This window comes from Streptomyces aureoversilis (assembly GCF_042657885.1).
Lineage (GTDB): Bacteria > Actinomycetota > Actinomycetes > Streptomycetales > Streptomycetaceae > Streptomyces > Streptomyces aureoversilis.
Genome location: NZ_JBHSKJ010000021.1, coordinates 1 through 55,169, shown reverse-complemented (window position 1 = coordinate 55,169; position 55,169 = coordinate 1). Strand labels below are relative to the sequence as shown.

The window sequence follows — 55,169 nt, the reverse complement described above, 5'->3', positions numbered from 1 at the left end:
CGGGTGCGGGCCCGGAGGCGAGGAAATCGGTGAGACGGTCATCAGGGTGCCAGTCCGGCGGCTGGGCGGGCCGCCAGACGCCGACGGTCTTGTGCGCCGCGGGCAGGGGCATGCGGTCGGGCAGCAGAGCGCTGCCGAATCCGTAGTAGACGGTGTGGCGACGGGCGGAAGAGATCAGGGCGTCGCCGGTGAAGCCGCGACGCAGGCCGAGTTCGCGCCGCAGGGCGCTGGTCACCGGTGCGTACAGCGGGCTGAGGATGCGTTTGACCAGCACATCGGCGGCTGTGTAGCGCAGGCGCGGGGTCCCGGCGATGAGCCGGGGGAGCATCATGGCGTGCGAGACGGTGTAGACGCCGTGGCACGGCAGGCCGAGCCCTTGGCCGATGACGGCAGCCTGCGGGTGCATCAGTGGATGTGTGAGGAGGACGTCGGTGCCTTCGCCCGCTGCATCCAGCAGCACCTTGCCTGCGGTGAGCGCCATGTCCCGGCCGTTTTCGATACGTGCGCGGCGCGGTTTGTGCGCACCGACCGCAGCTTCCTGTTCGTCCAGGGGCATGGCCCGCACCCGGAGCCCGTGTTCGCGGAAGAGGGCCGCGTACCGCCGTGAGGTCACCACGGTCACCTGGTGGCCGGCCTGGCTCAGGCCGGTGGCGAGGCCGGTGTAGGGGGCGATGTCGCCGGTGGTCCCCCAGGTGGCCAGGAGGATGCGCTGCGGCGTGGCTGGTCGAGGCTTGAGAGGGGATCGCATGGCTGCAGGACTCCCGGAGCTCAGGGCATCTTCTCGATGGAGCAGTGCTGCAGGGTGCCGAGTGGCCCGCCGTCCAGGAAGAGGGCGACGAGCGTGGCGAAGTCGGCGTCGCGCTCCATGTGCAGCAGGTGGTCGGCGTTCTTCATGACGATGAAGGTCGCGCGGCTGATGGTGGCTGCGACGGCCCGGTTGTCGGCGACGGTGGTGGCGGTGTCGAACTCCCCCACTCCGACGAGCGAGGGAACGCCGCGGACGCCGCCCGGAGGCAGCGGATCGTGCAGCAGAAGGAACCCGCGGTCGTGGACGTAGCGGATGAGGGGGTCGTCGGAGGATGCGGCGAGCTGGTCGAGCACGACGCGCCCTGCGGCTCTGATCAGCAAGTGCCGTTCCGCCGCCTCCGTGTTGGTCAGGACGCCGACCAGTTCGCGGGCGGATCGCAGCCGGTCGGCCGGGCTTTCGGCGGAGCGCGGGCTCCGGGTGCCGGCCTCCCGGCGCAGCCCTTTGCCGATCAGCTCCGCCAGGCGAGGGGCGGGCCGGGGCGAAGCGCCGAAGAGCATCAACCGCGTGACGCGATCGGGATGGCGCTGGGCCAGTCGGTAGCCGATGGGGTAGCCGGAGGAGACGCCGAGCACCGCGAAGCGGTGGATGCGGAGCCGGTCCAGGGCGTGCAGGGCGGCGTCGGTGAGATCGTCCCAATTCAGGCTCTGCGCTGTCCGTCCCGGAGTGCGGGCGGGTGGCAGGTCGGGGATGACGAGGGGGAGCCGGGAGGCCACGTGGCGCTCGAATCGTGCCCAAGAGTGCCTGGTCTGCAGGCCGCCGCCGAGGACGAGGAGCGGTTCGGCGCTCGCCGGGCCGTGCGGGACGACGGTCCTGCACGGGTAGTGTCCGGCCCTCCAGGGGATGCGGTGGTCGCACGCGCCGGCACGGGCGGCCAGGAGCGGGGAGCCTTGCCGGGTCACGCCTTCGCCGCCAGGTGCCTTCCGATGAGTGCCGCGAGGTCGGCGACGGTGGAGTTCGCCGACAGGTCGGCCTCGGTGATCACCAGGCCGTACTCGTCCTCGATGACCATGGCGAGTACGGCGACGGCCATGGAGTCCACGCCGGCCTCCGCCAATGAGGCCTCCGGGGTGACCGGTCCGGGAGGCAGTCCGGCCTTCCCGGTCAGAATGCCGATGACCGTCTTCTGCATGTCGTCCATGCGCCTGGCCTTCCGGAAGTGACGGGTGGGGTGGCAGACCGTGAGTGACGGCCGGGGGAGGGGACGAGGCCGTGCGTCACAGGTGGGGAGTGAGAGCGTGCGGCCACGTGGCGGTGGTGGCGGCCCATGACAGGCCGCTGCCGAAGGCCACCATCAGCACCCGCCGGCCGGGTTTGACCGCCCCGTCGGAGGCGGCGTGTGCGAGCAGGATCGGAACGGACGCCGCGGCGGTGTTGCCGACGTGCTCGATGTTGGTCGGCATGCGGGCGGCCGGGAAGGACAGGGTGGCGGCCACGGCTTTCGCGATCGCCGCGTTCGCCTGGTGCGCGACGAGCACGTCGACGTCCTCCAGACTCCAGCGCGCGGCCTCGGCGGCGGCGATCGCGGCGGCGCTCATGCGTTTGACGGCGTTGCGCACGACTTCGGCGCCGCGCAGGTGCAGGTACGCATCGGCGCCGCCCAGGCCCGGTGCGGGCGCGCGCCGCCGGGAGCCGCCGGCCGGGATGGCGATGGCGTCGGCGAGGGTGCCGTCACTGCCCCACACCGACGGTCCGAAGGTGGGGGGCTCACCCGGTTCGGCCCGCCGCAGCACGGCTGCGCCGGCGCCGTCGCCGAAGATCGGGGCGGTGCCGGGGTCCCGGGGATCGACCATGGTGGAGGAGCTTTCGGCGCCGATCACCAGCACTGTTCCCGCGGTGGCGGCGGCGATCAGCCCGCGGGCGACTTCGCATCCGTAGAGGAACCCCGAGCAGCCGGCGTTCAGGTCGAAGGCGGGAACCCCGGTCATGCCCAGGCGGCTCGCGACTTCGGGAGCCCCGGCGGGGCAGAGCCGGTCCGGGGTCGTGGTGGCCAGGACGAGCGCGTCGACGCGCGACGCACCGGCCGAGGCCAGCGCACGGGCGCCCGCCTCCGTGGCCAGGTGAACGGTGGCCTCGCCGTCGCTGACGCGGTGCCGGCGGGCGATGCCGATCCGCCGCCGTACGAAGTCGTCCATCACGGGGCTCATGAGATCCGCATTGGTCACCACGGTCGGCGGCAGCCAGCACCCCAGCCCCGCCAGCACGGTGTTCGTCTTCTGCTCTTCTGCCACGGTTCTTTCCGTTGGGGCGGGGTGGCGGGTGGTCGTCACCCGACAGCCATGGCCGGTTCGATCAGGTAGTCGAGATCGGTGAGCGGCCGGCCGGTGAAGAACCGCATCACCAGGTCGCTCGCCTCGTAGCGGCGCTGCAGGAACACCCAGTGGTCGGCTTCACCGATCGCCGCGAACGTGCAGTCCCCGATCGTGGCCGCGAAATCCTTCTGCTCCTGCAGGGAGCTGATGGTGTCGTGCTCGCCGCAGAACACCAGCGTGGGAACACCGTTCAGACCGCCCTGGGGGTCCAGGTTCTCCAGGACCGAACGCTCCATCGTCCGGAACCCGTGGGCGCTGCTGGTGACGGCCCGCAGCGTCATCCGCTTGACCAGCTGACGCACCACATCCCGGTTCCTGACGGTCGCCTCGGCGTCTGAGCACAGGAACATCTCCGCCAGGACGTCGACGAACCCGTTCGCATCCCCGGACAGCATCCGCCGGGCGCCGCGCATCCACAGGTCGATGAGCTTGTCGCTGATGCGGACGGGCACGCCGCCCAAGGCCAGCTTGGCGTACCGCTCCGGGCGCCGTTGCGCGCAGCGGAAGGCGACCGCCGATCCGAAGGAATAGCCGAGGAAGTTGACGCGCTCCAGACCGAGGTCGTCGATGATGATCTCGATGGCCCGGCACATGGTCTCCATGTCCTGCTCGGGCCGCAGCGGCGTGGATTCGCCGGCACCGGGGAGGTCCACCGAGATCAGACCGGCATGGGGCAGGACGTGACGCTCCATGATGGACCAGCCGTGCATGCCCTGCAGAACGCCTCCGAGGACGAGCACGGGGTCGATGACGGGGGCGTCACTGTTCACCACCTGGTAGGAAAACGACAGCCCGTCCAATTGCAGGGCGTGGGTGATCGCCTTGGTCACAGCTCTCCGTCGCAGGTCGGGTCGGTTCGTTCGGAGTCAGCCGAGCGCAGACGCGTCCTGCTGCCGGTCGCCCGTCGCGTCCAGGGCCTGCTGTACGAGATCGGCCGTCTCCTGGAGGGTGGTGTTCCCGGAGGCCAGCGAGTCGTCCAGCTGGATCCTGTAGTGGTCGGAAATGGTCACGAACATTTCCACCTGCGCGATGGAGTCCAGCTCGAGGCTGTCGAACGAACGGCCACCGGTCAGTTCCCCGGGATTCAGGTCGTAGGTGGTGGCCAGGTAGTCGCGAATGAAGTCGAACGGCCGCTGAACGGGCTCCCCCATGAAGAACTCCCTACCGTCGTGCGGGTTTGAGATCGGGCCAGGACAACGCGACCGACCCCCACACGGCGCCGCCTCCGAACGCGGTCAGCAGCGTCCGCGTACCGGGGGCGACGGCCCGGGATTCGACCAGATCGTCCATGACCAGAGGAATCGATGCCGAAGAGGTGTTGCCGACTCTGTGCAGGTTCCCGAAGCGGCTGGCACCGGGCACGCCCACCAAGTCCGCCACCTTGTCCAGGATCCGCTGGTTGGCCTGGTGGCCGATGAATGCGCCGACGGAATCCACCGGCCATCCCGCTCGCTCCAGCAATTCCCGGGACACCTCGGTCATCCGGCGCACCGCGTGGGCGAACATCTGCGGCCCCTGCATCCGCAGGCAGCGGTCCGCCACCGGCGCGGCACCGCCGGGGTCGGGCCGGCGGGAGCCGCCGGCTTCGACCACGGCCAGGTCCTTCTGCGTGCCGTCGCTGCCCAGGCAGGTCGCCCGAACGGCGCCGGGCTCGTCGCGCTCGCCGCCGCGCAGCACCACGGCCCCGGCCCCGTCGGCGAAGACCACGGCGGTGCCGCGGTCCGTGGGGTCGGTGATCGTCGACAGGGTCTCCGCGGCCAGGACCAGCACACACTCCGCCATTCCCGACCGGATCCACGCGTCGCCCACGGCCAGCCCGTGGACGAACCCCGAACAGGCGGCCGCGACGTCGAACGCCGGCAAGGTGCCCAGCCCCAGCCGGGCGGCAACCCACGGAGCCGTGGCCGGTGAATGGTGGTCAGGCGTCGTGGTCGTCAGCACGACGAGGTCCACGACCGGATCGCCGGCGCTCCGCAGGGCCGCACGGCCCGCTTCGACCGCGAGGTCCCCGGTGCTGGTTCCGGGCTCCACCCACCGTCTGCACTCGATTCCCGTCCTGCTGCGAATCCACTCGTCGCTCGAACCGAGGTTCGCAAGCGGCGGGTCGTCGTTACGGATCACGCGCGGAGGGAGGTGAGAACCGACGCCGGCCACTACGGAAGCGGAACTGGCCATGTAAATCCCCCGGATCGACAGCAAGCCTGGGATCGTGCGTCAATCGTGCGCCACTGTATTTCACGCATTAAGCGCCCGTCAAAGGAGTCGGGGATTCCTTCGGACGATCGTGTTTACCGTGCAACGATAGTGCGATCATCGAACGGGCGGGCATTGGAATTCTTGTTCTGGCGCTGAGTGTGTGCGGCCGTCAGCTGTTTGATTTCCACTCCGAGAACTGCAAGTGCCCCCGGGCGGTCCCCGCCGCTCTGACCGGAATGCCGGTCACGGCTCACGGGAGTGTGAAGTGCGGGGCACCTGATCGTGTCCGATCGTGCCGCCCGCGGTGACGCAGGAATGGACGCACTCCCCGCCACTCTTAACGTATAGCGCACAGGGGGCCTTGCGGCAAGGCCCCGGTCGTGGCGCAGAATCACCGGCCGAAGGCGGAAACGAGGGGGGAGAATTCGTGATCGACGTGATCGTGGTCGGCGGCGGGCCGACCGGCTTGATGCTGGCCGGCGAGTTGCGGCTGCACGGCGTGCACGTGCTCGTGCTGGAGAAGGAGGCCGAGCCGACCGGGTTCGTCCGCGCGCTCGGCCTGCACGTGCGCAGCATCGAGGTGATGGACCAGCGCGGCCTGCTGGAGCGTTTCCTCGCGCACGGCCGGCAGCACGCGGTCGGTGGTTTCTTCGCCGGCATCGACAAGCCGTGGCCCGACCGGCTGGACACCGCGCATCCCTATGTCCTCGGTATCCCGCAGACCGTCACCGATCGTCTGCTGGCCGAGCACGCCGCCGGGCTCGGGGCCAAGATCCGGCGCGGCTGCGAGGTTGCCGGGCTGAGCCAGGACGAGGACGGGGTGACCGTAGTGCTGGCGGACGGTGCGCGGCTGCGCTCGCGCTACGTCGTCGGGTGCGACGGCGGCCGCAGCGCGGTGCGCAAGCTGCTCGGCGTCGGCTTCCCCGGTGAGCCCACCAGGGTCGAGACGCTGCTGGGCGAGATGGAGGTGGCCGAGGATCCGGCGACGGTGGCCGCCGTCGTCGCGGAAATCCGCAAGACCCAGCTGCGGTTCGGTGCCGGGCCCTTCGGGGGCGGGGTGTACCGCGTCGTCGTGCCCGCCGAGGGGGTGGCCGAGGACCGCACGGTCCCGCCGACGCTCGAGGAGTTCAAGCAGCGGCTGCGGGAGGTCGCGGGCACCGACTTCGGCGTGCACTCGCCGCGCTGGCTCTCCCGGTTCGGCGACGCCACCCGCCAGGCCGAGCGCTACCGGGTGGGCCGGGTGCTGCTGGCCGGCGACGCGGCGCACATCCACCCACCCGTCGGCGGGCAGGGGCTCAACCTCGGCATCCAGGACGCGTTCAACCTCGGCTGGAAACTGGCCGCCGAGGTGGACGGCTGGGCCCCGGAGGGGCTGCTGGACACCTACCACGCCGAGCGGCACCCGGTGGCCGCCGACGTCCTGGACAACACCCGCGCGCAGATGGAGCTGATATCCCTCGAGCCGGGCGCCCGGGCCGTGCGCCGGCTGGTGTCGGAACTGATGGAGTTCGAGGACGTGAACCGGTACCTGATCGAGAAGATCATTGCGATCGGGGTCCGCTACGACTTCGGCGAAGGGCATGAACTGCTCGGCCGGCGCATGCGGGACGTCGGGCTGAAGCGGGGCCGCCTCTACGGGCTGATGCGCGGCGGACGCGGTCTGCTGCTCGACCGGACCGGCCGGCTCTCGGTGGAGGGCTGGGCCGACCGGGTCGACCACGTCGTCGACGTCAGCGAGGAACTGGACGTGCCCGCAGTACTGCTGCGTCCGGACGGTCACGTGGCGTGGGCCGGCGAAGACCAGGAAGGTCTGCTCGGCCAGATGCCGAGGTGGTTCGGCGCCGCCGCGAGCTGAGCACGCAGTCGTGGCACCGCGCCCTCCCGGCTGCCGTCAAGCGCTTCGGGGCGCGGCGCCGGTGACCCGCGCGGCGTCACGCGGTCTCAGCCGTGCCCGCCGTGCCCGCTGCGCCGATCAGCTCCCGCAGTGCTTCCGGGCGGGGTGCGACGACTTCGGCGAGCCGGGTGCCGCTGCGGAACGCCATGACGACGGGGACCGGGCCCACGCCCGCCTTCTGGGCGACCTCGTACGCCTCGTCCAGGTCCACCGAACGGAATTCGATGCCGGCGAATTCGGGAAGTTCCGAGAAGCGCTCGAGGGCGGGGCCGGTCACGCGGCAGAGGGACGCCCATGTCGCGCAGAAGAACACCACCACCGGCTTGTCCTGGCTGATCGTCTCCTCGAACTCGGCCAAGCTCGTCAGCGGTGTGATGGCCATGTCGTTCGTCCCTTCGTGACTCTTCCGGCGTGCAGGGAGGGGGACAGCCCGTGTGCATCACCGTTCCACGGGTCCGGCGATCGCGCATACCGGCAGTCGCGCTCGGCGGTCAGGAGCCGGGAACGAAAGCGGGCCGGGCAACGAAAAGTGAGCCCCGGGCGCATGGCGCCCGGGGCTCACCGGTCCTTCTTTGCTGATGCCTTCTAGACCGCGGCAGGTGCCGCCGCGGTGTCGGCGGACTCGCCCGGGCGGGGGATGCGGTGCAGGCCCTTGCGGTCGTAGAGGCGGGTGACGCCGAAGCCGAAGAGCACCGAGGCGACCAGGGCGATGCCCATGGAGATCCACGCGCGGGTGAGGCCGGCGTCGGCCTGGGCGTCGTAGTAGAGGATGGAGCGCATGCCCCCGGTGATCTGCCGGAGCGGCTCGAACTCGGAGAGCGTGCGGAAGAAGCCGGGCAGCGCCTCCAGCGGCACGGTCGCTCCGGAGGACGGGACGGCCATGGCGATGAAGATGATGGTGGAGACCAGCATGCCCGGCGTGCCGAAGACGGCGAGCAGGGTCAGGGCGCTGACGCCGACGGCCGCGATCGTGCCCACGGAGTAGAGCCACAGCAGGCCGAGGTGGGAGGCGTCCATGTCGAGGATGCCGACCGTGGCGAGTTCGACGAGGGAGCCCATGACCACGGAGAGGCCGAGCATGAGGACCGTGCCGACGGCCAGCGTGCGGACGCGGCTCGTGTGCCGGACGGGCATCCGCTGGCGGAAGGGGCCGAAGTCGGTGTGCATGTAGCCGAGCGCGGTGTCGACCTGGGAGCTGATGGCGTTGGCGCCGAGCACGCCGCAGACGACGAGGACCAGGGCGTAGTAGAAGGCGCTCAGACCCATGGCGCTGTGCGTGCCGAGCGGGTGGCCGTCCGCCACCTCGACGTTCACGGGGTCGGCGAGCATCAGCTTGGCGGCCGGGGCGAGCTGGGCCTTCTGGGCGGCGGCCCGGTCGAGGAGGTCCTTGCCGAGCTGGGCGGAGGCGGCGTGGGCCGCCTTCTGGTTCGCCTGGCTGGCCATGGAGGAGCCGATGCTGCCGGCGGACTGGTTGGTCAGCACCGTCAGGGCCGGGCGCTTGGCCTCCGTCGCCTTCGGGCTGGTCAGCCCCGCCACCGTGGCGGTGAAGTTCTCCGGGACGACGAGTGCGCCGTAGACCTTGCCCTGGCCGAGCCGCTTGTCGGCCTCCTCCCGGCTGACGACCTGCCAGGCGAAGCTGTCGTTGTTCGCGGCGGACTTCTCGATCCCGGAGACGACCTGGTCGCCGAGGTTGAGGTGCTTGCCGTTGGTGTCGGCGCCGCGGTCGCTGTTGACCAGTGCGATGGGCAGGTCGCGCAGGTTGCCCTTGGGGTTCACGTTGCCGCCGACGTAGAGCAGGGCGAACAGGATGGAAACCACCGCGACGATGAGGCCTGAACCGATCCACAGCTTCGGGCTGCGGAGTACGGAAGAGGGCTCGGGGGAAGGCATATTCGCTCCGAGTTCTTACCTAGAGAAACTAGATACTGAAGGTATCCAGTAACTAGATAGTGGCAGTATCTTCCAGGAGTGTCCAGTCGTCGCAGTAGGACGCCCGGCCGGCGCACCACCACCGAGGAAGCCGCATGAAGATCTCCGAGCTCAGCCGCACGACCGGCGTGCCGGTCGCCAGCATCAAGTACTTCCGGCGGCAGGGCCTGCTGCCCGCCGGCAAGGCGACGGCCGCGACGCTGGCCGAGTACGGGCAGGAGCACGTCCAGCGCCTGCGGCTGATCAAGGCCCTGACCACCCTGGGCGGGCTCTCCATCGCCGCCACCCGCGACGTCCTCACCGCCGTCGACCAGGCACACAGCACCGACAGCGCCCTCGGGGCGGTGAGCTACGCCCTGCCGGTGCCCGTCGCGGAGTCCCCGGTCGGTGACGCCGACCGGGAGGCGGAGATCGGGTCGGCCGCGGAGGCGGAGGTGGCAGACCTGATCGCGGCCATGGACTGGCAGACGCCCGGCACGTCCCCCCACGTGGCGGGGCTCACGGCTGCGGTGCGGGAGCTCAGACGCCTCGACGCGGACTACCGGCCCGGCGAGCTCGTCGCCTACGCGGAGCTGGCCCGTTCCATCGCCCGTTTGGACCTCGACCGTGCGGCCGCCTTCGACGCCCCGGAGGCACTGGCCGAGCAGGCGGTCATCGTCTTCGCCCTCTCCGCTCCCGTGCTCGAACTGCTCCGGCGGCTGGCCCAGGAGGACCAGGTCCGCCGCCGCATCACGAGCCTCCCGAGCGACGGACCCCGCACCGGGTGACACCTCCGCGCTCCGTTGCCGGGCGGGCCGGCTCTCGTTGCTCAAGGGGACGATGCCGGCCGGCCATGGAGAACGGGGAGTGCAGGATGGGACGAGGCGACGGAGGAGCCGAGCTCTTCGAGAAGATGGCTCGTGACTGGTGGGCCGAGGATTCCCCGGCCGCGCCCTTGCGCGCCCTCAACCAACCGCGGTTCGCCTTCTTCGACCGGTACGTCGACGGCGGCTGGACCGGCCAGAGGGTACTGGACGTGGGCTGCGGCGGGGGCTTCACCACCGAGTACCTCGCCTCGCGCGGCGCGGTCGCCTCGGGAGTCGACGTCTCCCCGGCCCTGGTGCGCGCCGCCCGGCAGCACGCCGCGGAGTCCGGTCTGGGCATCCGCTACGCCGTGGGAGCGGGGGAGCGCCTGCCGTTCGCCGACGGGTCCTTCTCGGTGGTCACCTGCCTGGACGTGCTCGAGCACGTGCCCAGCCCCGGCGAAGTGGTGCGCGAGATCCGTCGCGTACTGGCCCCGGGCGGAGTGTTCCTGTTCGACACGATCAACCGGACCTGGCGCTCCCGCATGATCATGATCTGGGGTCTGGAGCACGTGCTCCGGGTGATCCCGCGCGGGACGCACGACTGGAACGACTTCATCACCCCGGCCGAGACGACCGGTTACCTCGGCGCTGCCGGGCTCACACCCCTGGGCCGGATGGCCGGACTGTTCGTGGTCGGCCGCCGTCCCGACGGCACCTTCCGGACCCGCCTGACCCGGAACCTCTCCTGCACCTATCTGGGCGCCGCCCGCCGCTGACCGCAGCGGCTCACCCGGCCTCATCCGGCTCCCCCGGACGTGAACGCCGAAACATCGCCTTCATGTTCGAGGAGGCGGCAGGAAATACGCCCTGTCTAGCGTTCCCCGTGGCCGGCTGCCAGCCGTTGCAGCCACTGCACGCCCAGGAGACCGCATGAGCAGTACCGAGCGACGATTGAAGGAACCCGCCGGCCGCGAAGGGTCTCGGCAGGCCCGGGCCGAGCCCGGGCCCGCGGCCCGGGAGACCCTGGAGGACTACACCCTCCGGTTCGCCCCGCGCAGTTACCGCCGCTGGACGCCGATGGTCGTGGCGACCACGGCGATGGGCGGGATCGCGTACCTGGCCGACTTCTCGATCGGCGCCGGCATCGGCCTCACCCACGGCACCGGGAACGCCCTGGCCGCGATCCTCGTCGCCGCCGTGGTCATCTTCGTCACGGGCTTTCCGCTCGCCTACTACGGGGCGCGCTACAACATCGACCTGGACCTCATCACCCGCGGCTCCGGCTTCGGCTACTACGGTTCGGTCCTGACCAGCGTCATCTTCGCCAGCTTCACCTTCATCTTCTTCGCCCTCGAAGGGTCGATCATGGCGCAAGGGCTGAAGCTGGGCCTGGGGCTGCCGCTGTGGCTCGGCTACCTGGTCTCGACGTTCATGGTGATCCCCCTGGTCGTCCACGGGATGAAGGCGCTCAGCAAGCTGCAGGTGTGGACGACGCCCGTCTGGTTGCTGCTGATGGTGGGACCGCTGGTCTACTTGGTGGCCACCGACCCGGGCACGGTCGACCGCTGGCTGTCCTACGCGGGCACCGACGGCCAGGGAGGAGTGAACACCGCCTCGGTGCTGCTGGGCTCCGGCGTCTGCCTGTCACTGATCGCGCAGATCGGCGAACAGATCGACTACCTGCGCTTCATGCCTCCCCGTACGGACGCGAACCGCCGCGCCTGGTGGACGGCGGTCGTGGTGGCCGGTCCCGGCTGGGTCGTGCTCGGTGCGCTCAAACAGGCGATAGGGGTCTTCCTCGCCGTATACGTCATCGCCTCCGTGGGGCCGGCGGCCGCGACCGAGCCCATTCAGCAGTTCAAGGCCGCCTTCGACGCGATGATGCCCTCGTGGCTGGTCGTTCCGCTGGCCGTGGTCCTGGTCGTGATCAGCCAGATCAAGATCAACGTGACGAACGCCTACTCCGGCTCACTGGCGTGGACCAACTCCTTCACCCGCCTGACCGGGCGCTACCCGGGTCGCATGGTGTTCGTCCTGCTCAACCTGGCCTTCGCGCTGGCGCTGATGGAGGCCGACATGTTCAGCTTCCTCAACCGCGTCCTCGGCTTCTACTCCAACTGCGCCATCGCCTGGGTCGTCACCGTGGCCACGGACATCATCGTGAACAAGTACCTGCTGAAACTCTCCCCGCACGCACCCGAGTTCCGGCGCGGCATGCTCTACGCCGTCAACCCCGTGGGCACGGTCGCCTTCGTCGCCGCCTCGGGCCTGTCGATCGCCATGTACTTCCACGCCCTGGGCGACACGCTCCAGCCCTACTCCCCGGTCGCGGCGGCACTGATCGCCTTCGTCCTCACCCCGCTGATGGCCGTACTGACCAAGGGGCGCTACTACCTGCGCCGCGCCACGGACGGGATCGCCGAACCCCTGCTCGACGCGGACGGCAACCCGAGCGCCACGCTCTACGAGTGCCACGTGTGCCGGCAGGAGTTCGAGCGCCCGGACGTGGCCGCCTGCCGCACCCACGACGCCGTGGTGTGCTCCCTGTGCCTGAGCACCGACAGGATCGGCGACCACGTGCTCCCCGCGAGCGGCGGCGCCGCGTAACCGCCGGAGGCTCAGACCGCGGCGGCCTCCACGATCGAGGCGAAGCCCGGCGTGGGCAGGGTGCGCACGTGGCGCAGGCCGGCCTCGGCGAAGAGGGCGTCGAGCTCGGCGGGGGTGCGGGTGCTGCCGCCGAGGGCGGTCATCATCAGCATGTCGAGGTCCTTGCCCGGGTGCGGGTCGTTGCCCGGCGGCGGGACGGCGTCCACGACCAGGACCCGGCCGCCCGGGGCGAGGGCCTTGCGGCAGGAGCGCAGGATGCGGACGCAGTCCTCGTCGCTCCAGTCGGGCAGGACGTGCTTGAGGAGGTGGATGTCGCCCTCCGGGGCGCCGGCGAAGAAGTCCCCGGGCTCGGCCCGCCAGCGTCCCTCCAGCTCCGCTTCGGCGAGCAGGGGTTCCCGCACCGCCGCCGCCTGGTCGAAGAGGACGCCCGACAGGCCGGGGTGGCGCTGCAGGACGGCCCGGAGCAGTCCGCCCCGTCCGCCGCCGACGTCCACGACCGTGCCCCGGCCCGGGAACGGGTACGCGGCGGCGACCACGTCGTCGAGCGGACCGGAGAAGGCCGCCATCCCGGCGTCGAAGACCTCCCGGGCCGCGCCGTCGGCGGCGAGGTGCTGGAAGAAGGGGGTGCCGAAGACCCTGGGGAAGGCGGATTCCCCGGTGCGTACGGTCTCGGCGAGGTCGGCCGAGGGACGCAGGAACATGTCGTCGGTGAGCAGGAGCACCGTGGCGTGCAGCGAGCCGGGAACGTCGGTGCGCAGGGCGTACGCGGCGGGCGTCAGCCCGAACCTGCCCGTCCCGTCCTCCTGGAAGACGCCGCGTGACGCCAGGTGCCGCAGCAGCCGGCGCAGCGTCGGGCCGTCGGTTCCGGTGTCCGCGGCGAGCTCGGCGGCGGTGCGCGGTCCGTCGGCGAGCCGGTCGGCGATCCGCAGCGACGCGGCGGTCCGCAGCGCGGCCGAGCGGAAGAAACCGAAGGTCTCCTCCATCAGCCGCATGGCGCCCGACGCGTCGGGGGCGGAGGAGTGGGGGCTGGACGAAGGCTCCAAGGTGATCTCCCGGGGGGTGGCTCCGGCGGGTCCGGAGGATCACCACCCTTCCAGCCGCCGCCCGGGCCCCGGCACCGCCGCTGTACGGATCTTCGGCTAGGACTTCCGGCCTAAGGCGCCTCCGGGTCGACCGAGTCGCGCATCACCGGGATGTCCACCAGGCTGGACACCGGAACCGGAACCGGATCCCGGTCCGGACCACCGGAAGGACGCCAGAGTCCAGGCTCGACGGAAGGGGCCGGCATGCCCGTCGATCTCGGCAAGCCGTTGTCGTGGAAGAACGCGACCGGTGATGCCGACACCATGCTGCAGAACTTGCAGGCGAACATCCTGAAGGGCCACGTCCGCGAGCACCTGCACATCCTGCTGGTGCAGTTCGGCAAGGGCCCGGCGGGCGCTGCGGAGGCCCGGACGTTCCTGGCCGGGCTGGTGCCGCTGATGAAGTCGGCCAAGGAGCACCTCCAGGAAGTGGAGGGCTTCAAGCGCAACGGGTCGAGCGGCGTCCCGGACACCCCCTACGTCGGTGTGGGACTGACGAAGGCCGGCTACGACCGGCTGGGCCTGTCGGACCGGGCCCCCTCCGACGAGGCCTTCGAGCGGGGCATGCGGGACGACGGGACCCGCAGCATGCTGAAGGACCCGGACATCGCGCAGTGGGAGGCCGGCTACCGGGAGGAGATCCACGCCGTCGTCCTGGTCGGCGACGCCGAACCCCGCCCGGCGGGCGCCGGGCTCAAGAAGGTCGAGGAGCTGCTGACCGGTTCGCTCCGCGTGCTCGGCAAGGAAGTGGGCCGTGGCATGCGCAACGCGAACGGTGACGGGATCGAGCACTTCGGATACGTCGACGGCCGCAGCCAGCCGCTGTTCCTCACCGAGGACGTGGAGGACGAGCGCCGCGGGACCGACGGGGTCTCGGTGTGGGATCCCGCCGAGGCCCTGGCGCGCATCCTGGTCGCGGACCCGGCCGCACCCGACCCCGCGACGGACTTCGGCAGCTACTTCGTGCTGCGCAAGCTGGAGCAGAACGTCCGGGCCTTCAGGAAGGCGGAGGAAGAGCTCGCCGATGCGTTGAAGCTCGACAACGACGACCGCGAACGGGCCGGCGCGATGCTCGTCGGACGCTTCAAGGACGGCACGCCGCTCACCCTGCAGGCCACGCCCGGAGCGCACAGCCCGGTGATGAACGACTTCACCTACGCCAGCGACGGCGCCGCCGACAAGTGCCCCTTCCAGGCCCACATCCGCAAGACCAACCCGCGCGGGTCCGGCGGCTTCGAGTCGCCGGAGGAGGAGCGCCGCCACCTGATGGCGCGGCGCGGGCAGACCTACGGGGAGCGCGCCGACGGCCCCGGCGGCGATCTGCCCGAGGGCGGCGTCGGCCTGTTGTTCATGGCGTTCAACTCCGACCTGGTCGACCAGTTCGAGTTCACGCAGCGCAACTGGGCCAACAGCACCGGCTTCCCGGATTCCGGCAGTGAGCCGGCGCCCGGCCTCGATCCGGTCATCGGGCAGGGCAGCCGGCCCCCGGCGACCTGGCCGCGGGTCTGGGGGCAGGAGGAGGGCCAGGAGGTCACTTCCCCCGCGCAGACCGTGACCATGAAGGGCGGCGAGTACTTCTTCATGCCCTCGCTCGCCTTCCTGCGCAGCCTGTGACCCCGTACGGGCCTTCGGTCGAGGGCCTTCGGCCGAGCGGTCGAGGGCCTTCAGCGTGCGAGTTCCTCGAGGATGAGGGGGTAGGTCTCGGTCGCCGCGCGGCGACCGAGGAAGACGTCGAGGTGGCCGTAGCCGGGCAGGACGTGCAGGCTGTCGCGGCCGGGGCGGTGGCGCTGCAGGAATTCGAAGGTGCGCCGCTGGCTGTCGGCCAGGAAGCACCGGTTGTCCCGCCCGGCGACGAGGACGAAGCGCGCGTCCGTGCGCGGCGCCCGGGCGACGAACGACGCCGGCAGGGCCTCGACGGCACCGGTCGGCACGAGGTGGCCGGCCTGGATGCAGCGGTTCATCTGGGCGAAGAACGTCATCGGGACCTCGGCGAACTCGCCGCGGATCCACTCGTGCGTCGCCTCGTCGAGGTTGGCGTGGGACCACAGGGCGGGCCGCCCGCTGCCGTAGGTGAAGCTGACCATGCGGCACACCGGGTTGCGGCACTCCGGGTGGGTGGCGCGCACGCCCCAGACCATCAGCCGGGAGACGACGCCCTCGGGGCGGTCGCCCCAGGCGGGGGAGAGGTAGGGGGTCACGCGGCTGATCAGCGGCGCCAGGGTGCCGATCTTGAAGGTCGACAGGCGCGGGACGACGGGGTGCAGCGAGACCGCGTTGCTGACCACGGTGTCCACTTCGGGGAGCAGGCCGGCGGCCATGGCCATGGTGAACGACGTCGAGCCCTGGCAGTGCACGACGGCCTTGAGCCGGTCCGCGCCCGTGGCGTCGAGCACATGGGCGACAGCGGCGGGGTGGTCGTAGGCGGCGGCCTGGTCGAGGGTCCAGGGCACCGGGTCGAGATCGATCGACGCGCGCCAGTTGAGCAGCCACACGTCCCAGCCGTCGTCGAGCAGGGCGTCGACGAAGGTGCGCGGCAGCGGCGGGCGGAAGAGTTCGGCGCGTACGCCCGCGCCGTGGACGACGATGACGGGTCCGCGGGTGGGCGGGTGGCGGCCCTGGACGTGGACGAGCGTGAGCGGCCGGCCGTCCAGGGCCTTCAGCGGCTGCACCTCGGTGACGTGGTCCCGGCGCGTGGTGGGCCGGGTACGCCGGGCATGCCGGTTCGGTCGCGGTGCGTCGGCCGGTGCGCCGGCCGGTGTGCCGGTCATGGTGGCTTCGCCTCCCGGGCGATCACGACGGGGTCCTCGATGGGCCGTACGGGCGGCAGACGGTCGGGCACCGGGCGCTTGCCGCCGGCCGGGTCGTCCTCCAGGTGCCAGTCGCGGCAGACGCCGTCGAGCATCAGCGCGTGGAGGGTGAGGTCGCCGTCCGGCGCGATGTGCAGGCGCAGGAATCCCTTGTGGTCCTCGATGGACTGGCCCGACATCTGCCAGTCGGCCACCGTGCCGTGGCGCGCCCAGAGCACCCACAGGGCGAAGGCCTCGGACCCCGCGGTCGCCCCGGCGGCCCCGGCGAGCAGGAGGCACAGCAGCAGGACGGTCCACCCGGGCCAGGAGGACGGGAACGGCAGGGCGACGGCGGCGACCAGGACCCCTAGTGCGACCACGCCCTGCAGCAGGGCGGCGACCGCAGGCACGGGGGGAGCCGCGGAGCGGGCGAGGGAGGTGCTCTCGTGTCTGCGCTTGCGGACCAGCCGGGCGAGCCAGGGCAGTACGGTCAGCGCCGCCACGACGGCCACGAGCATCGCGGCGAAGCGGAGGGCGTCCTCCCAGCCGGCGGCGCGCACGGCTTCGTCGGGCCGGATCGTGCCGCGGGCGAGCGCGAACACGAAGCTGACGATCAGGAAGAGGACGGCGTGCACGCCCGCGGCCAGTGCGCCGAAGCCCGGGTTGCGCCGGGGCGGCCAGCCGCGCGACCACGGGAAGGCGATGCGGCGGGCGATGCGGCGGGACTCGTCGGGCGCGGGGCAGGTGTGCTGTGCGAGGGCGAAGTCGACCGGTGGACTGTCCTTCTCCCGCAGGTGGGACTCGCGGGGCGGCAGCGGCAGGTCGGCGGGCAGCCCGTGCGTGGAGGTCAGGTAGGCGCCGCCCAGTCCGCACGTGACGAGCTGGCGTCTGCGCGGGTCGGGAGGCAGCGCGGCGGGACCGGGCGGGTCGGTGGGCAGGCGTTCGGCGTAACGCGCGTAGTGGTGCTTGTCGCCGGTCAGCCACAGCCGGACGGAGGCGCCCGTCGGCTCCCGCGCCCCCGTCTCCCGGTCGGTGACCCGGGTCCGGACGATGTTGCGGTCGAACCAGTGCAGGGAGTTGAAGGCGTCGGCGTCCTCCTGGGCGCTCTCGACCCAGGCGGGGGTGGCGGAGCACACGATCACTCCGTCGCCCGGCCGGAGGAGGGCGGACAGGTGGGTCTCGAAGTAGCGCAGCTGGGGGTCGTCGACGTAGGCGCCGAGCTGGCTGTCGAGGCCGACGAGCCACCAGCGCCGGGGGAGCCGGACGACGAAGTAGCTGCGGGTCTGGCGGGTGCGCCAGCCGCCGATGTCGCGCCGCTGGGCGAAGATGCGCAGGAAGGCGGTGAGGCCGTCGTACCAGTCGTGGTTGCCGGGGAGGGCGACCATGAGGGGGCGGTCCTCCGCCGTCGGCAGGGCGGCGCGGTAGGGGCCCTTCATCCGGTTCTCGTAGGCGGTGGCCGACGCCACGGGGTAGACCTCGTCGCCGCCGAGGACGAGCAGGGAGCCGCGCGGCAGCCGGGCCGGTGCGCCGCCGGGACGTTCGACGGCGGCCTCCTGGGCCGCCAGGGTCCAGGCGACGGTGCCGGTCGCGTCGAAGCCGTCGCCGAGGTCGGCGGCGTAGTCGATCCAGACCTCCTGGGCGCCGGGGTCGTCGAGCGGTGCGTGCAGGGGCCCGGCGTCGAGGGCTCCTTGGATCTCCCGCTTGTCCAGGTAGCCGGCGAGGGTGAGGGCCAGGACGACCTTGCCGGCGGTGCGGGCCAGCTCGTGGGGTGCCAGCCAGCGCACCTGCTCCTGCGGGACGAAGGGCAGCTGGAGCTCCTCGGCGTGCTTGCGCAGCTCACGGGCCTTCATGCCGGCTCCCCGGGTGGCGGCCGCAGGCGGGAACCGTAGACGTCCCACAACTCGCCAAGGAACAGCCGGCCGAAGCGTTCCAGGGCGCGTGCGGGGTGCGGGCCGGTGGCGCGGAACGTCGTCAGCTGCTGGACGAAGTCCGCGGGACGGATGGTGAGGACGCCCGCGCCGAGCACCGCGGCGCCGGCGTCGCCGTCCGGCTGTACGTGCCCGGCGAGCAGGCGGACGTAGAGGGTGGTGGTGTCGGGCCAGAGGTCGGTGCCGGGGTCGTCGTGGATGTCCTTGCGGCCGACGAGCGTGAGCGGGCTGCCGCCGGGGGCGCGAAGGTGCAGGCGGTAGAGCATGCGGCGCCGGGCGGGGTCGTCGTCGCGGGTGAAGAGGTTGAACCAGCCGTGTTCCACCGGCAGGCGCCCGCCGAGGGCGTCGCAGTCCGCGTGGCCCGCGAGGGTGGCCGGGTGGGCCGGGTCGTCGACGAAGCGGTCGACGTCGTGGGCGGTGACGGTGAGCCGGAACGCCAGCCGCTGCTTGCGCTGCCGGCCCAGGTCCCGCCCCTGTTCGGGGTCGTCGACGTCGAGTGCCGCGTGGCCCTCCATCTCCTCTGTGAAGGAGAGGCCGGTCGGCCGCTCGCCGCCGGCGGGCGCGGGCTGGGGGACCTCTTCGACGGTCATGCCGGGCGGTACGAGCGCCTCGGCGGGCAGGTCGGCGGGAGCCTCGGACGGCACGTCGGCAGCCACCTCGGCGGCCGAGTGCGGGCCGGGGCCCTGCTCGAGGATGTGGTCGCAGGCGCGGTCGGCGAACGCCGCGATCGTCAGGGACGGGTTGGCGCCCACCGGCCCGGGCAGCGCGGCGCCGTCGAGGACGTACAGGCCCGGGAAGCCGAAGACCTCGCCGAAGGAGTCGCAGACGCCCTCGGCGGGGTGACGGCCCATCGGGGCGCCGCCCAGCGGGTGCACGGTGATCACCCGGTGGGACCACCACAAGGGATTGTCGCGGAACTCCGCGCCCAGCTCCTCGCCCAGGTCGCGCATGACCGACCGGACGCGCTCGAAGTAGCGCAGCGAGGTCTGTACGGTCCAGTCGATGTCGAGGTAGCCGCGGCGCAGGCTCATCCGGCCGTCGGGAACGTCGCGGCCCATGCCGAGGAGGGGCAGCGACGTGTCGGAGAACTCGGCCGGACCCAGCAGCAGCGACAGCTGACGGCCGATGTTGCTCTGCGGATCGTGCCCCAGCCGCGTCCGCAGCCGGTGCAGGGCGAAGGCGAGCGCGCGGCGGGCGCTCCCGGGCATCTGCGCCGCCTCGCTGAGCCAGTCGGCGAACGTGGGATATCCCGCGTCCTGGATGTAGAAGCCGCGCCCCTGAGAGCCGTCCTCGTCCAGCTCGTCGCCGACGCGGACGGCGCTGGTGATGACCGTCCCGGTGCTGCTCTGCAGCCGGCGCGGCCCGGGCGGGCCTGTGCCGTCGCCGTCGCCGTCGGTGGCGGTGGTGGTGGCGTGGAGCAGCAGTCCGAGCAGGTCGCCGTTGCCGCAGAACCGGGTGCCCAGCGTGCTGCTGATGCCGCGCAGCGCGGCGCGGTTGCGCAGCAGCAGGTACGTCGAGCCGAAGGTGCCGGCCGCGAGCACCAGCCGGCGGCAGGCGATCCGGTGGACGGGGAGCTTGCCGGTGGCGGTGGGACGGCCTTCGCGGCCGGGTTCGTGGACGACGTAGCGGACCTCGTAGCCGCCACCGGGGCGGGGCGCGAAGCCGCGCACCTCGCAGCGGGTGCGGATGTCGGCGCCGTGGTGCCGGGCGGCCGACAGGTAGGTGTGGTCGAGGGTGTTCTTGGAACCGAAGTTGCAGCCGACGTCGCATTCGCCGCACATGCGGCAGGTGCTGCGCGGCAGGTCGTGGAGGTTGCCGTAGGAGGGCTCGGCGATCTGCGCGCCGGGGACGGGTGCCGCCCCGGGGCGGGGAGCGAAGGAGACCGCGAGCGGCGGCCGCCACACGGGCAGGCCGAGACGGCCTGCGGCCTCGTGCATCGCAACGGTCTTGGGCGTGTCGGTGTAGGGGTACGGAGTGGCGCCGAGCATGTCCTCGACCCGGTCGTAGTGCGCGTCGAGGTCACTCCTGCTCAGCGGCCAGTTCTCGTAACCGCCGCCCGGCAGCGGTGACTCGTGCACGAACCAGCGTTCGTCCTTGCGCAGCAGGACGTTGGCGTAGATGAGCGAGCCGCCCCCCAGGCCGCTGGAGACGACGCCTTCGAGGCCGCGGAAGGACCAGATGTCGAAGAGGCCGTGCATGCCCGCGCTGGGGTCCCAGAAGTTGCGGGACATGCCCGCCGGGGTGCGGGGGAAACTGCCGGGCGGGTAGGGCTTGCCCCGCTCCAGCACCACCACGGACCGGCCGCCTCCGGCGAGGCGGTACGCGGTGACCGAACCCCCGAAGCCCGAGCCGACGACCACGACGTCGGCGGTCTCTACGGCTGGTCGGCTCAGGAGCCGGTCGTTTGCCATCGGTGCTCCCTTGCGGGGCTCCTCCGAAAGGCCTGGGGAAACCTGACGGGCCTCTACGGCAATCTTCGCGCCGGGTTGACAAGCGGGCAAATCGTGGCGGGAGTCCCTGCCCAGAGGCGTGAGCGCGTCCCTGTGCCGTGCATTTCAGGCGCGGGGCCCGCGGACGACTGCGACATGGGCGCCCGCGGTGAGCAGCGTCGCGGCGGCGACGCACGCGGACGTCAAGGCAGCCGTCACCATGTCCGTGACCAGGAGCAGCGGGACGGCCAGAGCGGACGCGGTGACCGTCCCGAGGAGGGGTCAGGTGAGGAAGGCCCGCCGGGAGGGCCCGGCGCGGGGAGCCGGCGGGGCGGCCGGGCACAGCGCCGCCCAGCAGGCGTCCGCCTCCCGCCGCTCCCGGGCGAGGTGCGCGCGGGCCCGGGCCCGCAGCAGGGCTCCTGCCGCGGCCCCGCCGCCCGCCACCGTGCACGTATGCGGCGCACCGCCCGGTGCCCGCCCGCTCCCGAGACCCGGGCCGCCGATGCAGGGACGGCACACCCGGCCGCCCCGCCAGAAGATCGTCAGCGACACCGGGTCGGAAAGGGCCGAACGGCGCTCCGACCCGGGGCCGGTGGGGCCCGGTGCAGAGGCGGACCGCTCCGACGCGGGTGACAGCTGGTTCCCGTGATGCTCAATGGCTGTAAGTGAGCTGTTCTGTGCGCTGGTCCAGGCCTATTCTCCGGTGTGCTCGTGATCGGCGACAGTTCGTCAGTTCTCCCGTTCCGGAGCGGTGGCCCGGCTGCTGCTCCGTCGGCGAAAGGAAAGCAACAGTCATGGAGCACTCACGCAAGACCACCCGTATGCGGCGCACCGCCCTTGTGGCGGGGCTGTTCATCGCCGTGTCGGCGTCGCTCGGCACGGCCCAGGCCTCCGCCCGCACCTCGGCCGTATCCGGCGCGACGGCGGCCCCGTCCGACTGCCCGAAGTACTACTTCTGCGGCTACAAGGACGCGAACTTCAAGCGGCTGGCCTTCAAGTTCAAGGACTGTTACGTCCAGGAGATCCCGGACGGGCTGAACAGCGGCGGCTCCTGGTACAACAACCAGTCCGACGGCACCAGGGCGAAGATGCTCAACAAGCAGAGAGTCGTCATCTACACCACGCCCGGCGCGCCCTCCTCGGACGCGCACGGCAACTGGGCTCCCGTCTGGTACATAGACGCCTGCTGACCGCTCGGCGCGCGGGAGCCGAGCCGCGTGGCGTCCAGTTCGTCCTGCCAGGCGCCGGAGGTGAAGGCGGAACCGTAGGGCCCGGCGCAGGTGGCCAGGTGTTCGGTGAGGGCGGCGCGCAGCCGGCCGCCGGGGTCCCGCCCGCATCGGCGTCGATCACGGCGGCGGCGAGGACGGCCGTACGAAGGGCCTGGGCGGTGCCCGTGCCGCTGAGGGGGTCGTAGCGGATGGCGCCGGCGCCTACGGTCAGCAGTCCGGCCGGCGACTGCGCCGTGGGGGGCAGCGCCGGAGCGAGGTGCAGGCGAGGAGCGGCCGGGACGGCGGTCGCCGTACGCGGCGGACGGCGCAGGGCGCCGCCCAGTGCGGACTCGGCGAGCAGCCGGGCCAGCAGTGCGGCGGGGTCCGCGGCGGGGCCGGGCACCATGGCCTGCACCAGGCAGTCGCCCGCGCCGAGCGGCGTGAGCTGGAGCCAGCCCAGAGCGGTGGTGTCCAGCACGGCCGTACGCTCGTCCCGTCCCGCTCGCAGCGGGGCGGTGCCCACCAGCCACTGCCGTCGGCCCAGCGTCCGCTGGGCCGACGGCCCGCCCGGGGCCTGCGCCGTCACCGTCCACCGCGCCGGGCGGCCCGTCCCCGTCCGGCGGCCGAGTCCCCAGCCGCTCTCGTATCCGGGCCGCCAGCACCGCACCGTCGATCACCCGGGTCGCCTGCGCGAACTGTGCGGTCCCCGTGCCCGGCTGCCACCGCACCTGCCGGCGGGTCAGCGACCAGGCGTCGCCGAGGAGCCCGCCGCCCCACAGGGAGTCGATCAGCTCCAGCGTCGGCCCGGTCAGCAGCAGGGGCCGCGCGCCTGCCCCTCCCTTCGGCGCGGACGTGGGCGCGGGCATGGGCGTGGGCATGGGCACGAGAGGTAGGCCGGTTCCCGGACCTCCGCGCGCTCGACCCGGTCCGTCAGGCCGTCGGCGAGGGAGACGAAGGGCCTGCGGTCCGGGGCGAAGTCGGGCGGAGCGGCCACGATCCGGGCCGTCGCCGTCAGATCACCCGGGAGGGTGACGGTGACGATCCCGTCGCAGACGTCGTCGACGAGGCCCAGGCTCTCCTGAACCTCCGCCAGTTCCGCCCCGGCGAAGAGGCCGCCCGGGACCGTCCTCGGATCGTCGCCGGTGTTCTGGAGCGGAAAGCCGCACCACTCCGCGTCCGGATCGAGAATGAGCCGCTCAGGCGGCAACGCGTAGTCGGTGCCGTCCGCGCGGTCCTCCAGGTCCTGCGGCCCGTACACCGCGCCGGTCCCCGGAGTGAAGCGCAGCTGCAGCTCCGGAAGAGCGGCATTCGGGACGGGCACCTGCACCGAACCGAGCGGCAGGTTGCGCCCGGGCGGCACCAGCGGGTTCGCGACGCCCGGCGGGGACTGGCCGGCCGGCGGGTGCCGGGCGTGGTCGTCGCCCCGCACCTCGGCCCGCGCCTCGATGCGGTCACCGTCGAACTGGGTGTAGTGGTGCGCCTTGAGGTTCGCCACCGCCACGTCCCAGCGCACGTCTGCCAGGTCCAGCCCGAACTCCGCCGGCACCGCCTCGGTCAGCGGCCCCGTGCGGCGGCTCCCACCGGTGGTCCACGTCCCGTGCAACTCGAAGTACGGGCATACCGGCCGCCACCCGTCCGCGTCCTTGAAGCGCACCTCCGAAGGCATCCGCTCGCTCAGGGTGCCGTCGGCGGCGAGGTCGAGGGTGGGGGCGGGGACGGCGGTGAGACCGTGTCACGCCTGACACGGGGCGAGTGCCGCTCATTGCCCCTCGGCCGCCCGGTGCCGGGGACGGCTCGTCGGCGGTTCGGGCAGCCAGTCGTGAGCCGGGTCGTACTCCAGCCATCGGCTCCGGCCGGCTTCTCCCGCGCAGGCCGCGACGAGACCGTCCAGCCCCGGGTGTCCGTTTCCGGTGCGCCACAGCAGCGACCAGGCGTACAGCGGCGTGGGGTCGACCAGCGGGACGGAGCGCAGCCCGGGGACCTCCGGCAGGGGTACGTCGGCGGGCAGCAGCGAGAAGCGGTTCGGGTCCCGTGCCACCTCGCCGAGGAAGTGGACGAGGCCCAGATTGACGCTCGCGGCCCTGTCCCGGATGCCGAACCGCTCGGCGAACCGGTGGAGGAAGTCGAGCCGGTCGAGCGCACCGGGTGACCACAGCACGCTGCCGCGCAGCTGTTCCGGCCGCAGTGCAGGCTCGGCGGCGAGCGGGTGATCCGTGCTCAGTACGGCGTCGACCGGTTCGAGGCGGACGAGGCGGTGCGTCAGCCGCGCGTGCAGCGGGGGGTGGACCCGGCCGAAGGCCGCGTCGATGTCGCCCTGCAGCAGCGCTGCCGTGACCGACGGCAGGTCGCGCCCGTGCCCCGGCACCAGCTCCGCGGCCCGTCCGGCGACCTGGGCCAGCGTCCGCATCGGCGCGTAGAGGTGCCCCCAGACGTCCACGCGCAGCGGGCGGCCCTTCCCGACCGCCGCCGCGACTGCGGCATCGGCGGCGGCCACGGTCTGCCGTGCGGGTTCGAGAAAGCGCCGGCCGGCCTCGGTGAGATGCACCCCGCCTCCGGCGCGCCGGAACAGCGCGACGCCGAGCAGGGTTTCCAGCCGCGCGATCCGCTTGGACAGCGCCTGCTGGGAGACGCCAAGCGTACCGGCCGCCCGTCCGAAGTGCAGTTCCTCGGCGGCGCGAACGAAGGCACGTACCTGCGCCACGTCGAGATCCATGCCTCTCACCATAGGTGACAACCAACAGTTGTGGACTGCGCTCGTCCGTTGTTGGATCGTCGGGCGCCCCGGGCGGTTGCATTCTCGGCATGCAAAGACTGATTCCCACGGGGGAAGCGGCGCGTCCCGTCGCCTTCGCCGAGGTCCCCCAGCCCGTCCCGGAGCCCGGTGAGGCACTGACCAAGGTCGAGGCGTTCGCGCCGAACCGGGGCGAGACGTTCCTCCTCGAACACCCCCGCCCGGGTTTCCTGCCCGGCAAGGACGTCGCAGGGCTCGTCGTACAGGCCGCAGCCGACGGCTCGGGGCCCGGCATCGGCACCCGCATCGTCGGGCACCCGGCGCAGGGCGGCTGGGCCGAGTACGCCGCCGTGCCCACGCACTCGCTCGCAGTGCTCCCGGACGGCATCGACAGCGTACGGGCCGCCGCCCTGCCCCTGGCCGGGATCACCGCCCTGCGGCTGCTGCGCACGGCCGGCTCCCTGACCGGCCGGCGCGTGCTGCTCACCGGCGCTTCGGGCGGCGTCGGCCACTACGTCACCGAGCTGGCCGTCGGTGCCGGAGCCGAGCTGACCGCGGTGACGGCCACCCCGGTGCGCGGAGAGCGGCTCGCGGCACTGGGCGCCGAGGTCGTGCACGACGTCGCGGCGGCCCGGGGACCGTTCGACGTCGTGCTGGAGTCCACAGGCGGACCGGATCTGCCCCTCGCCCTCTCGAAGGTGCGGCCGGGCGGCACGCTCATCTGGTTCGGCCAGGCGAGCCGCACCCCGGCGACTCTCGACTTCTTCCAGCTGCTGAGCGGGCCCGAGCGCGTCACGATTCAGCACTTCCACTACGCAGGCGCCCCGTACGGATCCGACCTCGCGGCACTGGTGCGCCTCGTGGAGCGGGGCCGGTTGCATCCGGAGGTCGGCCGGACGGCCGGCTGGGCGGAGACCGCCGCCACCCTGGTCGACCTGAGAGAGCGCCGGATACGCGGCAAGGCCGTGCTACTGACAGGAGAAGGACGATGAGCGCCACCGAGTTCGCCGCGGCCCAGTGGACACGCGCCACCGGCGCGGGCGTCGACCCCCACGAGTACCGGCGTGTCACCGACGCCCTCACCTCCGTCGCCGACTGGGGGCCGTCCTTCCTGCGCACCGGAAACGCCTATCTGGAGCGCGCAGAAGCCGCGGGATCCTCCGTCTCGGCGGGTGAGCACCTGCTGATGGCAGCCCGGTGGTTCCACCTCGCCACGCTCGCACCGTACGCGGAGGCCGGCCGCGCCGCCGCCGAGGCCGACCGGGCCTTGGACCGAGCCCTTACGGTGCTGGAGCCCGGGGCCCGGCGCGTGAGCGGCGAAGGGTTCACCGGCCTGCTGCGCGGCCCCGCCGACGCGCCCGGCACCGTGGTCGTCGTCCCCGGCCTGGACTCGGCCAAGGAGGAGTTCCTCGACCTGGTGTCCGCGCTGCTGGCCAGGGGGCTGGCGGTGTTCGCCATGGACGGCCCCGGGCAGGGCGCGCTCGCCGCCACGACGACCCTCGGACCGGACTACGAGCAGGTCGTGGGCCGGGTCGTCGACGCCCTCGGCGCCGAACGCATCGGACTCGTCGGCCTCAGCCTGGGCGGCTACTTCGCGGCCCGGACCGCGGCACTGGAGACGCGCGTGGCGGCGGTCGCGACCGTCAGTGGCCCCTTCCGTCTCGACTGGGAGGAACTGCCCCAGCCGGTGAAGGACATCATGGCCCGGCGCGCCGGAGGAGCCGGCGCCGCCCGCGAGTTCGCCCGCCAAGTGGACCTCTCCGCCCTGGCACCGCGCGTCGCGGCCCCGCTGCTGGTCGTGGACGGGGGCCAGGACGTCATTCCCGGAGTGACGAACGGCGAGCCGCTGGCCCGCACGGCCCCGCAGGGCACCTATCTGTCCGTCCCCCACGGGGATCACCTCCTCGGCAACGCGCGGCCCGACTGGCTGTCCCGCCTCACCGACCACATCGCGAACACCCTGATCGGAGAACGGGCATGAACCGCTTCACCGGGGACCCTGGAATCAGGCGGGAAGTGCGTCGACGGTGGGGACGACGGTGCCGAACAGATCGGTGATGGTGGTCAGGGCGGCGGCTTGGAGGGCCGCGGCGGGCAGGACGGCGCCCTCGGGCGTGGTGAGGGCGCGGGTGGCGGTGGCTTCGGCGACGACCGTGGGGCGGTAGCCGAGGTTGAAGGCGCCCTGAGCCGTGTAGTTGACGCACATGTGGGTCATGAAGCCGCCTATGACCAGGTCCTTGCCGCTGCCCGGGGCGGCGCCCAGGCCGGTCAGGATCTTCTCCAGTCCGGTGAGGTGGAAGGAGTTGGGGAACTGCTTGACCACGACCGCCTCGCCGTCCACCGGAGCGACTTCGTCGCTGATGGCGCCGATGCGGGCGCGGATGTCGTAGGGGGTGTTCTCGCCGCCGTCGTTGATGATGTGGACGACCGGGACGCCCGCGGTACGGGCGCGCTCCAGGAGGCGGGCGCCGGCCGCGAGGGCTTCTTCGGCGCCTTCCAGGGCCATGACGCCGCTGCGGTAGGTGTTCTGGAAGTCGACCATGATCAGGACGGAGTCGCCGAGCCTGGGCGGCCGGTTGTCCAGGCCGATGACGTCGCGCAGGGTCGTGGAGGGCTGGTTGCTGCTCATGGTGTGCCTTTCGTAGGGGAATGAGGCAGGGCGGAGCTGCCCGCCCTGCCGGAGTGAGCAAGGGGGATACCGGTGGGTGGGGATGTCAGCCGGTCCGGGTGCGGAAGCGGCGGCGGTACGCGGCGGGCGTGGTGGCGAGCTGCCGTTTGAACGCCCGGTGCAGGGTCTCCACCGAACCGAGCCCGGCCGCGGCCGCCACCTGCTCGAGCGCGTCGTCGGTGGTCTCCAGCAGACGCCGGGCCACCTCGACCCGGGCGGCCTCGACGTAGGCGGCGGGACCGGCGCCGGTCTCCTGTTTGAAGACGCGGGCGAAGTGCCGCTCGCTCAGGCACATCCGGGCCGCCAGCACCTCCGCGGACAGGTCCTCGTCCAGGTGGTCGGCGATCCACAGCCGCAGCTCGTCGATGTCGCGGCGGGCGGAGGCGGGCCGGCTGAGCGGCACGGAGAACTGGCTCTGCCCGCCCTGCCGCTTGAGGTACATCACCAGCTGCCGGGCCACCGCCAGCGCCACGTCCTCGCCCAGGTCCTCGGCCACCAGGGCGAGCGCGAGGTCCAGGCAGGCGCTGATGCCGGCGCCCGTCCACAGCCGGCCGCGGTCGGCCCGGACGAAGATCGGATCCGGGTCGACCGTGACGGCCGGATGGTCGGCGGCGAGCTGGGCGGCGGTCGACCAGTGCGTGGTCGCCGTCTTCCCGTCCAGCAGCCCCGCTGCCGCCAGTACGTGCGCACCCACGCACACCGACGCCACCCGCCGGGCGTGCACGGCGGTCTCCTTCACCCACGCCACGACATCGGTGTCGATCCGGGCCGTGGGACCGTCGTCGGTCATGTCGACCGCGCCGGGCACCAGGAGGGTGTCCACCTGCCCGCCGACCTCGTCGAAGGCGAGATCGGCCAGCAGTCGCACACCCGCCGACGTCCGCACCTCGCCGGCGGCCGGCCCGGCGAGGCGGACCCGGTAGCCGGCGCGGCCTGCGGTCTCCCGGTTGGCCAGGGCGAAGACCTCTGCCGGGCCGGTGACGTCGAGGAGATCGACATCGGGGAAGACCGCGATGACGACACGGTGCGAAAGGGGCATGACCCCATCCTCACCGCCACCACAGATGACCGCAATGACGGCCTTCTGTCACATCCGGACATGGGGCCGGGACGTCGGTCAGGTGAATCCGCCCACCGTGCCGGGCGCCGACCGCGGCACGGCAGGCGGAATTCGGGGGCGGGACAGGCGGAACGGTGTCTGCTTACACTTCGCAGTTCACCTTCGTGCCGCCGTTGACGAAGCAGACGTCGAATCCGGCTCCGCCGTCGACGACTCCGCCGTTGTTGTCCAGGACCGTGATGACGTCGTTGTCGTTGCCGCCGTTCACGCGACCGCGGTTGACGACCACGGAAATGTTGTCGTTGCCGCCGAGGCCGTTGACGGTGTCGGTGGCGCCGACGACGGAGCACCGGATCCTGTCCGGCCCCGCCGTGCCGTTGATGACGGCGCCGAATACGGGTACGCCGTTGACCGTGCAGAACGCCGTCGCGGCGGCCGCTCCGGAGCGGGGGGCGTCGGCGTGGACGGGGGCGGCCAGCAGCGCGGCGGGAAGGGCCGCCGTGGCGGCTGCCGCGGCAAGCCGGCCGATCCGGCGGCGAGTTGTCGTACGCGCGCGGGCTGGGTTTCTCCTCGTGTCGTCCATGACGAGCACGTTCCCTTCATGAGAAGGACTTTCCGGCCTCGAGCGGAGCCGGACTCTCCTCGTAAACTTCCGCAAACGCGACACGCGAAAACGATATGAACGTTACCCGAAATGGTGAATTGGGGAATTCCTGGGAGAAAGGCCCCTGCGGGGTGAATGCGACGGCCGGACGCGAATGCCTTCGACGGCCGGATGCCGCACGCGTGTTACCTCTCCAGAAGCGGACGCAGCTGGGCATGAGCCCACCCGCTGAGCCGGGTGGGAGTGGTGGTGAGCAGGTCGCGGGGCTGCTCGGGCACGAGGTCGCGCGATCCGGAGGTCATCCCGACGATGCCCTCCACCGCCGAGGGAGGCAGCCCGGCCGCGCGCAGCGCGTCCCGTGTCGCGTCGTCGCTGACGGGGTCGAGCCGGACCGGGTACCCGAGCGCATCGGTGAGGATCTGCGCGACCTGGTCGAAGGTGAGGTCTTCCGGCCCGTGCACGGCCTGGACCACCCGGCCCTGCCAGGCGTCGCTCAGCAGCCGGGCCGCGACCACGTCTCCGATGTCGCGCGGATCGACCCACGGCATCGGGTGGCCGGGATCGAACGCCGTGGTCAGGACGCCCCGGGAGAGCCCTTCGAGGTCGAACAGGAGGTTGGTGAAGAAGTACGCGCACCGCAGGTGCAGCACATCCGCTCCGGTGGCGTCGAGTTGTTCCTCGATCCCGGCCAGGGCATCGATGTGCCCGACCCCGTGCCGCTTCTCCGCCCCGATACTGCTCAAGAACACCACCCGCCTCACATCGCCGGCCCGGGCGGTCTCCACCAACGGCGCCGCGGTCCGCAGCGAGGTCTCCACCGGATCCGCCGTCGTATGCGGCGTGGGATCGACCCAGAAGACGGTTCCCGCTCCCGCCACCGCCTCGCGCACGAACCCGGCGTCCGTCAGGTCGCCCCGGCGCACGTCGACCCGCGCGCGGGTCGCCTCGTCCAGGCGGGCCGGGTCCCGGACCAGAACGCGGGGACGGACGCCGGCCTGGAGCAGCAGCCGCACCACGCGCGACCCCACGTGTCCCGTCGGTGTGGTGACCACGATGCTCATGGAAACATCCCTTCGCGCACGGCACCGGTCATGTACGGCACCCCTCACGTACGGCACTGGCGTTCCCCGCACTCTAGAGCTCCCCGTGGCCGCCGGTGCGGAGTTGCGTCCCCCTATGCCGCCCGGTTTCCGCCCGGCTCCCCGGGCGCAGTATCGGGAGGGTGGCAACTGCGGAGGGGGAGACCATGACCGTGATCGTCGGACTCGTCCACAACGAGCGGGTGCACCTGGGCGGGGACTCGGCCGGTGTCTCCGGCCTCAGACTCACCGTCCGCCGGGACCCGAAGGTATTCCGCAACGGCCCCTACGCCCTGGGCTTCACCACCAGCTTCCGCATGGGCCAGCTGCTGCATCACGCGTTCAAGGCGCCCAAGCCCAAGGGGGACCTGGACCATTTCATGACCACCGTCTTCGTCGACAAGCTGCGCACCTGTCTCAAGAACGGCGGCTGGTCGCGCAAGGACTGCGAGCAGGAGCAGGCCGGGACGTTCCTCGTCGGCATATACGGCCGCCTGTTCGCCGTCTATGCCGACTACCAGATAGCCGAGCCCGCCGACGGGTACGCGGCTGTGGGGTGCGGGGACGAATTCGCACTCGGCGCCCTGCACGCCACCGCGAGCCTGGACCTCAAGCCACGCAGGCGTCTCGCTCTGGCCCTCGCGGCCGCCGGCCACCACAGCGCCGGGGTCTCCGAACCCTTCAGGTACGTCACCGCGCGGAAGTACTGCTCCGAGTGATCCTGGTGAGGGCGTGGTGGAGGGTGGCGGAGTCGCCGGGCGGGCGGTCGCGCCAGCGGGCGCCGACGTGGCCGTCGGGGCGGATGAGCAGTGCTCCGTGCGGGCCGAGGCCGCAGAGGCCGATGTGTTCCTCGGAAAGGGGCTCGGTCCGGAGCGGCCATGGTGGGGTGGCGGTCTGCTGCCCCCAGGAGGCGGGATCCGGGGTGAGCAGGGTGAACCCTTCGCCGACCGCGTCGAGCGTGGAGCGGCCGGGCGTGAGCCAGAGGTGTGGCATGCGGTGGCCGGGTTCCGCGCTGGGGACGTAGTCCGTTCCGGTGTCGGGAGGGTCGGGCGGCTCGGGCGGGGCGTTCGTATCGGCGAGGACGGCATCGGAGCGGTAGGCGACGCCGAGCACGAGACCCAGTTGGGCGAAGTACTGCTCCGACCAGGGGAGCTCGATCCGGGCCGGCGCCGCTTCGCCGGTCCGCAGCTGCTCGCGGCGCCGGTTCTGTACTTCGATCATGAGGTGCGTGTTGGCCACCGCTTGACGGAGGGTCCGGTGGGCTACGGGTAGACGTTCCGCCTCGTAGCTCTCCAGCAGGTCTGTTCCGGCCCACCCGTGGAGCACGCCCGCCAGTTTCCAGCAGAGGTTGTGCACGTCGGCGATGCCGGTGTTCATCCCCAGGCCACCGGTGATGGGGATCGCGTGTGCGGCGTCACCCGTCAGCAGGACCCGGCCGTGGCGGAAGCGTTCGGCGACGGATGCGTTCATCGTCCAGTGCTGAACCCGCAACACGTCCGCTTCCACGTCCGCGCCGGTGCCGAGGGCACGCGAGACGAGGCCGGCCCAGTCGGCATGCGCGGCGTCCTCGGGGGTGGGGAAGAACCAGGCCCAGCCTCCTTCGGGGTAGAGCGGGGCGAAGGCTCCGTGCGCAGTGAAGTAGACCCCGGCGGGCTGACGGGCGCACCAGCGGCTGAGGTCGGCGTCGAACACGACGGTGGTGAAGCCCGCCATCGCTCCGGGACCGGTCGTGCCGATGCCGAGCCGCTGCCGGACGGTGGAGTTCGCGCCGTCGGCGGCGAGTACGTAGCGAGCACGGACGCGCGTCTCCCGGCCGCTCCGGTGGTCGGCGAGGACGGCCACGACGCTCTCGGCCTCCTCGGCCAGGCCGATGAGCTCGGCCCCGAACCGCAGCGGGGCGTCCGCCGCGGCGAGCAGAGCGGGTTCCAGCCGGTCCTGTGAGGTGACCACGCCGACCACGGGACTTTCGGGTACCGGCGCGTTGATCCCGGTCATCGCCGCCGTGGCGAAGTCGCGGGCCTGCAGGGTGTCGCGGAAGCGGACGCGCCCGTACTCCGGGGCGAACGCGCGGGCCGTGATCTCGGCGGCGAGCCCGAGCTGCCGGTAGATCTCCATCGAGCGGACGTTGACCAGCCGGGCCCGGGGGAAGGGTGACGGCTCGGCGTGCTTCTCGACCAGCAGTGCCCGTACGCCCCAGCGTTCCAGCAGCGCCCGGGCGGTGAGTCCGACCGGTCCACCGCCGACGATCAGCACCGCCGCTTCGGTGTCTGCCACGGGCATGTGGTGCTCCTCCTGCTCTCCTTGCGTGCCACCCAGTCTGGGTCAGCCGGGCAAGGTGCGGAAGGGCGTGCACGCACCGGTGGGGCGGCCCCCGTGTTTGCTCATGAAGTCGAGGATGTCGCAGGAGGACCGGCCGAGTACGTCGTCGTGGCCGCTGCCCGGATAGGTGCGTTCGGTGATCGCCGGCGAGCCGAGCGCACGGAGGTTGGCGGCGACCTGCGCCGACCACTGGGCCGGTACGTCGAGGTCGTTGCCGCCCTGGATGATCAGGAGAGGGCTGCGGACCGCGGTGCGGTCGGGGTTGCCGTAGGCGGCCATGGTCCGGCCCAGGGCGGCGAGCCGGGCGGAGTCGAGCGGGATGGCCTGTTCCGAGGCGGTGCGGATGAGAGCGGGATGCGGGTCGTTGATGCACTCCTCGAACACCTGCGAGGCCGTGCGCATGGCGGAGGGGCCGAGCAGGCGCGGGAGGCCGACGGACGGGTCGGTGGCGTTCAGGCCCGCCAGCGAGTAGAGGGCGAAGGTGAGCTGCCCGGGGTTGTGCGCGGCGATGACGCCGGGAAGCATCACGTTCAGGTGGCTGGCCGGCGCGATGGCCACGGCACCGCCGAAGCGCAGGCCCGGGGCTCTCTTCGTGGCGTTGGCGGCGAAGATGGAGGCCTGGCCGCCCTGGGAGTGGCCGACGGTGAACCAGGTCGGCGCGAGGTCCGGGACCAGCCGGCGGGCGGCGGTGACGCTGTCCACCACCGCGTTGCCCTCGTCGGCGCCGACCAGGTAGGTGTGCATGCCGGGAGTGCCGAGGCCGGGGTAGTCCGTCGCCGTGACCGCGTATCCGGCCTTGAGGAAGGCGCCGATCTCCTGCGCGTAGGCGTTGTAGCCGAGGTTGGCCGCGTGCGAGGGCGCGCACCTGTCGGCGACGCCGGTGGTGCCATGCGCCCAGGCGACGACGGGCCGGCCGCCGGGCGGCGGCGGCTCCGGGGGCACGAGCACGACGTCGCTGACGGGAACGTCCGCGTCGTGGGCGTTCCGCGAGTGGTACAGCACGGTCCAGCGCCGGGCACCTGCGATCTGCGCGTCGGTGCCGTGGTCGTTGGCCGCGATGAGGGTCCCGGGGGCCGCGGGCGGCAGGGGTTGCGGTACTTGGTAGGTGTGACCACTGATCCCGACGCCGGGCAGGGCCCCTCCGGCGGCGCCGGCGCCGGGGCCGGCGCCGGGGCCTGCGCCGCGCGCCGGTGGCTTGGGGGAGCCGTCGGAACAGCCACCGGCGGCGAGCGCCAGAGCGACGCTCAGGGCGATCAGCACGCGCGGCCACCACCTCCCGCGGCGCGTCCGCGGTCGGGCTATGTCGGGGTCGGCACTGGATATGTCCACGGCACGCACTCCTCCGGCCTGCGATATGACACGCGACTCAGCGTCGCATCGGGCGCAGGGCGGTGCAGGCGGGGCGCGTCCAGGCAGGTGACACGCGGAGCAGGCCGCGGGGCGACCTGCTGCACGCGCAGCAGGTCGTCAGCAGTCGGTTTCGCGGCGACGCGGCCGTCACTCCTGGGTGCTGATCAACTGGGCCACCCTGGCGCTGGTCAGCTCGGTGGCGAGCACGCTGTGCTCCAGCGGCAGCAGGCGGTGCGCCTTGCACAACTGCGTCGGCAGTGCCGCGTACTCCTCCCCGGTGACGCGTGTCCAGGACGGGTCGAACCGCACCCGGACGACGAGGTCGCGTGCCTGCTCGGAGACGATCGACGACGCCAGCAGCCACAGCCCCGGCTCGCGCGCCGTACGGGTACGGGGTGGGTCGAAGGCCAGGTGCAGCAGCCACGCCGACCGGCCCAGCGGGCCGCTCAGCCGGTGCCAGGCGATCCGCCCGTCCGCGTCGATCCGGCCGAACGTGCCCGTGCCCGCCTTCGCGGTGCCGAGGAGCACCACCCAGAGCCCGCCGGGGCCGCCGATCAGCCCGACCGGGGTGCTGCCCTGCTCCGCCGGGACGGGGATCTGCGCGGTGCGTCCGGTGCGCGGGTCGATGCGCAGCAGTGAACTCGCGCCGTCCTGGCTGACGTAGAAGTCGCCGCTGTCCGGGTGCTGCGCGGCGAAGATGGGGTGGGGCCTCGCGTCGAAGAGGCGGTGGCGTCCGGGACGTGTGTGGTCCAGGGCCAGGACCTGATCGCTCTCCTTCAGGGTCACCCACAGGGTGTCCCCGTACTCGTTGACGTAGTGCGGCCCCCGGCCGCCGCCCGGAACCGCGATCTCCCGTTCGATGCGCGGGGCGGCGTCGAGGGAGTCGGCCCGCGGATCCACCAGCAGCAGCCGGTGGGCGCCCTCGTGCGTGGCCCAGATGCGTCCGGGGTGGCGCGAGGAGACCGCCAGTCCGTGCAGCATCGCGTCGGAGGAGCCGAGTGGGAAAGCCTTGGCGGCCGTCACCTGCTCGGTACGGGGGTCCAGCGCGAGCTTCACCAGCCGGCTGTTGGACATCTGGGACACGAGGACCATCGGCCGGTCCGGGATTTTGACGATCTCGTGCGTTTCCTCGGCGGGCGGCAGGTCGTACTCCACCACCGTCCGCCGGGCCGGGCCCGCCACTGGGGAGCCGGCGCCCCCGTACCGCGGCCCCGCGGTCGCGGTGCCGGGCACCCCGAGCAGCGTTCCGGCCGCTGCGAGGCTGCCCAAGGACATCAGTCGGCTGTGAAAGGTGCGGCGGTCCAAGCGGCTCTCCTGGTGGGCGCGGCGCTGCGGGTCTGCGTGACGCGCCCATGCAAGCGGCCCGCCGGATCATCGGATGACGGATCCGGTGCATTCCCCCGTGTGGGTGATGCAGAACTCGCCGCCGGACGGCGCCCGGCGGCGGTTCCCTGCAGGGACCGGCGGGACGCAAGGTCCCGTTGAGACGCGTCAGGCGCGCACGGTGTACCAGGCGCCGACGCCGCCGCAGCCGGTGCTCATGTACGTGGTGCTGCGGTATCCCGGCGGGATGGGGGAGCCGGCGCACGTCCAGATGCCGTGGCGGACGAGCTCGTGGTACCAGGCGCCCACGCCGTTGCAGCCGGTGCGCAGGTAGTTGGTCGTGACGTAGCCGGGCGGAATGGGGGAACCCGAGCAGGTCCAGCGCTTGTCACGGGCGAGCTCGTGGTACCAGGCTCCGATGCCGTTGCAGCCGTCACGCAGGTAGTTCGTGGTGACGTAGCCGGGCGGAATCGGGGAGCCCGCGCACGTCCAGCGCTTGTCACGCGCCAGCTCGTGGTACCAGGCCCCGATGCCGGTGCAGCCGCCGCGGTCGTACCGGGTGATGACGTAACCGGCCACGATCGGCGAGCCGGAACAGGTCCAGATGCCGTCCTTCACCGGCTGCTGGTACCAGGACCCGCTTCCGTTGCAGCCGGAGCGGTCGTAGCCGGTGATGACCCAGCCGTCCGGAACGGGAGCGCCGGAGCAGGCCCACCTGCCCGACGGCCGCCAGTCACCGGTCGCCGCGGCGGTGGCCGTACCGGCCGCGGTGCCGGTGAGCGCAGCCGTGATCAGTGCGATCGCTCCCACCGCGGCGGCGATCCGGCCGCGCGCTGCCGCCGCCTTCGTTCTGAAGTACGCCAAAGTTGTGTCCATGCTCATCCCCTCGTCCATTCCATCGTCATGGTCATGTCGTGCCGGTCGGCCGCTGCCGTGCGGACGACCGGGTCAGCCACAGGTGCCGGCCGGGCGGGTGCGGGTGACGAGGTCGGTGTGGCCGGTCGTGGCGTCGACCCAGATGACCTGCCGGCCCCCTGCCGAGGCGTGCGAGAGCTGTTCACCTCGGTTGCAGGAGACCCGTTCCCGCCGGGCCCCGTCCGGGGAGAGCTGCCAGAGCCTGTCCAGCGCTTCGTAGCGGAGCTGCGGGTCCGGTGCCTGCGGGTCCGGTGCGCGGACGGAGACCGTCACCGCTTCGTCGGAGGCCGTCAGGCCGGTCCCGTGCAGGGCGTCCTTGCCCGTGCCGGGGCTGATGTCGACGGTGCCCGTGCCGTCCAGGTCCGACCGGCGCACGGCGGTGGTGGTGTGGTCGTCGTCTGCCACGGCCAGCCAGAAGACGTGCTTGCCGGTGATGGCGGTCCCCCTGAGGGAGGCGGGGTTCCCGATCTGCTTCATCACGGTCCGCTTGCCGGTGGCGACGTCCAGGACCTCCGCGTCGTACCGCCAGACACCGTCATCCGCGCGGTGCCAGGTGGTGAAGGCGATCCTGCCGTGGCTGAGGGACGGGTCGCCGGTGCTCGCCAGGCGTCCCGTGGAGTCCGGGTTCACGTACGTCGGGGTGTTCTCGCCCAGCCGCAGGTACACCACCCGGGAGCCGGCACGGCGACGGTGGGCCTGGAAGGTGACGACGTCCCCCTCCACGTGCAGTGAGGTGATGGCGAGCGCGTTGGAGAACAGCTTCTTGACGGGGCCTCCCGCGAGCGGACGGGCGAGGATCTCCGTGGCCCGTCCCCGCCGCGCCTGCCACACCACCGTCCTGCCGTCGGTGACCGGGTCGACGTGGTAGCGGCCGTCGTTGGGGCTGATGAGCTTCTTCTCGCCGGTCCCGTCGAGGCGTCCGGCCCAGACCGAGTAGGGCTCGGAGCCGTCGTCGTCGGACGTGGAGGCGGTCCACCAGCCGCCGCCCGCCCCGGCGCCGGTCCGGTCGTCGGTGTTGACCCGGCCGAGCAGCTGGTCGGAGTCCACCCCGAGCGCGAGCTCCCAGCCGGGGACGATGCCGTGGGCGTTGAAGGCGCGCTCGACCGCCTTGTAGTCCCTGTCGGTGACCTCGAGGTCGCGGGCGGCGGCGAGGACGGCGGCCCGGCCCTCGGTGAAGCCGTCGAGCGGGCTCATGTACTGCGTGAGCGCGTTGTGGACGATCCTGTCGGCGAGCGTGCGGTCGATGTCCTCGCGGATGTCCCACAGGGCGCCGGAGAAGATCGTGGAGTTGAGGTGGATGCCGCCGTTGTCGGTGCCGATGCCCACGCCGACGAAGGACTTGGAGGTGGTCCGCCCGTCGTTCAGGTCACGCGCGGCACAGGCGCGCGGCTCCTTCTGCCGGCACAGCGTCTCGCCGAGCAGACCGGCGTCGGGGCCGTCCATGGCGGTGCCGCGCGCGTCGGTCTCGACGGCGTTGCCGAAGTAGTCGGCGAGGGCCTCTCCCAGCGCGCCGGACTGGCCCGCGGGCACGAGGTTCGCGGTGCTCTCGACGACGCCGTGCGTCAGCTCGCGCCCGACGACGTCGAGAGCGGCCGAGAAGGGCCGGTATTCGTCGTTGCCGCTCCCGTAGATCACCTTCTGGCCGTCCCAGAAGACGTCCGCGTACGAGATGCCCAGGCCCACGAGCGAGTTCACGGCCGTGCCGCGGCCGTCCGGACCGTTCCGGCCGTGGACGTCCCTGAAGTAGTCGTGGACCCGGCCCGCCGCCCAGTGCGCGTCGACCGCGCCGATCCCGGTGGCCTCGTCGCCGAAGTCGGCCGTGGGGGAGGCGAACTCCTTCAGGTCGGCCGGCCACGTGCGCCACACCTCGCCGTGGCTCCGGCCGCGTGCGTCCCAGGTGGACACGAGGTTCGCGTCGCCGCTGCCGCCCTCGCCGGACCGGGTGCGGGAACGGTCGCGCATCACGTACGCGTTGCGCTCCTCGTCCCGGGTCAGGTGCAGTTCGACCTTCGTGCCGTCCAGCCGGACACCCGAGCCCTTCGTCCCGCCGTCCCGCACGGCGGGCGCGCCCCGGCCGTCCGTGGCGCGGCGCTCCGGGGCCGCGGATCCGGCGGTCTTGGAGCCCGCGCTGACGGCCTTGGGGCCCGCGCCGGGGACCGCGGAACGGCTGGGCGTCCTGAATGTCTTGATCCCGCTGTACTGGAGGACCGCATGGCCGGTCTGCGCCTCGATGTACACCTCGCGCAGCACCGGAGACCCGGTGGCCGGGTCGGTGCCGCGGACCGTCACGTGGTGGGTGAGCACTCCTGTGCCCCGCGGCAGCACGACCAGGCCGTGGGCCGTGCCGGTGATCGGCTGCCCGGCCTCGCCGCCCCCGGGGTCTTCCCGGCCGTCCCCCTTGCCGTCGCCCTGGTCGTCACGGGGCGGGCGTACGGGTCCGAGCTGCCGCGTCACGGCGTCGACGGCCAGTTCGACGGCCAGGGACGCGTCGATTCCGGGCTCGGCCGGGACGGTCAGCCCGGTGAAGTACCGGCCGGACGTGCCCGTGACGAACCGTGTGCCGCCGCTCTTCGCGCCCGTTGCGTCCATCCGGACGACGTACTGCCCTCCCAGGACGTCCACCCCGCGGTGCTTCTGCTGAAGACGCACGGTCTCCGAGCCGCCGGTGGCGACGGTCTGCAAGGGCTTGAGGTCCCGGTCGGGGCGGGCGATCCCGTGGCGGCCCCGGTGGTCCGCCAGGTACCGCAGCGCCGCGTCGGCGGCGTTCGCCGATGCCGGGGCGGCCTCCCGGATGCCGGTCACCCAGGCGGGCGCCGCAGTGCGCCGGTCCTGCGCGACGTCGCCCGGCCCCCTCGGTGCCGTCGTCGCCTGGGCCGGTACCGCAGAAACGACGAGTGCGGCGGTGCTCATCAGCGCCGCCGCACCGTACATGCCGTGTCGTGCCTTGTCTCTCCCCGATCGTGCCGTACGTAAGCCACGTCTTCGCACGGTCCCCCCTCTGTGTGGTCTCTGGCCGGACTTCTCCGGCGGCCGGAGTCGTTCCGGGCAGAGCCATGCAAACGCTGATGCGCACCGGCATCAATGTGGAGGACGAAAGTGCGCAGGCGACTTTCGGACGACGACGCTCAGGCGTGTTCGCCGGGCCCTGTCATGCTGCCGGCCCGGTCACGCAGCCCGCCCGGTGACACAGGCCGCCCGGTCACGCCGCAGGGCACGGCTTCCCCCGGTACCGCTCCTCGATCTCCCGCAGCCGGGCCAGCTCCCGGCGCGCCGTGTCCACGTGGCCCAGGTCGAGGCTCATCGAGATGCGGCCGCAAACATAGTGGAAGTCCTGGCGGTCACGGGCGGTCAGGTGGCACAGCCGGATGAGCCGCGACCGGCTGACCGTGAAGGACAGGCGGATCGTCGCCAGGTCGTCCCGCCGCTTCGACGACAGGAAGCCCCGCGCCAGGTCCTTCGCGTAGTCGTGGACTCGGGCGTCGGTCTCGTAGTGGCTAGGGGCGGGCGGGAAGTGGGGGTGGTCGGCCCAGGCCTCCGCTTCGTACGCGAGATCGTCCATCCGGCGCCGGGCCTCGTCGAGGTCGTCGTCCTCCAGCGCGCGCCGTGCGGCTGCCGCCGTCTCGGCCACCCTCCGGCGCGCCGCAGCCGCGCCGTCGCCCCGGGCGCCGGCGCCTTCGCCCGCGTCACCGTCCCGGCCCGCGTCACCGCCCCCGTCGCCACCACCGGGATACCGCGAGGCCAGGAAGCCCGCCAGCACGTCGACGCGCTGGAGCACCTCGCTCTTCTGCCACGCCTCGTCCATCTCCGCGCACAGCGGCACCCTCGGGCCTGCCTCTCTCACGTACCGGTTTCTCCTCTCCGGAGCTGCTGATTCCTGATGATTATCGGCTGACCCTGATACGGACCCGAGGGCTACCCCCACCACGCATGGGTGGTTTCCCCGATGGTCTCGCGGGCCGTGATCAACAAGCATGGCCCGTATGGCACTTACGACCTCGCAGGTCTCCACCAAGCGCAAGGCCCTCTTGTTCACCCTCGCCACGGCGACCGTGGCCACCGCCATCGCCGCCTCCCCGGCCACGGCCTCGGCCACGACCGGGCCCGGCACTCCGAAGGCCGGAACCACCGGCATCACCGGAACCAATACCTCCGGCCTTGCCTGGCGCGACTGTCAGGCCGGCCGCGTCGGCACGGCCGGCAGCACGCCGGACGGCACGCCCCACGGCACGGAGTGCGCCACCCTCGCCGTCCCCCTCGACTACGGCAAGCCCACAGGCCGCACCGTCGACATCGCCGTGTCCCGGATCCGCAGCGACAAGCCCGCCGCTCGGCGCGGGACGCTGCTGGTCATACCGGGCGGACCCGGGAGCTCGGGGGTCGACAGGCTGGCCAAGAAGGGAGAGGCCCTGCGCAAGGAGACGGGCGGCGCGTACGACCTCGTGAGCTTCGACCCGCGCGGCGTCGGGGACAGCACACGGGCCGACTGCAAGCTCGGGGCGGACGATCTGGAACCCGCCCACCTGCGTTCCTGGCCGGGGCCCGACGGGGACATCGGCGACAGCGTCGCGCGCAGCCGCCGCATCGCCGAAGCGTGTGCGCGCAACGGCGGCGCGGTCATGCGCTCGCTGACCACCGCCAACGAGGTGCGCGACATCGAGAGCCTCCGCCGGGCGCTCGGCGAGGAGAAGCTGTCGGCGTGGGCGAACTCGTACGGCACGTACGTCGGGGCGGTCTACGCGCAGAAGTACCCGGAGGGCACGGACCGCTGGGTGCTGGACAGCAGCGGGGACCCGGACCCGCGCCGGGTCGCGCGCGGGTGGCTGGCGAACATGTCGGCTGCCGCGGACGACCGCTTCCCGGACTTCGCCCGCTGGGCCGCCGCGCCCGAGCGGGACGCGAAGCACCGGGTCGCCGGGCGCGCCGAGGACGTGCGGCCGTTGTTCCTCTCCCTCGCGAAGCGGCTCGACGGGGTCCCGGAGCGGTCGGCGGACGGCAAGGGGCAGCTCACGGGGAACCGCCTGCGCATGGTGATGCAGCAGGCGCTGTACTCCGACGCGGGCTTCGGGCAGCTCGCCGCGCTGGTCGTCGCGGCCCGGGATGCGGGCGACGAGCCGGTCCCGTACGACCTCCCGTCCGTCTCGTCGGCCGACGCGACGGTGAACATGGCGGTCGTCTGCAACGACGTGCGCTGGCCGCGCTCGGTCGCGGAGTACGCGCGCGACGTCCGTGCCGACCGCATCCGGCACCCCCTCACCGCCGGGATGCCCGTCAGCGTGACGCCGTGCGCGTTCTGGAAGGACCGGCCCGCCGAGAAGCCCACCCGCATCACGTCCGACGGGCCGTCCAACGTCCTGATGGTGCAGAGCCTGCGCGACCCCTCCACGCCGTACCGCGGGGCCCTGAAGATGCGCGAGGCGTTCGGCGAGCGCGCCCGGCTGGTCGGCGTCGACGCGGGAGGTCACGGCGTCTACCTCGGCAACGCCACTCGTGCGGGGGAGGACGACAAGCGGGCCGGCGCCTGCGCCGACCGTGCCGTGACCACGTTCCTCACGACCGGACGGCGCCCGGCTTCCGACACGCTCTGCACCACCGCCGGGACGGAATCCCGGTAGCCCGGCACCGCTTCCCCGTGACCGGGGCGGACAGGCTCAGTCCGTGGCGCGCAGCGTGCGGCGTGCGGTTTCGCGAAGGTGGTCGAGGACCTCCGGGTCGGCGTCGAGGGTGTAGTCGGTGTCGAGGCCGGCGAGGGTCTGGGCGATACGGGTCAGGCTGTCGTCGGAGGCGTCGACCCGGCAGGACGTCTCGTCGACGGGCCGGATACGGGTGGCCAGGTACCGGGTGCGGGCGCGGATGCGGTCGGCGGGGGCGTGGACGGTGGCGACGGCGCGGTAGCGGGTCGGGGCGGCCGACAGCCGGGCGGCGACGAAGGCGGCGGGGTCGGCGCCGGGGATCTCGCGCGGTGGAACCCGTCGGCCGGTGGGTACGGGGTCGGTGATGCGGTCGAGGCGGAAGATGCGCCAGTCGTCCCTGCCGGTGTCGTGGGCGAGGAGGTACCACAGGCCTCCGGAGTCGACCAGGTGAAAGGGCTCGGCCCGGCGCGAGGTCGTCCTGCCGTGGCGATCGGCGTAGCCGAAGGTGATGATCTCGTGGTCGCGGCAGGCGAAGGCCAGGGCAGCCAGGAGCGCCGGGTCGGCGCGCGGCCCGCGGGACTCCCATGTGATGCCGGCCAGGGACGTCTGCAGGGCGGTGACCTGGCCGCGCAGGCGGCGCGGCAGCACCTGCTCCAGCTTGGCCAGGGCCCGTAGCGCACTCTCCTCGATGCCGGTCAGACCCCCTGCGGCGGTGCGCAGGGCCACCGTGACGGCGACGGCTTCGGCGTCTTCGAGGAGGAGGGGCGGCAGGCCGGTGCCGGAGGACAGGCGGTAGCCACCGGTGTGCCCGCGGGAGCTGTCGACCGGGTAGCCCAGTCCGCGCAGGCGATCGATGTCGCGGCGGAGGGTGCGCACGGTGACGCCCAGGCGGTCGGAGAGGTCGGCGCCGGACCATTCGCGCCGGGTCTGCAGCAGGGACAGCAGCCGCAGCGTGCGGGCGGTCATGTCGCTCGTCATGAGACCCACACTGCCCGAGTCAAAGGACACAGGCTGTCCGGAAGTCCTCCTACTGTGGATACATCCGCACGAACAAAACGGGAGGATTCCATGAAAATCGCTGTTCTCGGTACCGGTGGCGGCGCCCGCGCCCACATCGCCAAGCTCGCCGGGCTCGGGCACGAGGTCCACGTCGGCACCCGCGACCCGAAGGCCACCCTCGCGCGCACCGAGCCCGACATGATGGGCACCCCGCCCTTCGGGGCCTGGCTCGCCGGGCACCCCGGCATCGAGCTGCACACCTTCGCGGACGCCGCCGACCGGGCGGAGCTGGTCATCAACGGCATCGACGGTCACAACGCGGTGGCCGCCCTGTCGGCCGCGGCCGGGCAGCTGGCGGGCAAGACGCTCGTCGACTACGCGGTGCCGTTCGTCTACAACCCCGACATCGAGCACCCGTGGCCCACCCCCTGGGGCGTGATGCCCACGCTCGACCCGTGCGACAGCGACAGCCTCGCCGAGCAGATCCAGCGGGCACTGCCGGACACGAAGGTCGTCAAGGCCTTCGTCACCCAGGAGCAGGCCACCGTCGTCGACCCGAAGGCCGTCGGCGGCGGTGAGCACACCATGTTCATCGCCGGCGAGGACGCCGACGCCAAACAGGCCGTCACCGACCTGCTCACCGCGTACGGCTGGAGCGACATCCTCGACCTCGGTCCGCTGGTCTCCGCCCGAGGCATGGAGATGTACGCCCACATGCACTCCGCCATCGGCTTCGCCCTGGGCTTCGGCACCCACTTCGGCATCAAAGTCGTCCGCTGACGCCGCGAAAGGAAACTCCCCACATGACCAGCCGCACCCGCACCGACGCCCCCACCACGCCCCTGTCCGGCACGATCATGTGCCAGGCGATGTGGGCCCGCGACGGCAGGAAGCTCGCCGAGTTCTACGCCACCGCCCTGGGCACGAAGGTGACGCAGGCCTTCCCGAACGAGGAGGGCGACGAGGTCGCGTTCGCCTTCCGCGTGAACGGGACGATGTACCTCTTCTACACCTCCCCCTCCTTCACCGCTCCCGAATGGCCGGAGCAGGAACTGCCCTTCCACATGGACCTCGTGTTCGACGACGTCCGGGCAGCCGAGGAGCAGCTGCTGGAGATGGGTGCCACCAAGCCCGTCCACCAGCCCGGGGGAAAGCACTGGACCGTCCTCCTGGACCCCTCCGGCCAGCCCTTCTGCATCCACGGCGCCCGCTGACGCCACAGCCCCTCCGGATGCGCGCGACGCAGCCGTCGGAACCGTATTCGGTACGACCCGGAGTCGGTTCTGGGCGGTGGGCAGGCCATCGGTGAGGGCTGCGCCTCCTGTTCGGGATCCAGCCCGAGGAGGATTCCCCTCAGCCTGGTATACAGATCATGTTCATTCTGGAACCAGGGATGCCGCCACCATGCAGAAACCACTGGACCAACGCCGTGAGCTGGGCGCGTTCCTGCGCAGCCGCAGGGAGCGGATCACCCCTGACGAGGTCGGGCTGCCCCACACCGGGCGCCGCCGGACCCCGGGGCTCCGCCGGGAAGAACTCGCGGTCCTCGCCGGGATCAGCGCAACCTGGTACACGTACCTCGAACAGGGCCGGGACATCCGGGCCTCGGACCAGGTGCTCGACGCCCTCGCCTCGGCGCTGCAGCTCAACCGGCACGAGCGTGGTCATCTCTTCCAGCTCGCCGGCCACGCGCCGGTGACCGCAGCCGAAGAGCCCGAGCCGCTCGCCGCGGAGGTGGCGGCCGTCCCGCTCCTGCTCCAGCCGCACCCGGCGTACATCATCGGCGGCAACTATGACGTGCTCAGCTACAACCGGGCGGCCGACGAGCTGTTCCGGAACCTCACCGCGGTGACGGGCCGGCCGGCGAACATCGCCCGCTGGGTGTTCCTCGAACCCGCGGCCCGGGACGTTCTGGTCGACTGGGAGCCCGAGGCGCGCGGCGTGCTCGCCCGGCTGCGCACCCTCGCCGGACGCCACCCGGGCGACCCCCGGTACACCCGGCTGATCGACGAGCTGAGCACGGGCAGCGCGGAAGTACGCGCCTGGTGGCCGCAGTACGACGTACAGGCCCGGCGCAGCGGACGCAAACGGCTGCGGCACCCCGGAGGCCGGGAGGTGGAACTCGCCTATTCCGCATTCCACTTGGCCGAACAGCCCGAACAGACGCTGGTGGTCTATTCCGGCGAGCAGGCGCCGGCCGGCTGAGCTCCGTCGGCCGTCCTCGGCCTGTCGGCGCTGCGGCCGGCCACCACGACTGTTGTTGCCGCCACGGTGCCGCCCTAGGCGTGGAGCGGCCCGCCCACGGTCCAGTCGCGCAACCGGCGCGCGATCTGCGCCGCTCCGAGCGTCCCCGACGCCGCCTCCCGGACGAGCGCCACGGCCTCCTTCGGCCGGTAGTCGAGACGATGCCCGTTCAGGGAGAGGAAGGCCTCGGTCGCATGCCAGGCGAACGCCTCGTTCGAGTGCTCCAAGCACGGCATCCGTATGAGGCTGTGCAGCAGGGCTCCGGCCTTGAGGTGCTGGGAGCCGTAGATGTCCCGGTCCATCGCCCGGGCGTACATGCGGGCCACAGCGCCGAACAGCGGCCCGTAGTCGTCGACTTGCGGGTCGCCGGGCAGCAGTCCCGCAGCGTGGAGCAGGAAGGGGACGTCGATCCGGAGAGGCGGCTGCTGCTCGCTCACGCGGCGTGCCCCTGCCCTTCCGCCTCCAGGGCGAGGCGGGCCTGCTGCTCGGCGGCGCGCTGCTCCGGCGTCGGGTCGGCCACGCCCGCCTCGGCGGCGAACGCCTCCCCGCTGCGGCCCACCGAAGCCCCGAAGGCCTCCAGGAACTTCGCCTCGACGGCCGTGGCCCGCTCGTAGGCGGCCGAGAGGATGTACTCCTGCATGCTCACCCCCGCCTCCTTCGCGGCGGCCGCGATGGCCGCTCGCTGCTCCGGGTCGGGGAAACGCAAGCTCATAGCTTTCGGATCAGCCATGGTGCCGACGGTACCAGCGATACCGCACCCTTCACAGGACGACGCGTCCGCCACCCCCTGCCGCGGGGGCCGTCGTCCTACCCGTTCGCGAGGACCTCGTGCGCGAGTGCCAGCAGGTCCGGGACGGCCGGGTGTCCCGGGCCCTCGCGCCAGGCGAGGACGACGGGGACGGCCGGAGCGTCCGCGAGGGGTCGGTGGACCAGGGAGGGATGCATGTGATTGCTCGGGGTGGCCGAGGTGGAGACCCCGACGGCGCGGCCCGCAGCGATCGCGATGAGCCACTCGTCCGTATTGGTCACCTCGATGGTCGCGACGGGGCGGGCCGCCGGCGGCCACAGGTCCATCGTCGTGGTGCCGGAGACGGTGTTGAGGGCGATCGGGTAGCCGGCGAGGTCCGCCAGGGTGACCCGGGGGAGAGCCGCCAGCGGGCTGTCCGACGGCATGACCACCACCCGCTCCTCCGTCAACAGCAGCTCCGTACGGAGCCCGGCCGATGCGACCGCACCACCGCCGCGCAGCAGGGCCGCGTCGACCTTGCCCTGCGTGAGACCCGCCGTGCGGTCGTCGACGCGGAGCAGTTCGAGGGGGATGCCGGGGCGCGTCTCGTCCCAGCGGCGCAGCAGCGGGACGGTGTGGTCGCCGAGCGCCGCCCAGGTGTGGCCGAGGCGCAGCGGCCAGCTGCGCGGCCGGCCGGGGTCGAGGGCGATGTCGACGGCGGCGAGGGCGGCGGCCGCCTTGTCGCGGAAGGTCCGGCCTTCGGCGGTCAGCTCGAGGTGGTGCGTGGAACGGTCGACGAGGCGGGCTCCCAGGTGGTCCTCGAGCCGGCGCAGGGTGCGGGAGAGCGCAGGCTGGCTCAGGTGGAGGCGCGCGGCGGCGCGGGTGACGCTGCCCGCCTCGGCGATGGCGAGGAACGCGCGGAAGTGCCGCAGCTCGATGGTCATGCCGCAGGAGCATAACCGCAGGCGAATGGGCATTTCACACCGCGTGGCCGACTTCCTAGCGTGGACGGCATGACATCAACGGCGCAGAACCCATCCGCGGTGCAGAACCCATCCGCGACGACGGCCGCTCCCCTCGTCACTCGTCACGCCGCAGGGCGCGGCAGCCTCGGCGGCGTCGGCCTGGTGCTGGCCGGGGCGGTGACCGGCCAGTTCGGCTCGGCCTTCGCCGCCCTGCTGTTCCCCCGGGCCGGTGCGCTCGGCGCCGTCGCACTGCGGGTGGCGTTCGCCGCGTTGCTGCTGCTGGTCGTCACCCGGCCCCGGCTGCGTGGCTACTCGCGCGCCGACTGGTCGGTGGCCGTCGGGTTCGGCCTGGCCCTCGGCGGCATGAACATCCTCTTCTACCAGGCGATCGACCGTATCCCCCTGGGGGCGGCCGTCACCCTCGAAGTGCTCGGGCCCCTGCTCCTGTCGGTCGTCGCCTCGCGCCGTCCCGCCGGCCTGGTGTGGGCCGGTCTCGCACTGGCCGGGGTCTTCCTGCTGGGCCGCGGTGACTTCGGCCGGCTCGGCGCGGCGGGCGTGGCCTTCGCGCTGGGCGCCGGGGCGATGTGGGCGGCGTACATCGTGTTCAGCGCCCGCGCGGGCGCCCGGTTCCCGCGCCTGGACGGCCTGGCGATCGCGATGACCGTCGCCGCCGTGATCAGCCTGCCGCTGGGCATCGGGGCCACGGGCGGGACACTGCTGGAACCGGGCGTGCTGGGGCTGGGCCTGGCGATCGCGGTGATGAGCTCGGGCGTGCCCTACGCCTTGGAGATGCTCGCCCTGCGTCGGCTGCCGGCCGCGACGTTCGCGGTGCTGACGAGCCTGGCACCGGCCCTTGCCGCGATGGCGGGCTACCTGGTGCTGGACCAAGGTCTGTCGCCGCTGCAGTGTGCCGCTGTCGCGATGGTGGTCGCGGCGAGCGCAGGCGCGATACGCACAGGCACCTGAGCCGGGAGAAATATGCATGTAACAGTCCCCTTGTAACGTTCCGGCGCCGGACACCTACCGGGAACAGCCGGAACCGGCAGGAGTGAAGGGAGCACCTATGCGCGACAGCGTGACGGGGACCACGACGGGCGCAACGACGGACGTCACGATGGACCTCACGACGGGCATACGCGTCCGGCCGGGAGCGGCCGGCGACCTCACCGAGCTCACCGAGATCTACAACCACTACGTGGTCCACACCCCGGTCACCTTCGACATCGAGCCGGTCACCGTCGAGGAACGCCGCGCCTGGCTGGACTCCCACCCCGCCACCGGCCGCCACCGCCTGCTCGTGGCGGAGGAGGCGGGCCGGGTGCTGGGCTACGCCACCAGCAGCCCTTTCCGAGACAAGCGCGCGTACGAGACCTCGGTCGAGACCAGCATCTACCTCGGGCCCGGCCACACGGGACGCGGCCTCGGGGGCCTGCTGTACCGCTCGCTCTTCGAAGCCCTGGCGGACGAGGACGTCCACCGCGCGTACGCCGGCATCACGCAGCCGAACGTGGCGTCGATGCGGCTTCACGAACGCTTCGGCTTCCGACCGGCGGGCCTGCTCGAACAGGTGGGCCGCAAGTTCGGCACGTTCTGGGACGTGGCATGGCTGGAGAGGCGGATGGCCTGACGGCGCCGGCCCCTGCGAGCGCGGCCGATTGCCGCTGCCGGGCCCCGGAGACCCCGGCAGCGGGGAAGCGCGCGAGCGACCTCGTCACGTGCTGGCAGTGAGTTCTTCGATCCGTTCGGCGAAATCGGGGCCGGGCAGAGGGAGCTCGACGTCGGCGTCGTCGGCGTCGTCGAGGGCCTCGGGGATGTAGGCGATGACGGCGGTGACGGCCGGTGAGGGCGCGTGGGTGACGTATCCGCGCTGGACCATCGTGTAGCGCAGGACGGCGCGCAGGTCGCGGAGGCTGTCCTGCCCGGGAGCGCACGGGAGGCCGTTGCCGAGGTCGGCCTGCTCGTGCCACAGATCGGCCTCGTCGGTCTCGCCCAGGGCCATGTGGTGGAGATAGAGGCACAGCGCGGCGGAGAGCTCGCCCGCTCCCGCCGCGAACTGCCACCAGAATCGGGCACCGTACTCCCGGCCCGCGAGGTGCAGGACGCAGCCCAGGACCAGGGCGCCGTCCGGCTCGGGGATCCGGCTGACGAGGAAATCCCGCAGCCGGTGCAGATCGTGGGTGGCGGTGGTCTCGCACAAGGCCCGCAGGTGCTCCCGGAAGATCCGCCGGGGCAGGGAACGGCGCACGGCCGAGCGTTCGGCCGCGGGGCGGACGGAGTCGGGCTGCAGGGCGTCGTCGACGCGCAAGGCCCCCTGCCACGTGCGGGCGGCGATCCGTGCGGTCAGCCGCTCTTCGGCTTCCCTGGTGCGGGAGTAGGGCGGGCGCTGGATGCGGGCGTGCTCCAGCAGGCGGTCGATGGGCTCGGTCATCCTCGGCCTCCCTCGGCCCGGTCGTCTCTTCCGCCGGGGTTGCGGTCCGTCCCCAGAGCCTTGTTGAGGCGGTGGCGGGCGTAGCGGGCGGTGGAGCGGACACCGCCCTCGGTGATGCCCAGGACATCGGCCGTCTCGCGGGCCGTGTAGCCCAGCACGTGATGCAGGATGAACACGTCGTGCTGCCGCTCCGGCAGGTCCTGGACCGCCTGGTAGATCTCCAGGCTGATCTCCAGCTCGCCGATCGGATCGCAGGCCTGTTCCAGTCTGGTGGTCTCGAAGGCGGCGGTGTCGACGGCCACCGCCCGGCGGCCGCGGGCCCGGGCCAGGTCGATGGTCCGGTGGCGTACGACCCGCCAGGCGTAGGCTCGCGGATTGGCCTTCGACAACACCTTCGACCAGTTGAAGTACAGCTGCTCGAAAGCGATGTCGACAGCCTCCTCCGCATCGGCCCAGCTGGAGAGGTACAGCTGCGCCCAGTACACGTAGCGGCTGCGGTAGAGCTCGTGGAAGGCCCTGAAATCCGCCGGAAGACGTGGCTGCAGCACGGCGACCGGGCGTCGGTGAGGACGGTGCGTACGCGTCACCCCTGCCCTCCCCGCTCCCGTTTCCCCGCACGAGCCCCGAGGCGGTGGCGCCGCCAGCCGGACTCCGGCTCGTCCGGCAGGACACCCCTGAGCAGAGCATGGCCGAGCGCCACCAAGGCGTCCCGGCCGAAGACCCGTACGAGCAGCACGACCAGCAGGCCGTCCGCGAGATGGTCTGGCATCACGATCGGCAAACCCCTTCAAACGTTCCAAGGGGCTCTCCCCACGCCCCGGAGGAGCGTCAGTGGCTCCTCTGCTACGTAAGGCGTCTGCCGACTGCCGGATGTGCAACGGCGTCCGGAAGAACTTGGAGCTCTCTGCAGCAGGGTCCTGCGGCTGCGGTCAGTGGCCGCCGGAGGGGACGTCGCAGCCGGAGTGGTCGGGGTAGCCCGCGAAGGCATCCGCCTTGACCGAGGCCGGGTCCATCGTGCCTTCCACGCACAGAGGAGAGCCGCCGGTGTCGATGAGGAAGCTGACCCCGGCGGGGCCGTTCTGCTGCGCCTGCACCTTCCCGGCGGAGTAGCCGAGGCCGGTGAGGGCGTTGCGGGTATGTTCCGGGGCGAAGTCTCCGCGCTTGCGCAGCGGTTCGAGCGTGTCCTTGACGCGCCGGACGACCGCGAGCCCTTCGCAGCGGCTCCGACCGCGCAGCGGGAGGGGAACCCTGAAGCCGTGGTTCTCGGCGTAGCGGTCGGCGGGCGGCGCAGCAGGGCCCGAGGGGCGTGTGGTCACCGGTGGTGGCGTCGTGGGGCTCTCGCCGGGGCACGGGAGATCCGCCGGCGATCCCGGCGTCGACGATCCCGTCGGCGTCGGATGCGAACGCCGGTGCGCGTCGGCGGTATCCCCCGACCGCTGTGTTCCGCACCCCGCCGCCAGCACGGCCAGCGTCACCAACGGCAGCACCCCGAGCCGGACCGCCGGCGTTCTCGTTCTCGATATCGTCATTCCCCGATCGTCTCCCGCATCGCGGCGGGCGTCATGAGTCCTTCTACTCATGTGCCGCGGGCCTGCCGGCAGTCCGGCAGGCCCGCCTGCCGGAAAGTGCGGGCCCTCGACGACCGGATGACCGTCTCGGGCATCCGTCGGACGACCGATGTGCGCGAGCGCCGCCCGGATGCACAGTGCTGTCAGCTTCCCCGCCGCTTCTGCTTCCCCGCCGATTCCGCAGGAGCCCCTTCACCAGCCCCGGCAGATAGGACATCGCTGTGCCCGGCAGCACTCCGGCAGATCTCGTCCTCGTCAACGGTTCGGTCCTCACCGTCGACTCCCGCTTCACCGTCGCCTCCGCCCTGGCGGTCACCGACGGCCTCGTCAGCGCGGTCGGCGACCGCGACGAGGTCATGGCGCACGCCGGCCCCGCCACCCGGGTCGTCGACCTCGGCGGCGGCACGCTCCTCCCCGGCATCAACGACTCGCACCTGCACGGCTGTGCCCTCGGGCTGACCATGCCGCCGCTGTCCGTCGACGTCTCCCACCCCGCCGTGCAGTCGCTGGCGGACGTCGCCGAAGCCGTGCGGAAGGCGGCCGCGACGACCCCCGCGGGGGAGTGGATCAGCGGATACGGGTGGGACGCGGGCTACCTCGCCGAGTGTGCCGCCGACCCCTCCCGGCTGCCCGGCCGGCACGACCTGGACGCCGTCAGTCCGGACCACCCCGTCCTGCTGTACTCCACCACGGGCCACGCCACCTGGGTCAACTCCGCGGCGCTCGCGCGGGCCGGAGTGGACCGGAACACCCCCGTCCCGCCCGGAGGAGTCATCGTCACCGACGCGGCGGGCGAGCCCACCGGTCTCCTCCAGGAAGGTGCCCAGGACCTCGTCCACCGTGCGCTGCCCGCCCTCTCCCCGGAAGTGCGCGCCGACGCGATCCGCGCCACCCTGCGCACCCTGGCCCGGCTCGGCATCACCAGCTACACCGAGCCAGGCCTCGGCCCGGGCGGCGACGCCCTGATGCGCGGCGCCATGGCCCACAGCACCCTCGACGTCTACCGGCGCCTGCTCGCCGACGGCGAACTGACCGCGCGGGTCGGCGTCCTCCTGCTGCCGACCGGGATGGCCGGCACGGCCGAGGAGTTCGTACGGACCCTGGCGGCCATGGACGAGCCCCCGTCCACCGACCCCCGCCGCCTCGCCGTCCTCGGCGTCAAGCTGTTCGCCGACGGCATCCCGGTCAACAAGACGGCCTGGATGCACGAGCCCTACGTCGGCGGCGGCTGCGGTTCGCTGTGCGTCGGCGGGGAGACCGACGACGAGCGCATCGCCCAGATCACCGAGATGATCCGGTACACCCACGCCGCCGGGTACCAGGCCGGTGTCCACGTCACCGGCGACCGGGCCATCGACACCGTCGTCGACGCCTTCGCCGCGGCCGCCGCCGCGCATCCCCGGGCCGACACCCGGCACTACGTCATCCACGGCGACTTCCTCACCGCCCGCAGCATGCGGACGCTGGCGCAGCACGGCTTCGGCGTCAACATGAACCCCACCATCAAATGGACCGTCGCCGACCTCGAGGAGGAGTTCGTCGGCCCGCAGCGGGCGGCGTACGAATGGCCCTACCGGGACGCGATCGACGCCGGCGTGACCGTCACCAGCGGCTCCGACGCCCCCGTCACCCTCCCCGACTGGCGGCAGGGCGTCTCCACGATGATGCTGCGCGAGTCCAGGGCCAGCGGCCGCGTCAGCGGACCCGGCCAGCGCATCCGGCTCGCCGAGGCCCTGCGCACCTACACCTCCGACGCGGCCTGGCAGGACTTCGCCGAGGACTGGAAGGGCACGCTGGAGGTGGGCAAGGTCGCCGACCTGTGCGTGCTCGCGGGCGACCTGCTGACCGCCGACCCGCGCGACATCCCCGCCATGCCGGTCGTGTTCACCGCCGTCGGCGGCGACGTCGTGCACGACGAACTCACCGTTCGACGCCCGCCCACCGTTTGACCCCCGCCCACCGTTTGACGCCCGCACACCGGATGATCATTCTGAGCGGATGGAAGCCGAGCCGACGCCCATGACAGCAGCAGCGCAGCCGAGCACCAAGGACGTCCTGAGCGCAGCCCTGGACGTGCGCGAGGCCGCGCGCCACGCCGTGCGGGGCAAGGGCGATGCCGACGCCGTCCTGACGGCGCTGTCCGCGGTGATCGACCACGACCACGCGTCGCTGTCCCGGTGGGACCCGCTGCTCCGCCGCCACGTCACCCTGGCCGGCAGCTACCCGGCGGGCACCACCCGCTACATCGAGACCCGCCTGCACGACGATCCGGCCTTCGCGCTCATCCGGCACGCGCCGGGCACCACGAGCTGGTGGCACGACGTGCCCGCTCCGGTACGGGGAGCCTCGACCGGGTTCCAGGAGGTCCTCGAACCCCTCGGCGTCCAGGACGGCGTGGCCCAGTGTTTGTTCTCCGCCGACGGCCGGTACGTGGGCATCCTCAACCTCAGCACGACGCGGGCACGGTGCGACCAGCCGGCCGTCCGCGCCGTGATGACCCTGCTGGGCGAGTGCCTCGCGGCCGTCGCCGACCCGCTCGCCGGTCACCGCTCCCCGGGCCCCGGCGGCGCCGGCCACGCTTGCGCCGTACTCCTGCCGGACGCCGAGTACGGCGAGAACGGCGAGGACAGCGGGGAGGGAAAGGCCGCGGCTCCGGTGGTGGTGAGCGGGGAGCCGCTCCCCGGCCTCACCGAGGCCGGCTCCCCGCTCGTGGCCCTGCTGCGACGCACGGCCGCACGGCGGACGCTGCCGGCCACGGTGCTGGTGCCGTACCGGCAGCGGATGCTCGAACTGCACCTGACCCGCCGGGGGGACGGCACGGTCGTCGTGTGCCGTACGGTCACCCGCCCCGCGGCGCTCTCCCCGCGCGAGCTCGAAGTGCTGGCGGAACTCACCCAGGGGAGGACCAACCGCGAGATCGCCGACCGCCTGTACGTCAGCCCGCGCACCGTCGCGACCCACATCGAGCACATCCTCGCCAAACTCGACGTCCCCAACCGCGTGGCCGCCGCGGGCCGAGCCGTCGCCTGGGGCCTCGAACCGGCGCCCTGACCGGCGGTGGCCGCCCGGGCAACAAGGCTGCCCGTCGGTGTGATCGGTCCGGCGGTGTGATTGGCTACGCCGCATGGGTCTCAGGCGAGTGTTTTCCGGGCGCACGTGTGTGCAGCCGAGGAGTTCCAGCGGGGATGCCGGGCGGCGGCCCGTCGTCCGGCCAGGGGGTGGGGCATGAGTGCCGACCGTGCGTCGTCGGATTCCGGCCGCGTCCCGATACCGAAGGCAGCACCTCCTTTCGATCCCGAACTCAAGGTCGTACTGGAGTCCTTGAGCAAGGGTCCGAGGGAGCCGATCACCCCGGACAACCTAGAGGCCCGGCGGGAGCGGGACGCCGCGTCCCGGCCCAGGCCGACGGCCGAGGACCTGCGCGCCGACGGCCGGTTCGAGGTGACGGAACTCCGCGTGCCGGGGCCGCCGGACGGACCGGAGGTCACGCTCGTGAGTGCACGACCGGCCGGGGTCGCCGGGCCGCTGCCCCTGCTGTACTACATGCACGGGGGCGCGATGATCATGGGCAACGCATGGTCCGTGCTTCCGCGGATCCTGCGCGAGTGGGTCCTCCCGCTGGAACTGGCCGTCATCTCCGTCGAGTACCGGCTGGCGCCGCGGACGCAGTACCCGGGACCGCTGGAGGACTGTTACGCCGGGCTCGTCTGGGCGGCCGGACACGCGGCCGAACTCGGCATCGACGCGGACCGCATCATCATCGGCGGGAAGAGCGCCGGCGGCGGCCTCGCCGCGGCCCTCGCCCTGCTGAACCGTGACCGCGGCGGCCCCGAGCCACTGGGGCAACTGCTGCTGTGCCCGATGCTCGACGACCGCGACAGCACCTTCTCCACCCATCAGATGTCGGGCATCGGCGTGTGGGACCGCGTCTCCCACGCGACCGTGTGGAAGGCACTGCTGGGCGACCGCTACGGCGCCGCGGACCTGCCGCCCTACGCGGCCCCCTCCCGCGCCACGGACCTTTCGGGACTCCCCCCGGCCTACATCGAGGTGGGGTCGGCCGAGATGTTCCGGGACGAGGACGTGGCCTACGCGAACGCGATCTGGCAGGCCGGAGGCCAGGCCGAACTGCACGTATGGCCCGGTGCCTACCACGGCTTCGACGGCATCGCCCCGCGGGCGGCCCTCAGCCGGGACGCACGTGACGCCCGTACCCGCTGGCTCCGGCGCCTCCTCGCACAGTGAGCCCATCGGCCGCTCGGCCCGAACTCTCCCCTTACCTGCGCTCACACAGGGTAGTCAAAGCGGCTGCCCGGTGTGAGGCCGCGCATGAGGCCTGGGTCACTTACGAATTCCCGTAGTAAGAAGTGCGGCGAATTCCGGAGGTGGAGCGGCCTTCTTCGCTCCGGGCAATGAACGGGCGTAGTAGGTCACAGTGATTGCCAGGGGTTTTCGGGGTCGCTAACAATTACGGGGTCGCTGGGCGCCGTCGACCGAGAAACGGCGCTTGATTTCTGCGCCGCTTCAGGGCCGGGCGACATCCGCGATTGGAAGGTTCAGCTCAGTTATGCGCTCCACCGTCTCCGCTTATGCCCGTC

General features: G+C 72.3%; 52 protein-coding genes (1 of these 52 running past the window's edge). 18 read left to right on the top strand and 34 right to left on the bottom strand.

From position 1 onward, the window contains the following. The 7 genes from ACFPP6_RS29445 to ACFPP6_RS29415 form a co-directional block, all read right to left on the bottom strand. Window positions 1-748 carry the 5' portion of a glycosyltransferase gene (locus ACFPP6_RS29445; protein WP_382048726.1) on the bottom strand. 512 nt of this gene lie to the left of the window's left edge, so 748 of the gene's 1,260 nt are visible here — the first part of the coding sequence; it begins with the start codon at window positions 746-748; its stop codon lies off the left edge, out of view. A gap of 20 nt (window positions 749-768) precedes the next feature. After that, window positions 769-1,707 carry an alpha/beta fold hydrolase gene (locus ACFPP6_RS29440; RefSeq protein ID WP_382048723.1) on the bottom strand — a complete coding sequence of 313 codons (939 nt, stop codon included), beginning with the start codon at window positions 1,705-1,707 and terminating at the stop codon, window positions 769-771. After that, window positions 1,704-1,946 carry an acyl carrier protein gene (locus ACFPP6_RS29435; protein ID WP_382048720.1) on the bottom strand — a complete coding sequence of 81 codons (243 nt, stop codon included), beginning with the start codon at window positions 1,944-1,946 and terminating at the stop codon, window positions 1,704-1,706. The genes ACFPP6_RS29440 and ACFPP6_RS29435 overlap by 4 nt, the downstream gene beginning before the upstream one ends. A 76-nt stretch (window positions 1,947-2,022) precedes the next feature. Further along, window positions 2,023-3,036 (bottom strand): 3-oxoacyl-ACP synthase III family protein, encoded by a 1,014-nt coding sequence (locus ACFPP6_RS29430; RefSeq protein WP_382048717.1) that lies wholly within the window; start codon window positions 3,034-3,036, stop codon window positions 2,023-2,025. A gap of 35 nt (window positions 3,037-3,071) precedes the next feature. Then, complete coding sequence (locus ACFPP6_RS29425) at window positions 3,072-3,947, bottom strand: alpha/beta fold hydrolase (RefSeq protein WP_382048714.1); 876 nt, start codon at window positions 3,945-3,947, stop codon at window positions 3,072-3,074. Between the two features lie 36 nt (window positions 3,948-3,983). After that, window positions 3,984-4,268 carry an acyl carrier protein gene (locus ACFPP6_RS29420; protein WP_382048711.1) on the bottom strand — a complete coding sequence of 95 codons (285 nt, stop codon included), beginning with the start codon at window positions 4,266-4,268 and terminating at the stop codon, window positions 3,984-3,986. A gap of 10 nt (window positions 4,269-4,278) precedes the next feature. Beyond that, window positions 4,279-5,238 carry a beta-ketoacyl-ACP synthase 3 gene (locus tag ACFPP6_RS29415; protein ID WP_382048708.1) on the bottom strand — a complete coding sequence of 320 codons (960 nt, stop codon included), beginning with the start codon at window positions 5,236-5,238 and terminating at the stop codon, window positions 4,279-4,281. A 502-nt stretch (window positions 5,239-5,740) separates the two neighbouring features. Here ACFPP6_RS29415 and rox point away from each other — a divergent pair. After that, a complete protein-coding gene (rox, locus tag ACFPP6_RS29410; RefSeq protein ID WP_382048705.1) occupies window positions 5,741-7,168 on the top strand; it encodes a rifampin monooxygenase in 1,428 nt (475 codons plus the stop codon). A 76-nt stretch (window positions 7,169-7,244) separates the two neighbouring features. Here rox and ACFPP6_RS29405 read toward each other — a convergent pair whose 3' ends face one another. Continuing rightward, on the bottom strand, window positions 7,245-7,589 hold the full coding sequence (locus tag ACFPP6_RS29405; protein WP_382048703.1) for a thioredoxin family protein: 345 nt from the start codon (window positions 7,587-7,589) through the stop codon (window positions 7,245-7,247). A 203-nt stretch (window positions 7,590-7,792) separates the two neighbouring features. After that, window positions 7,793-9,097, bottom strand: a complete 1,305-nt coding sequence (locus tag ACFPP6_RS29400) for a YhgE/Pip domain-containing protein (RefSeq protein ID WP_382048700.1) — start codon at window positions 9,095-9,097, stop codon at window positions 7,793-7,795. Window positions 9,098-9,231: 134 nt separating this feature from the next. Between ACFPP6_RS29400 and ACFPP6_RS29395 the strand changes: the two genes are divergently transcribed. The 3 genes from ACFPP6_RS29395 to ACFPP6_RS29385 all read left to right on the top strand — a co-directional run bounded on the left by ACFPP6_RS29395 (window position 9,232) and on the right by ACFPP6_RS29385 (window position 12,528). Next, entirely contained in the window at window positions 9,232-9,903 is a 672-nt protein-coding gene (locus ACFPP6_RS29395) for a MerR family transcriptional regulator (RefSeq protein WP_382048697.1), read from the top strand. Between the two features lie 86 nt (window positions 9,904-9,989). Next, entirely contained in the window at window positions 9,990-10,697 is a 708-nt protein-coding gene (gene ubiG / locus ACFPP6_RS29390) for a bifunctional 2-polyprenyl-6-hydroxyphenol methylase/3-demethylubiquinol 3-O-methyltransferase UbiG (RefSeq protein WP_382048694.1), read from the top strand. A gap of 154 nt (window positions 10,698-10,851) precedes the next feature. Beyond that, a complete protein-coding gene (locus ACFPP6_RS29385; RefSeq protein ID WP_382048691.1) occupies window positions 10,852-12,528 on the top strand; it encodes a purine-cytosine permease family protein in 1,677 nt (558 codons plus the stop codon). 11 nt (window positions 12,529-12,539) lie between these two features. Here ACFPP6_RS29385 and ACFPP6_RS29380 read toward each other — a convergent pair whose 3' ends face one another. Continuing rightward, the gene (locus ACFPP6_RS29380; RefSeq protein ID WP_382048688.1) at window positions 12,540-13,571 is read right to left on the bottom strand and encodes a methyltransferase; all 1,032 of its coding nucleotides are present in this window, start codon (window positions 13,569-13,571) and stop codon (window positions 12,540-12,542) included. Window positions 13,572-13,814: 243 nt separating this feature from the next. Here ACFPP6_RS29380 and ACFPP6_RS29375 point away from each other — a divergent pair, with 243 nt between their 5' ends. Continuing rightward, window positions 13,815-15,224, top strand: a complete 1,410-nt coding sequence (locus tag ACFPP6_RS29375) for a Dyp-type peroxidase (protein ID WP_382048685.1) — start codon at window positions 13,815-13,817, stop codon at window positions 15,222-15,224. Window positions 15,225-15,274: 50 nt separating this feature from the next. On the opposite strand, the gene ACFPP6_RS29370 is transcribed toward ACFPP6_RS29375, so the two are convergent. From ACFPP6_RS29370 to ACFPP6_RS29355, 4 genes are all read right to left on the bottom strand, one after another. After that, entirely contained in the window at window positions 15,275-16,378 is a 1,104-nt protein-coding gene (locus tag ACFPP6_RS29370) for an alpha/beta fold hydrolase (RefSeq protein ID WP_382048683.1), read from the bottom strand. Further along, window positions 16,375-18,246: a hypothetical protein gene (locus tag ACFPP6_RS29365; protein ID WP_382048680.1), complete on the bottom strand. Its 1,872-nt coding sequence runs from the start codon at window positions 18,244-18,246 to the stop codon at window positions 16,375-16,377. The genes ACFPP6_RS29370 and ACFPP6_RS29365 overlap by 4 nt, the downstream gene beginning before the upstream one ends. After that, window positions 18,243-20,735: a GMC family oxidoreductase gene (locus ACFPP6_RS29360; RefSeq protein WP_382048677.1), complete on the bottom strand. Its 2,493-nt coding sequence runs from the start codon at window positions 20,733-20,735 to the stop codon at window positions 18,243-18,245. Before ACFPP6_RS29360 ends, ACFPP6_RS29365 begins: the two co-directional genes overlap by 4 nt. 300 nt (window positions 20,736-21,035) lie before the next feature. Further along, a complete protein-coding gene (locus tag ACFPP6_RS29355) occupies window positions 21,036-21,197 on the bottom strand; it encodes a hypothetical protein (protein WP_382048675.1) in 162 nt (53 codons plus the stop codon). Between the two features lie 350 nt (window positions 21,198-21,547). Between ACFPP6_RS29355 and ACFPP6_RS29350 the strand changes: the two genes are divergently transcribed. Further along, window positions 21,548-21,943 (top strand): hypothetical protein, encoded by a 396-nt coding sequence (locus ACFPP6_RS29350; RefSeq protein ID WP_382048672.1) that lies wholly within the window; start codon window positions 21,548-21,550, stop codon window positions 21,941-21,943. 826 nt (window positions 21,944-22,769) lie between these two features. On the opposite strand, the gene ACFPP6_RS29345 is transcribed toward ACFPP6_RS29350, so the two are convergent. Then, the gene (locus ACFPP6_RS29345; protein WP_382048669.1) at window positions 22,770-23,627 is read right to left on the bottom strand and encodes a hypothetical protein; all 858 of its coding nucleotides are present in this window, start codon (window positions 23,625-23,627) and stop codon (window positions 22,770-22,772) included. 93 nt (window positions 23,628-23,720) lie between these two features. Further along, the gene (locus ACFPP6_RS29340; RefSeq protein ID WP_382048667.1) at window positions 23,721-24,674 is read right to left on the bottom strand and encodes a LysR family transcriptional regulator; all 954 of its coding nucleotides are present in this window, start codon (window positions 24,672-24,674) and stop codon (window positions 23,721-23,723) included. A gap of 89 nt (window positions 24,675-24,763) precedes the next feature. Here ACFPP6_RS29340 and ACFPP6_RS29335 point away from each other — a divergent pair, with 89 nt between their 5' ends. Together ACFPP6_RS29335 and ACFPP6_RS29330 are read left to right on the top strand one after the other, a co-directional pair. Continuing rightward, window positions 24,764-25,684 carry a zinc-binding dehydrogenase gene (locus ACFPP6_RS29335; protein ID WP_382048664.1) on the top strand — a complete coding sequence of 307 codons (921 nt, stop codon included), beginning with the start codon at window positions 24,764-24,766 and terminating at the stop codon, window positions 25,682-25,684. A gap of 119 nt (window positions 25,685-25,803) precedes the next feature. Then, window positions 25,804-26,673, top strand: coding sequence for an alpha/beta hydrolase family protein (locus ACFPP6_RS29330; protein ID WP_465269385.1), 870 nt, complete (start codon window positions 25,804-25,806; stop codon window positions 26,671-26,673). A 24-nt stretch (window positions 26,674-26,697) separates the two neighbouring features. Here the strand turns inward: ACFPP6_RS29330 and ACFPP6_RS29325 are convergent, their stop codons facing one another. The 4 genes from ACFPP6_RS29325 to ACFPP6_RS29310 form a co-directional block, all read right to left on the bottom strand. Further along, window positions 26,698-27,321 carry an isochorismatase family protein gene (locus ACFPP6_RS29325; protein WP_382048658.1) on the bottom strand — a complete coding sequence of 208 codons (624 nt, stop codon included), beginning with the start codon at window positions 27,319-27,321 and terminating at the stop codon, window positions 26,698-26,700. An 85-nt stretch (window positions 27,322-27,406) separates the two neighbouring features. Then, on the bottom strand, window positions 27,407-28,399 hold the full coding sequence (locus tag ACFPP6_RS29320) for a GlxA family transcriptional regulator (RefSeq protein WP_382048656.1): 993 nt from the start codon (window positions 28,397-28,399) through the stop codon (window positions 27,407-27,409). A gap of 163 nt (window positions 28,400-28,562) precedes the next feature. Beyond that, window positions 28,563-29,003 (bottom strand): hypothetical protein, encoded by a 441-nt coding sequence (locus tag ACFPP6_RS29315; protein ID WP_382048653.1) that lies wholly within the window; start codon window positions 29,001-29,003, stop codon window positions 28,563-28,565. A 206-nt stretch (window positions 29,004-29,209) separates the two neighbouring features. Continuing rightward, window positions 29,210-30,085 (bottom strand): NmrA family NAD(P)-binding protein, encoded by an 876-nt coding sequence (locus tag ACFPP6_RS29310; protein WP_382048650.1) that lies wholly within the window; start codon window positions 30,083-30,085, stop codon window positions 29,210-29,212. Between the two features lie 185 nt (window positions 30,086-30,270). Between ACFPP6_RS29310 and ACFPP6_RS29305 the strand changes: the two genes are divergently transcribed. Then, entirely contained in the window at window positions 30,271-30,822 is a 552-nt protein-coding gene (locus tag ACFPP6_RS29305) for a hypothetical protein (protein ID WP_382048647.1), read from the top strand. Here ACFPP6_RS29305 and ACFPP6_RS29300 read toward each other — a convergent pair. The 6 genes from ACFPP6_RS29300 to ACFPP6_RS29275 form a co-directional block, all read right to left on the bottom strand. Next, window positions 30,794-32,383 carry an FAD-dependent monooxygenase gene (locus tag ACFPP6_RS29300; protein WP_382048645.1) on the bottom strand — a complete coding sequence of 530 codons (1,590 nt, stop codon included), beginning with the start codon at window positions 32,381-32,383 and terminating at the stop codon, window positions 30,794-30,796. The two genes, ACFPP6_RS29305 and ACFPP6_RS29300, sit on opposite strands and share 29 nt — an antisense overlap. A 42-nt stretch (window positions 32,384-32,425) precedes the next feature. Further along, on the bottom strand, window positions 32,426-33,751 hold the full coding sequence (locus ACFPP6_RS29295) for an alpha/beta hydrolase family protein (RefSeq protein ID WP_382048643.1): 1,326 nt from the start codon (window positions 33,749-33,751) through the stop codon (window positions 32,426-32,428). Between the two features lie 168 nt (window positions 33,752-33,919). Continuing rightward, on the bottom strand, window positions 33,920-35,047 hold the full coding sequence (locus ACFPP6_RS29290; protein ID WP_382048640.1) for a Vgb family protein: 1,128 nt from the start codon (window positions 35,045-35,047) through the stop codon (window positions 33,920-33,922). A 216-nt stretch (window positions 35,048-35,263) separates the two neighbouring features. Beyond that, on the bottom strand, window positions 35,264-35,971 hold the full coding sequence (locus ACFPP6_RS29285) for a hypothetical protein (protein ID WP_382048637.1): 708 nt from the start codon (window positions 35,969-35,971) through the stop codon (window positions 35,264-35,266). A 72-nt stretch (window positions 35,972-36,043) separates the two neighbouring features. Then, on the bottom strand, window positions 36,044-38,920 hold the full coding sequence (locus tag ACFPP6_RS29280; protein ID WP_382048635.1) for a M4 family metallopeptidase: 2,877 nt from the start codon (window positions 38,918-38,920) through the stop codon (window positions 36,044-36,046). Between the two features lie 289 nt (window positions 38,921-39,209). Beyond that, window positions 39,210-39,851 carry a hypothetical protein gene (locus ACFPP6_RS29275; RefSeq protein ID WP_382048632.1) on the bottom strand — a complete coding sequence of 214 codons (642 nt, stop codon included), beginning with the start codon at window positions 39,849-39,851 and terminating at the stop codon, window positions 39,210-39,212. Between the two features lie 139 nt (window positions 39,852-39,990). Here ACFPP6_RS29275 and ACFPP6_RS29270 point away from each other — a divergent pair, with 139 nt between their 5' ends. Beyond that, on the top strand, window positions 39,991-41,622 hold the full coding sequence (locus ACFPP6_RS29270; protein ID WP_382048629.1) for an alpha/beta hydrolase: 1,632 nt from the start codon (window positions 39,991-39,993) through the stop codon (window positions 41,620-41,622). A gap of 36 nt (window positions 41,623-41,658) precedes the next feature. Here ACFPP6_RS29270 and ACFPP6_RS29265 read toward each other — a convergent pair whose 3' ends face one another. After that, window positions 41,659-42,618 (bottom strand): helix-turn-helix transcriptional regulator, encoded by a 960-nt coding sequence (locus ACFPP6_RS29265; RefSeq protein ID WP_382048626.1) that lies wholly within the window; start codon window positions 42,616-42,618, stop codon window positions 41,659-41,661. Between the two features lie 90 nt (window positions 42,619-42,708). Between ACFPP6_RS29265 and ACFPP6_RS29260 the strand changes: the two genes are divergently transcribed. The 3 genes from ACFPP6_RS29260 (at window position 42,709) to ACFPP6_RS29250 (ending at window position 44,844) form a co-directional block, all read left to right on the top strand. Further along, window positions 42,709-43,419 carry an NADPH-dependent F420 reductase gene (locus tag ACFPP6_RS29260; protein ID WP_382048624.1) on the top strand — a complete coding sequence of 237 codons (711 nt, stop codon included), beginning with the start codon at window positions 42,709-42,711 and terminating at the stop codon, window positions 43,417-43,419. Between the two features lie 23 nt (window positions 43,420-43,442). After that, on the top strand, window positions 43,443-43,853 hold the full coding sequence (locus tag ACFPP6_RS29255; RefSeq protein WP_382048621.1) for a VOC family protein: 411 nt from the start codon (window positions 43,443-43,445) through the stop codon (window positions 43,851-43,853). A gap of 190 nt (window positions 43,854-44,043) precedes the next feature. Continuing rightward, window positions 44,044-44,844 (top strand): helix-turn-helix transcriptional regulator, encoded by an 801-nt coding sequence (locus ACFPP6_RS29250; protein ID WP_382048618.1) that lies wholly within the window; start codon window positions 44,044-44,046, stop codon window positions 44,842-44,844. 74 nt (window positions 44,845-44,918) lie between these two features. Here the strand turns inward: ACFPP6_RS29250 and ACFPP6_RS29245 are convergent, their stop codons facing one another. From ACFPP6_RS29245 to ACFPP6_RS29235, 3 genes are all read right to left on the bottom strand, one after another. Continuing rightward, window positions 44,919-45,320, bottom strand: a complete 402-nt coding sequence (locus tag ACFPP6_RS29245; RefSeq protein ID WP_382048615.1) for a fic family toxin-antitoxin system, toxin component — start codon at window positions 45,318-45,320, stop codon at window positions 44,919-44,921. Then, the gene (locus ACFPP6_RS29240; RefSeq protein WP_382048612.1) at window positions 45,317-45,613 is read right to left on the bottom strand and encodes a type II toxin -antitoxin system TacA 1-like antitoxin; all 297 of its coding nucleotides are present in this window, start codon (window positions 45,611-45,613) and stop codon (window positions 45,317-45,319) included. The genes ACFPP6_RS29245 and ACFPP6_RS29240 overlap by 4 nt, the downstream gene beginning before the upstream one ends. Window positions 45,614-45,690: 77 nt before the next feature. Next, window positions 45,691-46,554, bottom strand: coding sequence for a LysR family transcriptional regulator (locus ACFPP6_RS29235; RefSeq protein WP_382048609.1), 864 nt, complete (start codon window positions 46,552-46,554; stop codon window positions 45,691-45,693). Between the two features lie 69 nt (window positions 46,555-46,623). Between ACFPP6_RS29235 and ACFPP6_RS29230 the strand changes: the two genes are divergently transcribed. Continuing rightward, window positions 46,624-47,541 carry an EamA family transporter gene (locus tag ACFPP6_RS29230; protein ID WP_382048606.1) on the top strand — a complete coding sequence of 306 codons (918 nt, stop codon included), beginning with the start codon at window positions 46,624-46,626 and terminating at the stop codon, window positions 47,539-47,541. Window positions 47,542-47,689: 148 nt separating this feature from the next. Beyond that, window positions 47,690-48,202 (top strand): GNAT family N-acetyltransferase, encoded by a 513-nt coding sequence (locus ACFPP6_RS29225; RefSeq protein WP_382048961.1) that lies wholly within the window; start codon window positions 47,690-47,692, stop codon window positions 48,200-48,202. Window positions 48,203-48,286: 84 nt separating this feature from the next. Here ACFPP6_RS29225 and ACFPP6_RS29220 read toward each other — a convergent pair whose 3' ends face one another. The 4 genes from ACFPP6_RS29220 to ACFPP6_RS29205 form a co-directional block, all read right to left on the bottom strand. Continuing rightward, window positions 48,287-49,003 (bottom strand): hypothetical protein, encoded by a 717-nt coding sequence (locus tag ACFPP6_RS29220; protein WP_382048603.1) that lies wholly within the window; start codon window positions 49,001-49,003, stop codon window positions 48,287-48,289. Next, window positions 49,000-49,590, bottom strand: a complete 591-nt coding sequence (locus ACFPP6_RS29215) for an RNA polymerase sigma factor (protein WP_382048600.1) — start codon at window positions 49,588-49,590, stop codon at window positions 49,000-49,002. The genes ACFPP6_RS29220 and ACFPP6_RS29215 overlap by 4 nt, the downstream gene beginning before the upstream one ends. Further along, window positions 49,587-49,772: a hypothetical protein gene (locus tag ACFPP6_RS29210; protein WP_382048597.1), complete on the bottom strand. Its 186-nt coding sequence runs from the start codon at window positions 49,770-49,772 to the stop codon at window positions 49,587-49,589. The genes ACFPP6_RS29215 and ACFPP6_RS29210 overlap by 4 nt, the downstream gene beginning before the upstream one ends. A 160-nt stretch (window positions 49,773-49,932) precedes the next feature. Then, window positions 49,933-50,319 (bottom strand): hypothetical protein, encoded by a 387-nt coding sequence (locus ACFPP6_RS29205; protein WP_382048594.1) that lies wholly within the window; start codon window positions 50,317-50,319, stop codon window positions 49,933-49,935. 473 nt (window positions 50,320-50,792) lie between these two features. On the opposite strand from ACFPP6_RS29205, the gene ACFPP6_RS29200 reads away from it, so the two are divergent. The 3 genes from ACFPP6_RS29200 to ACFPP6_RS29190 all read left to right on the top strand — a co-directional run bounded on the left by ACFPP6_RS29200 (window position 50,793) and on the right by ACFPP6_RS29190 (window position 54,816). Then, window positions 50,793-52,520: an amidohydrolase gene (locus tag ACFPP6_RS29200; protein ID WP_382048591.1), complete on the top strand. Its 1,728-nt coding sequence runs from the start codon at window positions 50,793-50,795 to the stop codon at window positions 52,518-52,520. Between the two features lie 70 nt (window positions 52,521-52,590). Further along, window positions 52,591-53,622 (top strand): helix-turn-helix transcriptional regulator, encoded by a 1,032-nt coding sequence (locus tag ACFPP6_RS29195; RefSeq protein WP_382048588.1) that lies wholly within the window; start codon window positions 52,591-52,593, stop codon window positions 53,620-53,622. A 174-nt stretch (window positions 53,623-53,796) separates the two neighbouring features. After that, the gene (locus tag ACFPP6_RS29190; protein WP_382048584.1) at window positions 53,797-54,816 is read left to right on the top strand and encodes an alpha/beta hydrolase; all 1,020 of its coding nucleotides are present in this window, start codon (window positions 53,797-53,799) and stop codon (window positions 54,814-54,816) included. Window positions 54,817-55,169: the final 353 nt, after the last annotated feature.

Excerpts from the sequence above, each read along its gene's own strand:
- ACFPP6_RS29240 (WP_382048612.1), bottom strand. The coding sequence starts at position 45,613 with ATGGCTGATCCGAAAGCTATGAGCTTGCGTTTCCCCGACCCGGAGCAG.
- ACFPP6_RS29225 (WP_382048961.1), top strand. The coding sequence starts at position 47,690 with ATGGACCTCACGACGGGCATACGCGTCCGGCCGGGAGCGGCCGGCGAC.
- ubiG (WP_382048694.1), top strand. The coding sequence starts at position 9,990 with ATGGGACGAGGCGACGGAGGAGCCGAGCTCTTCGAGAAGATGGCTCGT.
- ACFPP6_RS29195 (WP_382048588.1), top strand. The coding sequence starts at position 52,591 with ATGACAGCAGCAGCGCAGCCGAGCACCAAGGACGTCCTGAGCGCAGCC.
- ACFPP6_RS29320 (WP_382048656.1), bottom strand. The coding sequence starts at position 28,399 with ATGCCCCTTTCGCACCGTGTCGTCATCGCGGTCTTCCCCGATGTCGAT.
- ACFPP6_RS29235 (WP_382048609.1), bottom strand. The coding sequence starts at position 46,554 with ATGACCATCGAGCTGCGGCACTTCCGCGCGTTCCTCGCCATCGCCGAG.
- ACFPP6_RS29265 (WP_382048626.1), bottom strand. The coding sequence starts at position 42,618 with ATGACGAGCGACATGACCGCCCGCACGCTGCGGCTGCTGTCCCTGCTG.
- ACFPP6_RS29350 (WP_382048672.1), top strand. The coding sequence starts at position 21,548 with ATGGAGCACTCACGCAAGACCACCCGTATGCGGCGCACCGCCCTTGTG.
- ACFPP6_RS29300 (WP_382048645.1), bottom strand. The coding sequence starts at position 32,383 with ATGCCCGTGGCAGACACCGAAGCGGCGGTGCTGATCGTCGGCGGTGGA.
- ACFPP6_RS29435 (WP_382048720.1), bottom strand. The coding sequence starts at position 1,946 with ATGGACGACATGCAGAAGACGGTCATCGGCATTCTGACCGGGAAGGCC.
- ACFPP6_RS29315 (WP_382048653.1), bottom strand. The coding sequence starts at position 29,003 with ATGGACGACACGAGGAGAAACCCAGCCCGCGCGCGTACGACAACTCGC.
- ACFPP6_RS29255 (WP_382048621.1), top strand. The coding sequence starts at position 43,443 with ATGACCAGCCGCACCCGCACCGACGCCCCCACCACGCCCCTGTCCGGC.
- ACFPP6_RS29360 (WP_382048677.1), bottom strand. The coding sequence starts at position 20,735 with ATGGCAAACGACCGGCTCCTGAGCCGACCAGCCGTAGAGACCGCCGAC.
- ACFPP6_RS29220 (WP_382048603.1), bottom strand. The coding sequence starts at position 49,003 with ATGACCGAGCCCATCGACCGCCTGCTGGAGCACGCCCGCATCCAGCGC.
- ACFPP6_RS29310 (WP_382048650.1), bottom strand. The coding sequence starts at position 30,085 with ATGAGCATCGTGGTCACCACACCGACGGGACACGTGGGGTCGCGCGTG.
- ACFPP6_RS29340 (WP_382048667.1), bottom strand. The coding sequence starts at position 24,674 with ATGGATCTCGACGTGGCGCAGGTACGTGCCTTCGTTCGCGCCGCCGAG.
- ACFPP6_RS29365 (WP_382048680.1), bottom strand. The coding sequence starts at position 18,246 with ATGAAGGCCCGTGAGCTGCGCAAGCACGCCGAGGAGCTCCAGCTGCCC.
- ACFPP6_RS29420 (WP_382048711.1), bottom strand. The coding sequence starts at position 4,268 with ATGGGGGAGCCCGTTCAGCGGCCGTTCGACTTCATTCGCGACTACCTG.
- ACFPP6_RS29375 (WP_382048685.1), top strand. The coding sequence starts at position 13,815 with ATGCCCGTCGATCTCGGCAAGCCGTTGTCGTGGAAGAACGCGACCGGT.
- ACFPP6_RS29395 (WP_382048697.1), top strand. The coding sequence starts at position 9,232 with ATGAAGATCTCCGAGCTCAGCCGCACGACCGGCGTGCCGGTCGCCAGC.
- ACFPP6_RS29325 (WP_382048658.1), bottom strand. The coding sequence starts at position 27,321 with ATGAGCAGCAACCAGCCCTCCACGACCCTGCGCGACGTCATCGGCCTG.
- ACFPP6_RS29370 (WP_382048683.1), bottom strand. The coding sequence starts at position 16,378 with ATGACCGGCACACCGGCCGGCGCACCGGCCGACGCACCGCGACCGAAC.
- ACFPP6_RS29285 (WP_382048637.1), bottom strand. The coding sequence starts at position 35,971 with ATGGACACAACTTTGGCGTACTTCAGAACGAAGGCGGCGGCAGCGCGC.
- ACFPP6_RS29260 (WP_382048624.1), top strand. The coding sequence starts at position 42,709 with ATGAAAATCGCTGTTCTCGGTACCGGTGGCGGCGCCCGCGCCCACATC.
- ACFPP6_RS29335 (WP_382048664.1), top strand. The coding sequence starts at position 24,764 with ATGCAAAGACTGATTCCCACGGGGGAAGCGGCGCGTCCCGTCGCCTTC.
- ACFPP6_RS29270 (WP_382048629.1), top strand. The coding sequence starts at position 39,991 with ATGGCACTTACGACCTCGCAGGTCTCCACCAAGCGCAAGGCCCTCTTG.
- ACFPP6_RS29345 (WP_382048669.1), bottom strand. The coding sequence starts at position 23,627 with ATGCCTTCGGAGGTGCGCTTCAAGGACGCGGACGGGTGGCGGCCGGTA.
- ACFPP6_RS29305 (WP_382048647.1), top strand. The coding sequence starts at position 30,271 with ATGACCGTGATCGTCGGACTCGTCCACAACGAGCGGGTGCACCTGGGC.
- ACFPP6_RS29250 (WP_382048618.1), top strand. The coding sequence starts at position 44,044 with ATGCAGAAACCACTGGACCAACGCCGTGAGCTGGGCGCGTTCCTGCGC.
- ACFPP6_RS29230 (WP_382048606.1), top strand. The coding sequence starts at position 46,624 with ATGACATCAACGGCGCAGAACCCATCCGCGGTGCAGAACCCATCCGCG.
- ACFPP6_RS29210 (WP_382048597.1), bottom strand. The coding sequence starts at position 49,772 with ATGCCAGACCATCTCGCGGACGGCCTGCTGGTCGTGCTGCTCGTACGG.
- ACFPP6_RS29190 (WP_382048584.1), top strand. The coding sequence starts at position 53,797 with ATGAGTGCCGACCGTGCGTCGTCGGATTCCGGCCGCGTCCCGATACCG.
- ACFPP6_RS29280 (WP_382048635.1), bottom strand. The coding sequence starts at position 38,920 with ATGAGCACCGCCGCACTCGTCGTTTCTGCGGTACCGGCCCAGGCGACG.
- ACFPP6_RS29385 (WP_382048691.1), top strand. The coding sequence starts at position 10,852 with ATGAGCAGTACCGAGCGACGATTGAAGGAACCCGCCGGCCGCGAAGGG.
- ACFPP6_RS29405 (WP_382048703.1), bottom strand. The coding sequence starts at position 7,589 with ATGGCCATCACACCGCTGACGAGCTTGGCCGAGTTCGAGGAGACGATC.
- ACFPP6_RS29400 (WP_382048700.1), bottom strand. The coding sequence starts at position 9,097 with ATGCCTTCCCCCGAGCCCTCTTCCGTACTCCGCAGCCCGAAGCTGTGG.
- ACFPP6_RS29290 (WP_382048640.1), bottom strand. The coding sequence starts at position 35,047 with ATGTCCTTGGGCAGCCTCGCAGCGGCCGGAACGCTGCTCGGGGTGCCC.